Below are 56,272 nucleotides of genomic sequence, written 5' to 3'. Positions count from 1 at the left end.
GCCGCTGCGGCCAGGGGGCACGGGCGGGCGCACGTCGGCACGGCACCGGAGCACGGGGGTCCGGCCCGGAGCACGGTGGAGCGGGCCGTTCCGCGGCGGGGCGGACGGACCGTCGCCGACAGGCCGTTGGTGCGCGCTATCCCGCCATCCGGAATGCGGCCTCTTAACCCTCGGAACCCGTCCGACTACGCTAGGTGCAGCGGGTGGCCGCAATACGCGCGCCACCCTCCGCGCAGGACCTCGCCAGGGGGTGCCACCGCCACCATGACCGCCAGTTCACGAGGGCCGAACGAACGGCTCGGCGCACTCCTGTCCCTCGCCCAGATCAGCAACGCCGGACTGGCCCGCCGGGTCAACGACCTGGGCGCACAGCGCGGTCTGACGCTGCGCTACGACAAGACCTCGGTGGCGCGGTGGGTCACCAAGGGCATGGTGCCGCAGCGGCCGGTGCCGCACCTGATCGCGACCGCGCTCGGCAGCAAGCTGGGCCGCCCGGTGCCGTTGGAGGAGATCGGCCTCGGCGACACCCAGCCGACCCCCGAACTCGGCCTGGAGTTCCCGCGCGAGGTGCCGGAGGCCGTCCGTTCGGCGACCGAGCTGTGGCGGGTCGACCTGGACCTGCGCAGAGGCCCCGGCGGCGGACGGTGGAGCGACAGCCTGGCCGGCACCTTCTCCGTCTCGGCGTACGCGACGCCGGTCTCCCGCTGGCTGATCACCCCGGCGGACGGCTCGGTCGCCCGGGAGGCCGCGGCACCGGACCGCTCCGGCCACCGGGTGGGCCACTCGGACGCGGCGAAGCTCCGCGAGGCCGCCCAGGAGGCCCGCCGCTGGGACTCCAAGTACGGCGGCGGGGACTGGCGTTCGTCGATGGTGCCGGAGTGCCTGCGGGTGGAGGCGGCCCCGCTGCTGCTCGGCTCGTACAGCGACGCGGTGGGCCGGGCGCTGTTCGGCGCCACGGCCGAACTGACCCGGCTGGCCGGCTGGATGGCCTTCGACACCGGCCAGCACGAGGCCGCGCAGCGGTACTACATCCAGGCCCTGCGCCTGGCCCGGGCGGCCGGGGACGTGCCGCTCGGCGGGTACGTGCTGGCGTCGATGAGCCTGCAGGCGGTGTACCGGAACTTCCCCGAGGAGGCGGTGGACCTCGCGCAGGCCGCGCTGGAACGCAACCGGGGGCTGGCGACGGCCCGCACGATGAGCTTCTTCCACCTGGTGGAGGCCCGGGCGCAGGCCAGGGCCGGCAACGCGGCGGCCTGCGCGACGGCCCTGGTCGCCGCGGAGGGGGCGCTGGACCGCTCGCGGCCCGGGGACGCCGACCCGACCTGGATCGACTTCTACACCTACGACCGGCTGGCCGCGGACGCCGCGGAGTGCTTCCGCGACCTCGGGATGCCGTCCAAGGTGCGGCAGTTCACCCGGGAGGCGCTGGCCCGGCCGACCGAGGGCTACGTGCGTTCGCACGCGTTGCGGCTGGTGGTCTCCGCGATGGCCGAGGCCGAGGCGGGGGACCTGGACGCCGCCGTGGCGGCCGGCGAACGCGCGGTGGACGTGGCCGGGCGGATCTCCTCGCAGCGCAGCCGGGAGTACGTCCTGGAGCTGCTGCGACGCCTGGAGCCCTACCAGGACGAGCGACGGGTGCGGGAGTTGACGGAGCGGGCGCGGCTGGTGCTGACCGCCTCGACCTGAAGGCCGCCGCGGATATTCGGATGCACCCCGGGCCGCCCGGTGGCTAACGTCTTCCTCGTCCGGGTGCGCAGGCAGAGGTTACTTCCACTGTTAATGGGCAGGTCGCGGGTTCGAGTCCCGTCATCGGCTTCGGGCCGGTGTAGCTCAGTCGGTAGAGCAGCACACGTCACCTCCGCCGCTTCTGTTCTCCGGACACCACACGTGCATACGACTGCCACCTCCCGGTGCGCAGGACCGGTTACTTCCTCCAAGAAATGAGCCGGCACCCACTTTTGATCTCGGGAGGCAGCGTGCCGGGGCGTCCGGTGCGCAGGCGGGGGTTACTTCATTGGGATCAGGCGGTCCCGGGTTCGAATCCCGGACGGCCGTGCGCGAGCACGACCGGTAGCTCAGCGGACAGAGCACCTGCTGTCACCTCCGCCGCGGCCGGCCCGCGAGGCCGGCACGACCTCGGACGCCCCGGCTCCGCTCCGCCTCCCCGCAGGGGGAACCACCATGTCTCGCTTCAACATCCGCCGCCCGAAGACCGGCCCGACCTCGCCCGTGACCACGACCGGGCAGCACGCCCTCAACCACGCCGGCGGCGTGGGCCACCTGCGCGACGAGAAGTCCGAACTCTTCCTGCTCGCCGTCGCCAACCTGGTCGGCCAGGACGCCTTCTACGAGCGCGGCGGCGCCCGCGACGACCGGTACACCGCCCTGGTCCGCTCCCTCGCGGTGAGCGACCCGGAGTGGACGCTCGGCCTGCTGCGCTGGCTCCGGTACGGCGCCGCGATGCGCACCGCCTCGCTGGTCGGCGCCGCCGAGTTCACCCGCGCCCGGCTCGACGCCGAGGCGCCCGGGTTCTCCCGGCAGGCCGTCGACGCGGTGCTGCAGCGTCCCGACGAGCCCGGCGAGCTGCTCGCCTACTGGACCTCCCGGTACGGCCGGGCGCTGCCGAAGCCGCTCAAGCGTGGTGTCGCCGACGCCACGCGGCGGCTGTACAACGGCCGCGCGCTGCTCAAGTACGACACCGTCTCCAAGGGTTTCCGGTTCGGCGACGTGCTGGAGCTGACCCACCCCTCGCCGCACCCCGACAAGCCGTGGCAGGGCCCGCTGTTCCGGTACGCGCTGGACCGCCGGCACCGCCCCGACGAGGCCGTCCCGCCGACCGGCGACGCCCTGCTGACCGCCAGCCGCGAACTGCTCGCGCTGCCGGTCGAACAGCGGCGCGCGGTCGTCACCGGCCCCGGCGGCGCGGAGCGGCTGGCCGCGGCCGGCATGACCTGGGAGGCGCTGGCCGGCTGGCTGCAGGGCCCGCTGGACGCGGCGGTCTGGGAGGCGATCATCCCCTCGATGGGGTCGATGGCCCTCGTCCGCAACCTGCGGAACTTCGACCAGGCCGGGGTGTCGGACGCGGTGGCCGAGCAGGTCGCGCGGCGGATCTCCGACCGGGGCGAGGTGCAGCGGTCCAAGCAGTTCCCGTTCCGCTACCTCGCCGCGCACCGGCACGCGCCCTCGCTCCGCTGGGGCCACGCGCTGGAGACCGCGCTCGGCCACTCGCTCGCCAACGTCCCGGTGCTGCCGGGCCGCACGCTCGTCCTGGTCGACCGCTCCGGCTCCATGTTCGACCGGCCGAGCGCGCAGACCCAGCTCAACCGGGCGGACTCGGCGGCGGTCTTCGGCGCGGCGCTGGCGCTGCGCGCGGCCGACGCCGACCTGGTCGAGTTCGGCACCACCAGCCGCCGGATCAAGCTGCAGCGCGGCGACGCGGTGCTGAAGGTGCTGGACCGCTTCTCCAACCTCGGCGGCACCGAGACCGGCAAGGCCGTCCGGCAGCACTACCGCGGCCACGACCGGGTGGTGATCGTCACCGACGAGCAGGCGTACGGCGGTTGGCAGGGCGACCCGCTCGCCGCGGTCCCGGCGCAGGTCCCGGTCTACACCTGGAACCTGGCCGGCTACCGGGCGGGCCACGCGCCCTCCGGCGGCGCCCGCCGCCACACCTTCGGCGGCCTGACCGACGCGGCCTTCCGCCTGATCCCGCTGCTGGAGGCCGGCCGCGACGCCCACTGGCCCTGGGAGCAGGACTAGCGGCAGCCGCCGCACGGGGCGCGGGGAACTGCGCGATTCGGATGCGGGCCACCGTACGAACCGGGGCCCGGCCCGAATTCGTCGCGATGCCCCTTCCCGGACTGCGCAGTTCTCCCCCCGGCCTTCGGCCGGGAGGTGCCCCCACGCGCCCCCCGGGGGTTCCCCGGCCGCCTTCTCGGTGGGCCCCCGTCGTGGCACGATCGCTACGGCGGGGGCAGCCGAGCGAAGGGGCCGAGGTGCGCTACGACGTCGACGTTCTGGTGGTGGGGGGCGGCATCGTCGGCCTGTCCACGGCATACGCGCTGACCCGGGCGCAGCCCGGCGTGCAGGTCGCGGTGCTGGAGAAGGAGCAGGCCCTCGCCGCGCACCAGACCGGCCGCAACAGCGGGGTGATCCACAGCGGGGTGTACTACCGACCGGGTTCGTTGAAGGCCCGGTACGCGACCGGCGGCGCCGCGGAGATGGTGGAGTTCTGCCGCGAGCAGGGCATCCCGCACGAGGTCACCGGCAAGCTGATCGTCGCCACGTCGGCCGAGGAGCTGCCGCGGCTGGCCGCGCTGGCGGAGCGCGGCCGCGCCAACGGCATCCCGGTGGCCGAGCTGGACGCGGCGGGCATCGCCGGGTACGAGCCGGAGGTCCGCGGGGTGGCGGGCCTGCACGTCGGTACGACCGGCATCTGCGACTTCCCGGCGGTGGCCCGCCGGTACGCGGAGCTCGCCGGGGAGAAGGGCGCGGTGCTGCACACCGGGACGGAGTTGCGTGCGGTGGCCCGCCGTGCGGACGGGGTGACGGTGCAGACCTCGACGGGGGAGGTCCGCTGCGGGGTGCTGGTGAACTGCGCGGGCCTGCACGGCGACCGGGTGGCGCGGTTGGCCGGCGACGACCCGGGGGTGCGGATCGTCCCGTTCCGCGGCGAGTACTACGAGCTGGCCGAGCACCGGCGGAGCCTCGTCCGGGGCCTGGTCTACCCGGTGCCGGACCCGGCCTTCCCGTTCCTTGGCGTGCACCTCACCCGGGGTGTCCACGGGGACGTGCACGTCGGCCCGAACGCGGTACCCGCGCTGGCCCGGGAGGGCTACGACTGGCGCACGGTGCGGCTGCGCGACCTCGCGGGGACGGCGGCCTTCCCCGGCACCTGGCGGATCGTCCGGCGGCACTGGCGGTACGAGCTCGGCGAGCTGCACCGCTCGCTGTCGCGGAAGGCGTTCACCGCCGCGGTGCAGCGGCTGCTGCCCGCCGTGACCGCCGGGGACCTCGTCCCCGCGGCGGCCGGGGTGCGCGCCCAGGCGGTGGCCCGGGACGGCTCGTTGCTGGACGACTTCGCCTTCGCCGGCTTCGACCCGGACGACCCGGCCTCCGCCCGCCGGGCGGTGCACGTGCTGAACGCGCCCTCGCCGGCCGCCACCGCCTCGCTGCCGATCGGCCGTGAGGTGGCCCGGCGGGCGCTGGCGGCGCTGGAGGCCGGCGGTGGGGCGCCCGGGCGGGACGCGGCCGGGCCGGGGCGATGAGACGCGGGCCACGCCGGGACGCCGGCGGACCCTCGTAGACTGGGGCGATTGTGACTGCCACCGCCCCCAGCCCCGAGCTGTCCCCGTCCGCCCGGCTCTCCGCCGCCCCGGCCGCGTACCCGGCGCCGATGTACCCGCACAAGGCCACCGAGGCACAGCACCGGGAGCGGCGCATCCGCAGCTTCCAGCCGCGCCGCGGCCGGATGACCAACGCCCAGGCGGACGCCCTGGACCGGCTGTGGGAGCGGTACGGGCTGGCGATCGACGGCACCCCGCTCGACCTGCCGGCGCTCTTCGGCGACCTCCCGGTCACCCTGGAGATCGGTTTCGGCATGGGCGAGACCACGGCCGCGATGGCCGCCGCCGACCCGTCGTCCGGAATCCTGGCCGCCGACGTGCACACGCCCGGCCACGGCAACCTGCTGCAGATGCTGGAGCGCGACGGCTCCCCCAACGTGCGGCTCGCCGCGGGCGACGCGGTGATCCTGCTCCGCGACATGCTGCCCGACGCCTCGCTGGCCGGTCTGCGGGTCTACTTCGCCGACCCGTGGCCGAAGCCCAAGCACCACAAGCGCCGCCTGGTCCAGCCGCACTTCCTGGAGCTGGTGCTGCCCAAGCTCGCGCCCGGCGCGCTGGTGCACTGCGCCACCGACTGGGAGCACTACGCGGAGCAGATGCTGGACGTGCTCTCCGCCTCGGACGAGCTGGAGAACCTCCACCCCGAGGGGGACGGCAGCGGCTGGCTGGAGCCCGAGCAGCGCCCGGCGGGCAGCGTGCCCGGTTACGCGCCGCGCCCGGACTGGCGGCCGCTGACGAAGTTCGAGCGGGCGGGCCTGGCCAAGGGGCACGTCGTGCACGACCTGCTCTTCCGGCGCCGCTGATCCACCCGGCGGACTCCCGCCGGACCCGGTGGCGGCACCCCGCCACCGGGAGCTGACGGTACGTCACCCGCAGTGATGACGGGCACACGGATCGTCCCGGGGGCTCCCCCTCCGGCGGAGCCGTCGCCTACGCTTTCCGGGTGAGCCGTCCGCCCAGCGGCAGCCCGTCCCCCAGCACCACGGCCCGCACTGCCGCCGACGAACCGCCCGCGACCCCCGCCGGCACCCGGACCATTCCGGGGCCCCGGGCCGGCGCGGTCCGCCGCCTGCTGCCGCACTGGGCGCGGCTGGAGGCCCTGCACCGCTCGCTGCACTACCCGGCGCTCTCCTCCTCGCTGGCCGCGTTCGCGCTGGCCGGCAGCGGGGTGCTGATCCTGCACCTGGTGCAGCGGCAGACCGGCACCACCGGCCTGCTGGTCGGGCTCGGGCTCGCCCTGCTGCCACTGCCCTTCGTGCTGGGCTCGCTGGCCTGGCTCAACCAGACCGCGCGCGTCCCGCTGCGGCACACCCTCTTCTGCCTGGCCTGGGGCGCCTGCGCGGCCACCACGGTGGCCCTGCTCGCCAACGGGTGGGCCAGCGACTTCCTGATCGCCCACCAGGGCAGCAGCCGCGGCGAGACGCTCGGCGCCGAGGTCGCCACCCCGCTGATCGAGGAGCTCTGCAAGGGCGCCGCGATCCTGCTGCTGCTGCTGCCCGTCCGCAGGCGGCCCAGCTGCCGGCAGGACCACAGCTGTGCGCTGCTCGCCGAGGCCGGCCCGGAGCAGCCGCACACGGCCGGCCCGCCCGCGCCGGTGCCCGCCGTCCCCCGGCCGCGCCGCCCGCGCGGCGCGCTGCCGCGGATACGGCCGCACCTGCGGCCGCTGCCCTACTTCCGCCCGCCGGTGCTGCTCGCGCCGGGTGACCGGGCGCATCCGCGGGCCCGCTCCAGCCCGCGGACGCTGGCCGCCGGCCTCGTCCTCGGCGCGATCACGGCCTGCGGCTTCGCCTTCACCGAGAACGCCCTCTACCTGGGCCGCGCCTTCACCGACGACCAGCAGTCCCGGCTGGACTCCATCGGTCTCGGCGAGCCGCCGACCCTGCGCGACTTCGACTCCACCGTGCACACCTTCGTGCTGCGGGCGCTGCTGTCGCCCTTCGCGCACCCGCTGTTCACCGCGCTGACCGGCCTCGGGGTGGCGATCACCCTCACCACCGGGCGGCGCTGGCTCTCCCGGCTCGCCGCCCCGGTGGGCCTGGCCGCGGCGATCGGCCTGCACGGGGTGTGGAACGGCGCCGCGGGTCTGGGCACGGACGGCTTCCTGCTGATCTACGGGCTGGTCATGGTGCCCGCCTTCGCGGCCCTGGTCTGCCTGGCGGTGTGGGCCCGCGCCCGGCGCGCCCGACAACCCGCCCGCCCTCCGCTGCCGGGGTGACCGGGGGCGTGGACGGCACCCCCGCGGGGAACGGATTTCCCTTCCGCGCGTCCGTCACGTAGTGTTGGGTTCACCGACGCGGGGTGGAGCAGCTCGGTAGCTCGCTGGGCTCATAACCCAGAGGTCGCAGGTTCAAATCCTGTCCCCGCTACTCAGTAGCACGAAGGCCCGGCAGATCTTCTGCCGGGCCTTCGTCGTGTCCGGGCGGCGCCCGGGGCGCACGGTCCTGCTCCGAGCCCGCCCAGCCTGGTACCGGCGGTACCCGGAAAATCCATTGCCCTCCTCCGGAGCGCGTGCCTAAGGTGGCCGCACACTGAAAGGAGGTGATCCTGAGTTGAGTACCACCAGGATGCGTGAGGTGGCTGCTCGCTAGAGCCGCCCCTGCCTGTGCAGTGTGCGGGGCCCCAGGGGCCTCCGGCGGCAGGCGCAGACCCAAGCAGTCACCCGGCCCGCGGGCTCACCGGTACATCCCCGGTGCCTCGGCAGCAGGTCCCTCGGGACCGGCGCCGAGGAAGCAGCCCGCGGGCCGTCTGCATGTCCGGGCCCGGTCCGGGCCTCCCGCCCGGGGCCCGCGTCCCGCCGGGTGCGGCGACCTCCCGGAGTGACCGGCCGGTCCGCTACAGTCACTGCGGACCACAGGGGACCGGGGGGCGGGGGTGGCTCGGGTGGAGCTGGAGCGCGGCGGACAGCCGGTGCCGGCGGTGCGGATCGGGCTGGCCGGGGTGGTCGGCGCCGGGCTGGTCGGCCTGGTGCTGTACGCCCTGGCGAGCGAGCACGGGGTGCGGGCGCTCGGCGGCGGCCTGGTGGTCGCGGCGACGTTCGCGGTCGGCGGCGGCCTGCTCGGCTTCCTCTTCGGCATCCCCAAGCTGCTGACCAGCGGGGCCGCGGCCCATCCGGACGACCAGTCCGCGACCTCGACCGCGAGCTACGCCCCCAACACCAATCTGGAGCAGGTCTCCGACTGGCTGACCAAGATCCTGCTCGGTGCCGGACTCACCCAGATCGGCACCCTGCCGCGCCGGCTGAGGGAGCTCGGCGAGGCGCTCGCCCCGGCGGTCGGCGGCGGCCCCGGAGCGGCCGGCTTCGCGGCGGCCCTCTCGGTGTACTTCACCGTCCTCGGCTTCCTCGCCGGCTGGCTGCTGACCCGGCTGCTGCTCGCCCGGGCGCTGTCCGCCGCCGACCGGCAGACCCTCGCCGACTCGGTGAACCAGACGGTGCTGGCCGCCCGGTCGCTGAACTTCAGCTCCCGGCAGGTGCGGGATCTCTTCGAGACCGGCGTCGAGGGCCTGCGGGTGCAGGCGCTCGCCCTGCTGCAAGGCAAGCCCGACCCGGAGAACCTGGACCTCGTCGTCTCGGCGATCGACCGGCACCTGTCGCCCTTCGAACTGCTGCAGGCCCTGCTCGCCGCCAAGGCGATGCTCGGCGGCCCCGAACTCACCGCGGAGCAGCGGGCGGCGCTGCGGGCGGCCGTCGCCTACAAGGTCCGCAACACCCGGAACGTGCCGCCGGACTCGCGGCGGCGGGCGGTCGCCGACGAGGTGCTGCGGCGGGTGCCCGCCCCGGCGGCCGACGGCGGCGGCAGCCCGGACGGCGGTGGCCGGGACACCGGCACGGCCCGCAGCCCGCAGACCGCCGTGGTGCCGGCGATCCCGCCTCAGGTGCAGGCCCCCGAAGGTCCGGCCGCTCCCTGACGGCGGCGGACGGACCGCAGCCGCAGCGCCCGGCGGTCCTGTCCGGCCGCACGCCGCACGGTGATCTCGCTGGCCACCCCGTGCCGGCCGAGCGCGGCCCGGAGCCCGTCGAGGTGCCGGGAGCGCCTGCCCTCCCCGTCGTGCAGCGGGTGGACGCGGACCTCGCCGGCCGGATCGGTCACCCGGACCGGTTCGAGCAGCGCCGACAGCTGGTCGTCGGGGCCGAACCGGTCCGGGTAGGAGAACAGCAGGTACGAACTGAGGGTAAGGGCGAGGGAGGCGCAGTACTCGTCGAGCGGACGGGACGTCACCAGCACGGCGGCTCCCCCGCGGACGGGCGGTGCACCCGGGCGACGGCCCGGGCACGGTACGGCCTCATCGGACCACGCCCCCGGCGGCCCGCATCCGGGCTGCCGGGGGCGTGGGGGCCGCACCCTGAGGGGCAGTCTGCTCAGCGGCCGCCGAGCAGACCGCGGGCGGCGAGCCGGTTGACCACGGTGAGCCCGCGGACCAGCTGCGGGGTGAGCAGCACCAGCACGATGCCGAGGGCGCAGACGCCCGCGATCTGGGCCGGGGTGGTGACGTAGAGCTCGTGGTGGCGCCCGGCGCCGGTGGTGAAGTCGTACACCCGGTAGCCCGGCCAGTCGGTGTACCGGGCGAAGACCCAGTGGTAGAGCGGGTACAGCGCGACCACCCAGCCGGTCACCAGGAAGGTCACGGTGACGGCGAAGCTCAGCACCGCCCAGGGGAACATCAGCACCTGGTGCAGCACCGCACGCCAGCCCGCGCCGTCGGCGAGCCGGGCGGTGACGGTGCCCCAGAAACCTGTGCGCTTCGGGACGACGGGCGCGGGCGCGACGACCGGCGTGCCGAGCAGGACGCGGGCCCGGTGCCGCTCCAGCGCGCCGAAGCCCCGGGCCTGCACGAGCAGCAGGGCCAGCACCGGCAGGCCGAGTGCGGTGACGAGCAGGCCGAGCCCGGTGCAGAACAGGGCGACGGCGACGACGAAGGCCGCGATCGCGATCGGCAGACCGGTGAGGACGAAGCCGACCTCCCGGTATGTGGCGGCCGCGAACGGCGCCCGTAGGAAGCCGGGCCGGCGCCCGGCGGGCGCGTCACCCGGGTACGGCGCGGCGCCCGGGTACGGCGCGGCGGTCCGGTGCAGCGGTGCGGTGGTCATCTGTGGCCCCTCGGTGTCCGTTCGGACTGACGACTCCACGGTGCCGGAGCGGGGCGCCCGGGGTAATCCGGCCCACCGGCGGCTCAGGGGTGGGGTTCTCCCCACCCCCGTGCTGCGGCGGGCCGCACCCACTCGTCCTCCAGCAGCGAGAACAGCAGCGAGTCCCGCCACGCCCCGCGCACCAGCAGGTCGTGCCGGATCCGGCCCTCCGGCCGGAAACCGGCCCGGGTCAGCACCCGCACCGAGGCGGCGTTCTCCGGGTCGACCCGGGCGGCGAGCCGGTGCAGACCGAGCGTCCCGAAGCCGAACCCGCAGAGCAGCGCGAGGACTTCGCCCGCGTAGCCGTTTCCCCAGGTGTCCCGGCGCAGCACGCAGCCGAGGGAGGCGGCGCGGGTGCCTTCGAGTTCGAGGACGGCCTGGCCGATCGGCGGGGCTCCGCCGTCCCGCTCGGCCGGGGCGACGGCGAGCCGGTAGACGGTGCGCGGGTCCTGCTCGGCCTCGTCGAGTGAGAGCTCGATCTGATCCGCGCACTCCTCCTCGTCGCAGACCTCGTACCCGAGGTGCCGGACGGCCTCCGGGTCGCCGAGGACGGCGTGCAGGGCGAGGACGTCCTCCGGGTCCAGCCGGAATTCGCGGATCGCCAGGCGCGGTCCCACCAGGCGGACCTGGCGGACCGTCCGGACCCGTTCGGCTGTCATGGCCGCCGACCCTACCCCGGCCGGCCCGGCCGCACCCTCGGCCCGCGGCGGGCCCGGGTGCCGCGTGCCGGACCCCGCACCGGCTACGGTACCGGCGTGGACGACGAAGACCTGCAGCTCATCCCCCGTACCCGTGCCGAGTCCCTGCTCGCCTGGGCGGACGCCGAGGCGCTGCCCCCGGTGCCGGAGGAGGCCGCCCGGCAGGTCCTGACCCTGTTGGAACTCGGCGGCGCACCGCTCCACGACGGCTGGCCCGAACTCGGCTCCGCCGTGGTCGAACAACTGCTCCACGAACGGCTCCACCTGTACGTCCAGCCGGAGGGCGACCCGGGTGCGTACGGCGAGACCGTCCGGCTGCTGATCGACCACCAGCGGGCCGCCCGGCGGCTCAACGCCAAGCGGCAGGAACGGCTGCACGCCGAGGCGGAATGGCAGGGCGAGCTGCTCGGGACGCTGCTGCGGCGGCCGCAGCTGCTGACCTGGCCCCGGCTCTACACGCTGCTGCTGCGGGCGGACGGGGTGGACACCGCGGACACCGACGCGGTGCGGGCCTGGCTGGACGGCTTCCGCGCCCTGGAACCCGAGGACCGGGCGGCGGCGTACGCGGCCCTGGTCGACGGCGGCGCACTGGACCCGATGACCGGGGCGGACGCCGCACTCGGCTGGGGCGAGGCGCACCTGCTGTCGATCGGCATGGCGACGGACGGGGCGCGGCGGCTGCTGGAGTACGGGCTGATGCAGCGCAGCTACCGGAACCTGGCGGCGCTGACCGCGCAGGGCGAGCCGATGCCGTACGAGCTGCGGGGGGAGTTCGAGGACTTCGAGCAGGTCGTGGCGGACGTCGCGCTGTGGCTGTGCGGGCAGTGGACCGTCCCGGGACTGCCGGCCCTGCTGCTCACCGAGTACCCCGACCTGGCCCCCGAACCCGGCACCGCCGAACTGGAGGCCTACGCGGCAGCCCGCCAGGAAGGCCACGAGGAGTAGGCGAAGCAGGGGCAGCGCCCCAGGGGCGCGTGGGGGGACTTCTCAGGGCTGGACGCCGTGGGAGCGGAGCCAGCCGAGAGGGTCGACGGGGGCACCGCCGGCGGGGCGGACCTCGAGGTGGAGGCGGGGGGTGGTGACGCTGCCGGTGGCGCCGACCGTGCCGAGGACGGTGCCGCGCTCGACCGGGCCGTCGGTGACCGCGAGCCGGTTGAGGTGGCAGTACCAGACCTCGGTGCCGTCGGGCAGGGTCTCGACGATCCGGTAGCCGTAGGAGCCGGCCCAGCCGGCCGAGGTGACGGTGCCGCTGCCGACGGCGGTGACCGGGGTGCCGGTGGCGGCCTGGAAGTCGAGGCCGGTGTGCAGGTGGGCCCAGTGGCCGCTGGGGCCGTACTGGGCGCCGAGGGTGTAGCCGCTGGTCGGCAGGGCGAGGGCGGTGGCCTCGACGGCGGCCTGGGCGGCGCGGCGGGCCTCGGCCTCCTGCGCGGCGGCGAGGCGGGCGGCCTCGTCGGCGGCGGTGCGGTGGTCGGCCTGCTGCTGGATGCGGGCGAAGAGGGCGAGGCCCGGGTCGGCGGAGTCGGCGGCCTGGTCGGGCGCGCTCACGGCGGGTTCGGCCGCGGCGGCCGGGCCGGCGGCGGCCGCTGTCATGCCGGCGGCGCCGAGGGTGGCGGCCACGGTGGCGGTGACGCCCAGCAGCGGGCTGCCGCCCCTGGTCTGCCGGGGCATCCGGTGGCGGGCCTGGTCGGCCTGCTCCCAGGGGTGGTCGAGGAGCCGGGTGGCTGCGGCGGCGGAGTCCGCCGAGTGCGTCGACGCCACGGGGGCGCACTCCTTTCCTTCCCTCGCCGACCGGGTTAGCTGACGGGTTCGGAGCAGGAAGGTCTCCTACGGCTGGGCCACCGGCCCGGCCGATTCACCCCAAGGAAGGTGGTTCCCCGGCTCCCGTGACCACCGGCGAAGGCAGCCGCGGGATTGAGCGACACGCGCACGGTGCCGTGTCGGTACGGCGTTGCCGACCGCGCTGCGTTATCAAACGTTAATGCTAGGCACGCCTTGATTCCAAGCGTCTGCGACGGTGGATTCGTAAGGGCTACGCGCAGGATGGGCGATTTGCCATAGATTGTGAATCGGCCCCTGACGGAGGGTGATCACCCCCCTCGGGGTGAGTATCCGTACTCATGCGGGCCGGTGCCCGCTCCGGGACCCTGCAAGGCATGAGCGCACCGATGCAGTCCCGCACCACGGCCGCCTACTACGTGCAGGCCGTCCTGTCCTTCGCCCTCGCCACGGCCGCCCTGGCGATCGGGATCGCCCGCCTCCCGGTGGACGCCTGGATGCGCGCCTTCCTGGCGGTCGCCCTGCTGTACGTGATCACGTCCTCGTTCACGCTGGCCAAGGTGGTCCGCGACCGCCAGGACGCCGGGGAGCTGGTGTCCCGGGTGGACCAGGCCAGGCTGGACAAGCTGCTGGCCGAGCACGACCCGTTCCGGGCCGACAACCTCTGAGCCCCCGCGGGCCCGGCCCGCGGCGGTCAGCCGGCGGAGGCGGCCCGGGCCTGCTTGGCGGCGAAGGTCTCGCCGCCGGCCGCCCAGTTCTCGGCCGGGATCTCCTCGACGACGACCCAGACCTTCTCCGGGTCCATGTCGGTCGCCCGGGCGTAGGCGGCGGTGAGTTCGCGGGCGATCTCGGCGCGCTGCTCCTCGGTGCGGCCGGCCAGCTGCTTGACGGTGATGAGGGGCATGACGTCTCCGGTCTCTCGGTCTCTCGGCCTCTCGGCCTCTCGGCCTCTCGGTCCCGCGGCCCCGCGGCCCCGCGGCCCCGCCGAAAGCTACCGCAGCCGGCACGCGCCGCCGCGCCGCCCTTGACGGCTAAGGCTATTAGCCGTAGCTTTATGGCTACGGGCAATCAGCCGCGTCAGCGAGGCCAAGGAGGCCGGCCGTGAACGACACCCAGCACGCCCCGCAGACCCGCCACCTGGACGTCCCCGGCGGCCGCCTGGCGTACGACGACACCGAGCAGGGCACCGGCACCCCCGTCGTCCTGCTGCCCGGGATGCTCGACCTGCGGTCGGCCTACCGGCACCTGCACCCGCTGCTCACCGCCGCCGGACACCGGGTGGTCACCATGGACCTGCGCGGCATGGGCGAGTCCTCGACCGCGTGGGACGACTACTCGCCGACCGCGATCGCCGGCGACGTCCGCGCCCTGCTCGACCACCTGGGCATCGACCGCGCCGTCCTGGTGGGCAGCTCGTACACCGGCGCCACCGTCGTCCGGGTCGCCGCGGACGCACCGGAGCGGGTCGCCGGGATCGTCCTGGTCGACGCCTTCTTCGAGAACTTCCCGCCGAACCTGCTGCAGAAGGCCGTGGTCGGCCTGCTCGGCCCGGCCGTCACCTGGTTCCCCGGGCTGTGGGGCGCCGCGCAGAAGTTCTACTTCCCGACCGCGCGGCCCACGGACTTCGACGCCCAGCGGGCCCGGCTGGTCGCCGCGCTGAAGCAGCCGGGACGCCGCCGGGCGGTCCGCGGCTACGTCCGCGGCGACTCCGCGCCGACCGGCTGGGGCGCGGACGTGCGGTGCCCGGCGCTGGTCGTCATGGGCAGCCGGGACCCGGACTTCCCCGACCCGGCGGCGCTCGCCGAGCGGCAGGCCTCGGCGCTGCGCGGGCGTATGGTGATCATCGAGGGCGGCGGCCACTACCCGATGGCCGGGTACCCGCAGGCCACCGCCGACGCCCTGCTGCCCTTCCTGGCCGAAGTGAACGAGGTCGCCTGATGCCCCGGGCCGGACTGACCCCCGCCGCCGTCGTCGACCGCGCGCTGGAACTCGTCGACGAGCAGGGCCCGGAGACCCTCACCCTGGCCGCGGTCGCCGGCCGGGCCGGGGTGGCCACCCCCTCGCTCTACAAGCACGTCACCGGCGGCCTCGCCGAACTGCGCCGGCTGATCGCCGTCCGGGTCACCGACGAGCTGACCGAACGGCTGTCCCGGGCGGTGCTCGGCCGCGGCGGCGACGAGGCGCTCGCGGCGCTGATCGACGCCTACGTCGACTACGCGGTGCAGTACCCGTCGCGCTACGCGGCCCTGCCGCAGGCGCCGCAGGACGACCCGGCGTCGACCGCGGCGGCCGGCCGGCTGGTCGAGGTGATCCTGGCGGTGCTGCGCGGGTACGGGCTGGCCGGCTCCGAGCTGATCCACGCCACCCGGACGGTCCGTGCCGCGGCGCACGGCTTCGCCTCGCTGAGCACCGCCGGCGGGTTCCGGCTGGCCGAGGACGTCGCGACCACCCGGCAGCGGCTCACCGGGGTGCTGGTCGCGGGCCTGCGCGACTGGCCGCGCTGAACCGCCCGTGACCCGGCGGCGTCCCGCGCGTTGTGCAGGGCATGAAGAAGCGCAGCATGCTCGCCTTTGCCTCGCTCGCCGTCGGCGTCGTCGCCTCGCTGACCGCCCCGAGCGCCCACGCCGACGGGCCGCAGCACCGCACCGGTGACGCCAGGACGGTCACCGGCACCGAGCTCCCGGACACCGCCGCCGCCGAGCAGGCCGCCGAGGACGCCGACCTCGCCTGAGCCCGGGCGGCCCGCCGCCGCCCACCCCCGCTCCCCACGGGCCCGCGCCGACCGGCGCGGGCCTCCGTGCTGTCCGGGGCGGTGCACCGGGCCGGGCGGGCGGTGTGCCGGGCCGGGCGGGCGGTGTGCCGGGCCGGGCGGGCGGTGTGCCGGGCCGGGCGGGCGGTGTGCCGGGCCGGGCGGGCGGTGTGCCGGGCGGCACAGCCCCGACCGGGTTGACGCGGGGCGGGTCGGCGGCGGATGGTTCTGGGGCACTCCGCCCCCGCACCAGGACCGCGCCATGGACACCCTCACCGACCGCCTCCGCAGCAACCTCGACGGCCAGCCGATGCTGGCGACCCTGGGGGTGGAGATCGTCGAGCTGGCCCGCGGCCGGGTGGTCCTCGACCTGCCCGTGCGGCCCGCGGTGACCCAGCAGAACGGCTTCGTGCACGCCGGCGCCATCTCCACGCTCGCCGACGCGGCGGCCGGGGCGGCCGCGCTCTCCCTGATGCCCGAGGGCAAGGACGTGCTCAGCGTGGAGTTCAAGCTCAACCTGCTCAGCCCCGGGGTGGGCGAGCGGCTGCGGGCCACCGGCACGGTCGTCCGCAGCGGACGGACCGTCACCGTGGTCGGTGCCGAGGTCCGTTCGATCACCGGCGGCGTCCCCGGCAAGGAGGTCGCGCTGCTCCAGGGCACGATGATCGCCGTGGAGCACGCCCCGTGACCGCGGCCGGCCCGCGACGGCAGGGCATCGTCACCGAATCGGGACACCGGACGCCGCCCGGCGGGGTAGGTCTGGAAGTGGACGGCCCGCACCGGCCCCGGTCCGGCGGCACCCGGCAGGAACACGGAGGACGTGGAGAGATGACCAAGACGGCTCGCAGCACCGCGCCCGCCACCCGGCTCATCCCCGGCCAGCGCCCGCCGGCCGAGTCGCCGTTCGTCCCGCCGGCGGCCGGTCCCGGCACCGGTCCGGTCTCCGCGCTGCGCCGTGCGTTCGCGGTGGCCCGCGGGCTGCGCACGCTGCGTCCCGTCCCGGCACGGGCCCAGGAGTCCTACGGCGAGGTCGACGGCCAGTGAGGATCGACGCGTCGGCGTGCGGCATTCCGCTTGATTGACGCGTTCAGATCACCGTTCTGGCGATCTGTTCACACATACGTAGGATCATCATCCTAGAATTCGCCGCGTGACGATGTCTCAGTGGTGCGCAGCGGCAGCCGTTGTCCTCGCCGTCCCCGCGGTCCTGACCGCCGCGAGGTACCGGGCCGTCACCCGCACCCTGCGCCGCCGGCTCGACGAGCAGCAGCACGAACTCGACTCCCTGCGCGGCCGGTTGGCCGGTGAGCTGGCCCGACGCAGCGCCGAGAGCGCGGCCGTCCAGCGCGAGCAGGAGCTGACCGCCGGCACCCAGCGCGCCTTCCTCAGCGTCGCCCGCCGGATCCTGGTGATGGCCCACGACCAGCAGGCCGGGCTGGACGAGATGGAGCGCAACCACGACGACCCGGTGCTGCTGGAGGGGCTGCTCAAGGCCGACCACGCCGCCGCCCAACAGGCCCGGCTCGCCCAGACGCTGGCGGTGCTGTGCGGGGCCCGGGCCGGCCGGCACTGGCCCGAGCCGGTCGCGCTGGAGGACGTCGTCCGCGGTGCGCAGTCGCGCATCCTGCCGTTTCAGCGGGTCGTCGTCCGCAGCCGGTTGGAGACCGCGGTGGTGGGCGCCGCCGCGGAGGCGCTGATCCACGCGGTCGCCGAGCTGCTGGACAACGCCACCCGCTACTCGCCGCCCAGCACGCAGGTGTTCGTCACGCTGATGCCGGTGCACAACGGCGCCGTGATCGAGATCGACGACGCCGGTGTCGGCATGCCCGAGGGCGCGGTGGAGAAGGCCGCCGCGGCGTTGGCCGGCGGCGGCGGGCTGGAGGTGTCCCGGCTCGGCGAGGTGCCGCAGCTGGGCCTCGCCGCGGTCGGCCGGCTGGCCGAGCAGTACGGGTTCCGGGTCACGCTCAGCTCCGCGCCCTCGCCGTACGGCGGTGTGCGGGTGGTCCTGCTGCTGCCGAACGCGCTGCTCACCGAGCCGCTGCCGCACGCTCCGGCCGTCCCGTCCGCCGCGCCCGTCCCGTCCGCCGTCCCCTCGGCCCCGGCGGCGCCGCTGTCGCCCGCGGCCCCCGCCGCGGCACCGGCCGCCGCGGCACCGCAGGCCGCGCCCGCGGAGGGCGCGCTCCCGCGCCGCACCAACCGCCGCCGGGCCGCCCCCGCGCCCGGACGGCACGCCACCGAGCAGCCCGCCGCCGCGGTGCCGCAGCGTTCCGCCCGGGAGGCGCAGGCCTTCATGGCGCTCTTCCAGGCCGGCACCGCCAGCGGCCGGTCGGCCACCGGCCGCACCGCCCAGGACCAGCAGCACCAGCAGGACCAGCAGGACCAGCAGCACGGCACTCCGGCCGAGCCCGCCCCCGGGCCGGCCGGGACGCTTCCCGCCTCCCCCCAACACCCCCTGCGCGCAGGAGAGTTCTATGACCACCAATCCTGATCTCGGCTGGCTTCTCGCGGACATCGTCGCCGTGCCGGAGGTGCGGCACGCCGTCGTCGTCTCCAACGACGGGCTGGAGATCGGCCGCAGTGCCAAGATCGGCCGCGACGACGCCGAACGGCTCGCCGCCGCCTGCTCCGGGCTGCAGTCGCTCGCCCGCGGCGTGGCGCAGGGCTTCGGCGGACCGGGCAGTGCGACCCGGCAGATCGTCGTCGAGTACGGCGGCGGCTACCTGTTCATCGTCGCCGCCGGGGCCGGCGCGCATCTCGCGGTGGTGACCGGCGAGGCGGTCGACGCCGGGCTGGTGGCCTATCAGATGCAGGTGCTGGTCGAGCGGATCGGCACCCACCTGACCAGTCCGCCCCGGATCGAGCAGGCGGCCGGGGACGCGCGGTGAGCGGCCCGGTCCGGCCGTACGTGATCACGGGCGGCCGGAGCCGGCCCAGCCGGAACGTCCTGGCACTGGAGAGCCTGGTCTCCACCGTGCCCGGGGCGGACCTCGGCGAGGCCGAGCTCAACCGGGAACACCAGCGCATCCTGGCGCTCTGCGGGCGGTTGCTCGCGATCGCCGAGATCGCCGCCCACCTGCACCTGCCGCTCAGCGTGGTGAAGGTGCTGGTCGGTGATCTCTGGGACCTCGGCGCCGTCCAGGTCCTGCCCCCGGCCACCGCCGTCCACCGGTCGCCGGACGTCCCGCAGGCCGACCGCCTGCCCACGTCGCTCCTCGAGGAGGTACTCGTTGGCCTCCGCCAACTCCGCTGAGCCGTCCTATCTGCCCTCCACCGTGCAGGGCGCCGTCAAGGTCCTCGTCACCGGGCCCTTCGGCGTCGGCAAGACCACCCTCGTCGGGTCGCTCAGCGAGATCGCGCCGCTGCGCACCGAGGAGACCATGACCGCGGCCGGCGTCGGCATCGACGACCTCACCGGCCGGACGGGCAAGACCACCACCACCGTCGCCCTCGACTTCGGCCGGATCACCCTCAACCCGCAGCTCGCGCTCTACCTCTTCGGCACCCCGGGCCAGCAGCGCTTCTGGCCGCTGTGGGAGGACCTCTCGCGCGGTGCGCTCGGCGCGATCGCCCTGGTGGACACCCGCCGGATCGGCGAGAGCTTCGACGTGCTCGGCCAACTGGAGGAGCAGGGCATCCCGTTCGCGGTGGCGGTCAACGTCTTCCCGGACACCGTGCGCCACTCCGAGCAGGAGCTGCGCGACGCGCTCGACCTGCTGCCCGACGTGCCGATCCTGCACTGCGACGCCCGCGACCGGCAGGCCGCCTACGACGTGCTGATCGACTTCGTCGCCCATCTGCACGCCACCGCCGTACTGGAGCTCCAGCCATGACCAGCCCCCTGCCGGAGACCGGCCCGGTGCCGCCGCCCGGCTGCCCGATGCACCGGGCCGGCGGCGGCCGCCCCGCGCCGCTGTACGGCCCGGCGGTCTCCGACGACCCGCACGGCCTGTACGCCCGGCTCCGCGAGCAGTACGGGCCGGTCGCCCCGATCGAGCTGGAGCCGGGCGTCGAGGCCTGGCTCGTCCTCGGCTACCCCGAGCTGCTCGAACTCACCCGCAACGAGGCGCTGTTCTCCAAGGACTCGCGGCGCTGGCGGGTCGCCCGGGAGGGCCGGCTGGCCGCCGACTCCCGGCTGCTGCCGATGACCGCCTGGCGGCCCACCCTGCTCAACCTGGACGGCGCCGAGCACCAGCGGCTCCGTTCGGCCGTCGCCGACACGCTGTCGAGGATCGACCACCGGCAGCTGCGCACCACCACCGAGGCGGCGGCCAACGCGCTGATCGACGGCTGGGGCCCGGACGGCACCGCCGACCTGATCGCCCAGTACGCCCGACGGCTTCCGCTGCTGGTCTTCACCCAGCTGCTCGGCCTGCCCGCCGAGGCCGGCCCCCACCTGATCGAGCTGATCAGCCACTTCGTGGACAGCAGTGAGAAGTCGGTGCGGGCCAACGCCGAGTTCCAGGCGATCCTGGTCGACCTGGTGCGGCGCCGCCGCGAGCAGCCCGGCGCCGACCTCACCTCCTGGCTGCTGGCGCACCAGGCGGGCCTGACCGACGAGGAGGCGGTGCACCACCTGGTGGTGATCCTCGTCGCGGGCAACGAGACGACCATCAACTGGACGGGCAACGCGCTGCGGCTGCTGCTGACCGACCGCCGCTTCCGCTCCACGCTGACCGGCGGGCGCCTCAGCGTCTCGGACGCCCTGGACGAGGTGCTCTGGCGGGACCCGCCGACGCAGAACTTCCCCGGCCGGTGGGCGACCGGCGACACCGTGCTCGGCGGCCAGTACATCAGCGCCGGCGACATGCTGGTGCTCGGCCTCGCCGGGGCGAACGCGGACCCCGCGGTGCACGGCCCGGACGGCATCGGCGGCAACCGGGCGCACCTCGCCTGGGGTGCCGGCCGGCACGTCTGCCCGGCCCAGCACCCGGCCCGGCTGATCGTCGAGACCGCCGTCGAGACCCTGCTGCACCGGCTGCCCGACCTGCAGCTCGCGGTACCGGCGGCCGAGTTGAAGTGGCGGCCGTCGCCCTGGTCGCGCGCCCTGGTCGACCTGCCGGTGCTGTACAGCGCGTTCTCCCCGCCCCGCCCCGCCGCGTCCGAAAGGCCGACATGGACACCGCCGACCGTCCCGCCCCCGTCAGACTCGACCCCTTTGGACGCGACCAGCACACCGAGAACGCCCGGCTCCGGGAGGCCGGGCCGGCGGTCCTGGTGGAACTCCCTGGCGGGGTGGTGGTCTGGGCGATAACCCACCACGACACCCTGCAGGAGCTGCTCGCTGACCCGCGGGTCGGCAAGAACGCGCAGCTGTGGACGACCTTCCGCGAGGGCCGGCTGCCCGAGGGCTGGCCGCTGCTGAACTTCGTCACGGTGCCCGGCATGGTCACCGCGGACGGCGCCGACCACCGCCGGCTGCGCGGCCTGGTCACCCAGGCGTTCACCCCGCGCCGGATCGCCGAGCTGGCGCCCGCGGTCGAGGCCCGTGCCGAGCGGCTGCTCGACGGACTGGCCGGCCTGGAGGGCGAGTTCGACCTTCGGGAGCACTTCGCCTACCCGCTGCCGATGCAGGTCATCGGTGAACTCCTCGGCCTGGACGTGACGCAGCAGGACGAGCTGCACGAGCTGTCCGACACCCTGGTGTCCAGCTCGGCGACCCCGCAGGCCGCGATCGCCGCCCAGCAGGGCCTGTTCGCGCTGCTCGGCTCGGTGATCGCCGCCAAGCGGGAGAAGCCGGGCGACGACCTCACCACCGACCTCATCGCCGCCCGCGAGGAGGGCGACCGGCTCTCCGAGCAGGAGCTGGTGGGCACCCTGCTGCTGATGCTGGTCGCGGGGCACGAGACCACGCTGAACCTGATCACCAACGCGGTGCGGGCGCTGCTGGCCCACCCGGACCAGCTGCGGCTGGTGCTGGACGGGAAGGCCACCTGGTCGGCGGTGGTCGAGGAGACGTTGCGGTACGACTCGCCGGTCGGCCAGTTCCCGCTGCGCTACGCGGCCGAGGACATCGAGGTCGGCGGGGTGCTGATCCGCCGCGGCGAGGCGCTGCTGGCCTCGTACGCGGCCGCCGGGCGGGACTCGGGGCACCACCCGGAGGCGGACCGGTTCGACGTCACCCGGGCGCCGTCCCGGCACCTGTCCTTCGGGCACGGGCCGCACTTCTGCCTGGGCGCCGGGCTGGCCCGGCTGGAGGCGGAGACTGCCCTGCGCGGGCTGTTCGGCCGCTACCCGACCCTGGTGGCGGCGGACGGACCGGCCCCCGAGCCGATCGCCTCGTTCGTCTCCAACAGCGTGCGGAAGCTGCCGGTACGGATCGGCTGACGCTCGGACGGTCGATTCAGGGGCGCGTGGGGGGAGGTGCCCCCACGCGCCCCTGTGTGGCATCCCGTACGCCCCTTGGAGGCCGCCCTAGGCCGGGGTGATGCGGCCGTGGACGAGGCGCACCAGGGCGGCGTGCACGTCGTCGAGGCTGCGGTCGGGCTGGAAGGCCAGCCAGTCGAGGGCGACCACCAGCACCATGCCGAACAGCGCCGAGGCGATCAGCTGGGTGTCCAGGTCGTCCGAGAGCAGGCCCTCGCCGACGGCCTCGTCGAGCACCGCGGCGACCACGGCGACGGCGCTGTCGCGCATCATCCGCAGCGACTCGTGCCAGGCCCGGTTGGTGCGCCAGGTCTCGGCGACGAACAGCTGCGCGAAGGACGGGTAGGCGGCGATGAAGACCAGGCCGGCCCGGATCATCGCGTCGAGGCCCTCCATCGGCGGTCTGCCCTCGGCGGCCTCCCGCAGCGAGTCGGTGAGCAGCCCGGTGCCGTGCTTGAGCAGGCCCTCGAACAGCTCGGTCTTGCTGGCGAAGTTGTAGTAGACGGTGCCCTTGGCCACCTGGGCGCGTTCGGCGATCTCGTCGACGGTGGTGGCGGAGAAGCCCTTCTCGGCGATGAGGGTGACGGCGGCCTCGTACAGCTTCTGCCGGGTCGCGCTGCGGCGTTGGCTCATGGGTGCTTCCGGAGGGTGGGGGACGCCGGCGCCGACGGGCGCCGGGTGGGTGGGGAACGAAGAATGCCGGGCGCGCGGATCGTACCGCGCGCCCGGCAGGGTCCTGCGGAGTGTCAGAGCGACAGCTCCGGGTGCAGCCGGGAGAGCGTCCAGACCTGGCGGCGGCGGGCGGTCAGCACGGTGAGCGCGAGCGCGCCGGCCCAGAAGGCGGCGAGCACGGCGCTGCCCGTCCACACGACGGTGAGGTCGCCGCCGCTGATCAGCCTGCGCAGTCCGGCGACCACGTAGGTCATCGGCAGGAAGGGGTGGATCGCGTTGAAGAAGCCGGGGCTGGACTCGACCGGGTAGGTGCCGCCGGCCGAGGTGAGCTGCAGCATCAGCAGGGCGAGGGCGAGCAGCCGGCCGGCCGGGCCGAACCGGGCGTTGATCCACTGCATCAGGGCGGTGAAGCAGAGCACGGTGAGCGCGAGGTAGCCGAGCAGGCCGGCCGTCCGCTCGGGCTGTAGGCCGAGGCCCCAGTGCAGCACGCCGATCAGCGCGGCGGCCTGGGCGAGGCCCATCGCGGCGGCGGGCAGCCAGCCGGCCAGTGCCACCCGCCAGGAGGGGGCGTTGCCGGCGAGGGCGCGCGGGCCGAGCGGGCGCATCAGCATGTAGGTCACCATCGCGCCGACCCACAGCGCGAGCGGCACGAAGTACGGGGCGAAGCCGGTGCCGTAGTTGGGCGCCTTGTTGAGCTCCTGGCGGGCGAGGGCGACGGGGTCGCTCATCGCGGCGGTGCGGGCGGCGCGCTGGCCGTCGGTGTAGTCGGGGATCTTCGCGGCGCCGTCCTGCAGCCCGGTGGCGAGCTTGCCGGAACCGTCGGCGAGGGTGCCGAGGCCGTCGTCGAGGCGGGCGGCGCCGTCGGCGAGCCGGCCGGTGGCGGAGTCGAGGGCGGTCATGCCGGTGGAGAGCCGGTAGATGCCGCCGGAGAGGCGGTGGGCGCCGTCGTCGAGGCGGCCGAGGCCGCTGTCGAGGCCGCGGATGCCGGTGAGGGCGGCGGCGGTGCCCTGCTTGATCCTGGCGGCGCCGTCGGCGACCTGGCGGGCGCCGTCGTCGAGGCGGTGCAGGTCGGCGACCTTGGCGTCGAACTTCGCGGCGAGGTCGGGGTCGGCGAGCTTCCGGGCGGCCGTCTGCACGTCGTCGGCGAGGGCCGCGACCTCGTCCAGCTTGGGCGTCGCCCGGTGGATCAGGGCGTCGGTGTCCTCGGCGGCGGTGACCAGGCGGTGGCCGATCTTCGAGAGCTCGGCGTCCTCCCGGCAGTCGCCGGCGTCGTGGCCCGGGGCGGGCGTGCCGCCGGGGCAGTTCCGGGCGTACCTGGCGTCGATCTCGCCGGACACCTTGCGGGCGTCGGCGAGGACGGCCGCGGAGCGGGCAGGCAGGTCCTTCAGGTCGGTGGAGAGCTTCGCGGCGGCTTCGGCGGTGAGCCGGGCGGCGGTGCGGATCTGCTCCGGGTACGTGTGCAGCACCGGGGAGATCTTGCGGGCCAGCGGGTCGACCTCGTCGGTGAGCTGCTGGGTGCCGTCGGCGACCTGCCGGGCGCCGGTGGTCAGCTCGGCCAGGCTGTCGTCGATCCGGGCGATGCCGTCGTCGAGGCTGCTGCTGCCCTGCTTGGCCTTGTCCAGGCCGTTGGCGAGGTCGGCGGCGCCGGTGCGGGCGGTGCGGCCGCCGGCGGCGAGCTGCTCGGTGCCGTCCTTGGCGCGGGCGGTGCCGTCGGCGAGCTTCGCCGAGCCGTCGTGAGCCCGGTTGGCGCCGTCGGCGAGCTGGTGGGCGCCGGTGGCGGCCTGCGCGGTGCGGTCGTGCAGGTCGGAGAAGCCGAGGAAGATCTTGTCGTAGAACCCGGCGGAGGCCTTGGCGCTGGCGGCGGCCCGGACTTCCCCGAACACCGTCTTGGAGATCGATCCGACGACGTAGTTGTTGGAGTCGTTGGTGCGCACCTGGAGGGTGCCGCGCTCCGGGTGGTCGCCGTTGCTGCTGGCGATGCCTGCGCTGAAGCCGGCGGGGACGGTGAGGGTCAGGTAGTAGCGGCCGGTGGCCAGGCCCTTCTCCGCGTCGGCTGCGGTGGTCTCCTGCCAGTCGAAGGTGCGGCTCTGCCGGAGCCTGGCGGTCAGGTCGTGTCCGGCGTCGACCCGGTTGCCCTCGACGGTGACGGCGCGGTCCTCGTTGACGAGGGCGACCGGCAGCTTGTCGAGGCGGCCGTACGGGTCCCAGAACGACCAGAGGTAGAGCGCGCCGTAGAGCAGCGGGAGCAGCAGCAGGGCGGCCATCGCGGCGCGGGGCAGCCGGCCGCGGGAGAAGCGGCCGAACTCCAGGCGGGCCAGGCTAAGCGCGCGCATCGGCGGCCTCCTCCTCGGGTGCCGCGGCGGTCCCCGCGGGATCGTCGGTGCGGGTGGTGCGCGCGATCAGGTCGGCGAGGCCGGCGGCGCGTCCGGCGTCGGCGGTGGTGGCCAGCACGGTGGTGCCGCGGTCGGCGACGTCGCGGAGCAGCTGCCAGGCGGCGCGGCGGGCGGTGTCGTCGAGGCGGTCGTCGATGTCGTCGACGCAGAGCAGCCGGGGCCCGCCGATCAGGGCGAGCGCGGTCGAGAGCCGCAGGCGGTCGAGCGCGCCGAGCTCCCGGGCGGGGGTGCGCAGCCCTTCGGGGAGGGTCGCGGGGTCGAGGCCTGCGGCTGCGAGCGCGTCGGCGGCCCGCCGGTCGGTGCCGCGGCGCACCAGGGGGGCGAACGGGCGTCCGTGCAGGTGGAGCTGTTCGCGCAGGTGGGCGGCGACGCTGAGCGCCGGGTCGGGCTCGTTGACGCCGGGGACGGGGCCGAGGGCGGCGATCCGGCGGACCTTGGCGGCGTGCCGGGGCAGTTCGAGGCCGTCGACGGCGGCGCTGCCGCCGGTGGGGCGCATCCGTCCGGCGAGGGTCAGCAGCAGGGAGGTGCGGCCGGTGCCGGCCTCGCCCTCCAGCGCGACCAGGGCGCCGGGTGGCGCCTCGAATCCGACGTCCCGGTAGACCCAGCCCCGTGCTCCGCGCAGTGACAACGCCTCGGCGCGGACGGCGGCCCCGGTGGTGTTCCGGTCGGCCATGGCGCCCCTCCCCCGTTTTTGAACTGACCAGTCAGTTCAAATATAGGGGCACCGCGGGCCCGGTCCCCACCGGACCGGACCCGACGGACTGTGAGATGGCTTACGGCCGGCCCGGATCGGCGGCCGGACACCTCCGGGACGGGCCCTCAGGCCTGCTTCGGGGCCGGGCTCAGCCGGGAGGTGATGGCGATCCGGTTCCACGAGTTGATCGCGATGATCAGGGCGATCAGCTGTGCCAGCTCCTGCTGGTCGAAGTGCTTGGCGGCCTCGTCGTAGACGGCGTCCGGCACGTGCCCCTGGGTGACCAGGGTGACGGCCTCGGTGAGGGCGAGGGCGGCGCGCTCGCGGGCGGTGTACCAGGGGGCCTCGCGCCAGGCCGGCAGGGTGGCGAGCCGGTGCTCCTGCTCGCCGCCCTTGCGGGCGTCGGTGGTGTGCATGTCCAGGCAGAACGCGCAGCCGTTGATCGCCGAGGCGTGGATCTTGACCAGCTCGGCCAGCGCGGGCTCGATCCCGGCCCGGGCGGCGCGGTCCAGGTCGATCATGGCGCGGTAGAAGCCGGCGGCCTGCTCGGGCAGGGAGATCCGCTGGACGGGGGCGGGGACGTAGGCAGTCTCGTCGGTGGTCATGGGTCCCACGCTAGGAGCGAAGTGGCCCGCGGGTGTGGTTCATTGGCGGCATGGAATCCTGGGCCACTTTCGGCGGCGACCTGCACCTCGACCTGACCGCGGGGCGCTCCCGGGGCCTGGGCCTGCGGGCCGCCCTGGAGGACGCGCTGCGCGAGGCCGTCCGCACCGGGCGGCTGCCCCGGGGCACCCGGCTGCCGTCCTCCCGGGAGCTCTCCCGGGACCTCGGCATCGCCCGGAACACCGTGGCGGAGGCGTACGCCCAGCTCTCGGCCGAGGGCTGGCTGGCCTCCCGGCAGGGCTCGGGCACGGTGGTGGCGGACCGCGGCACCCCGTCCGTGCCGGCCCCCGCCTCACCGGCGCCGCGCACCCCGGCCGTCCGGCACGACCTGATGCCGGGCCGTCCGGACGTCTCGCGCTTCCCGCGCTCCGCCTGGCTGGCGGCCGCCCGGCGGGCCCTGGCCACCGCCCCGCACGAGGCCTTCGGGTACACCGACCCGCGCGGCCGGATCGAGCTGCGGCGCGCCCTGGCCGGCTACCTCGCCCGGGTCCGCGGCGTGCGGACCGACCCGGAGCGGCTGCTCGTCTGCGCCGGCTACACCCAGGGTCTCGGCCTGCTCTGCGAGGTGCTGCGCGAGCAGGGGGTGGGCACCGTCGCGGTCGAGGAGTACGGGCTGCCGCCGCAGCTGGAGGTGCTGTCCGCCAAGGGCCTGGCCACCGCGGCCCTGCCGCTGGACGCCGGCGGCGCCCGGACCGACCTGCTGGCCGGCACCGGCGCCGGGGCGGCGGTGCTCACCCCGGCGCACCAGTTCCCCACCGGGGTGCCGCTGCGGGCCGCCCGGCGGGCGGCCGCCGTCGCCTGGGCGCGGGAGAGCGGCGGGCTGGTGGTGGAGGACGACTACGACGGGGAGTTCCGCTACGACCGCCAGCCGGTCGGCGCGATGCAGGCGCTGGACCCGGAACGGGTGGTGCACGCGGGCACGGTGAGCAAGAGCCTGGCGCCGGGCCTGCGGATCGGCTGGCTGGCGCTGCCGGCCGCGCTGGTCGGCCCGGTGGCCCGCCGCAAGGAGCTGGCGGACGGCCAGTCCGGGGTGATGGACCAGCTGACCCTGGCCGAGCTGATCGCCTCCGGCGCCTACGACCGGCACGTGCGGCGCAGCCGGCTGCAGTACCGGCGGCGGCGCGACCGGCTGGTGGCGGTGCTGGCGGAGCGGGCGCCGGAGGTCCGGGTCACCGGCATCGCGGCCGGGCTGCACGCGGTGCTGGAGCTGCCGCCCGGCTCGCTGGACGAGGAGGAGCTGCGCCGGCAGGCCGCCTGGCTGGGCCTCTCGCTGAACACCCTGGGCTGGTGCCGGACCCCGTCCGCGGGCCCGGAGCCGGAGCGCCCGCCGGCCCTGGTGATCGGCTACGGTACCCCGTCGGACCGGGCCTTCGAGCCCGCCCTGGACGCGCTCTGCACCCTGATCCGGCTCTCGGCTCCCGGGCCGTGAGGCGCCGTCAGCCGTTCTTCCGGGAGCCGATCTCGAAGAGCAGGATGACGAAGCCGGCGAAGACGTGCGTGGCGACCATGTAGATCGAGGCGCGGATCAGCACCCGGCGGTCGGTGCGCCGCCCGGCGTCGGTGGTGGTGGGCTTGCTCATGTCCGTCCTCCTGGGGTGTCGGGCCGGTCGAACGCCGGTCAGATCCGGGGTGCGTCGCCGAGGCACAGGTCGCCGCCGGGGCTCTGCAGCAGGGTGTGCAGGAACAGCAGCTCGACCCCGCCGGGCGTGTCGGCGGCGATGCAGTGCGGGGTGAGCGAGTCGAAGTGCGCCGAGTCGCCCTCGTCGAGGTGGTGGACGTTCTCGCCGAGGGTGAGCCGCAGCCGCCCGCGCAGCACGTAGAGCCACTCCTCGCCGGGGTGCACCCGGACGACGGCGTCCTGCACGCTCGGCGGCACCTGGACGCGCAGTGCCTGCAGGGCGCGGCCGGGCGCGCCGGCCCGCCGGTAGCCCCAGCCGCCGGCCAGCCCGGGCTCGATGGCGCCGCCGCGGACCACCGGGTCGGGCTCTCCGGGCTGCTCGCCGAGCAGCCCGGAGACGGTGGTGCCGTAGGCACGGGCGAGACCGAGCAGCACGGGCAGCGAGGGCTGCCGCCGCCCGGTCTCCAACCGCGACAGATAGGCTGGGGAGAGGCCGACCCGGGCGGCAGCGCCCTCCAGGGTCAGCCGCCCGGCCGTCCGGTGCTCGCGCAGTCGCGCGCCGAGGCCCGCGACCTCCTGGTCGTCCGTCATGCGACCAGTCCACACCCGTCGTGCCTGCCGGGCAAGAAATTTGCCCCGGAGGCAAACCGCTCGACGTCTCAGCCGATCAGCGCCGGCTCCTCCGCCGTGCGGACGGCCCCGTCCCGCTCGCCGCCGGTGTCCTGCCCGGCCGTCCGCGGGCGGTGCTTCGGCAGCGCTCCCATCAGCAGGAACACCAGCAGCAGGCCGCCGGCCACCCACCAGAGCGAGGCGGTGAACGCGGCCGTGAACGCCCGGCCGTCGGCGAGTTCGGCCGGCGCCGCGCCGTCGACCACGCCGAAGAAGGCCACCGAGGTCAGGCCGAGGCCGAGCGCCACGCCCAGCTGGTTCACCGTGTTGACCAGGCCGGAGGCGGAGCCGGCGTGCTCCCGCGGCACCTCGGAGAGCACCGCGTCCGTCAGCGGCGCCACGATCAGGCCCATCCCGGCGCCCATCACCACGAGCGGCGCCGCCATCTGCCAGGGGGTGATGCCGGTGCCCAGCCACTCGGCGAGGACGAGGTACAGGAGGGTGCCCGCCGCCATCACCAGCGCGCCCGCCCGCAGCACCCCGCGGCCGAACCGCGGCACCAGCTTCTGCACCGAGAGCCCGGCGGCGGTGGAGACCGCCAGCGAGAACGGCAGGCCGGTCAGTCCGGCCCGCATCGGGCTCCAGCCGAGGCCGAGCTGCATGTAGAGCGTCCAGACCAGGAAGAACACGCCGCAGGCGGTGCCGTGGCCGAGCTGCACGCCGATCCCGGCGGCGAAGCTGCGCACCCGGAACAGCGAGAGCTCCACCAGCGGGGAGCCGTCCCGGCGGGACTTGGCCCGCTCGTACCGGACGAACAGCGCAAGCACGGCGAGGCCGCCCGCCATCACCGCGTAGCCCCACAGCGGCCAGCCGAGCTCCCGGCCCTGGGTCAGCGGGTAGAGCACCATCAGCAGGCCCGCGCTGGCCAGCGCCATGCCGACCAGGTCCAGCCGGAGCGCCTGCGGTGCCTTCGACTCGTCGATGAAGACCCGGCCGAGCAGCAGTCCGGCCACGCCGACGGGCAGGTTGACCAGGAAGATCGGGCGCCAGCCGAGGCCGGCCACGTCCCACTCGGTGAGCAGCGCACCCAGCAGCGGCCCGGTCACCGCGCCCAGGCCCACCATCGCGCCGAACAGGCCGAACACCTTGCCGCGCTCCTCGGCGGGGAAGCCCGCGTGGACGATCGCCAGCACCTGCGGCACCATCAGCGCACCCGCCGCGCCCTGCAGCACCCGCGCCGCGACGAGCATGTCCGGCCCGGTCGCGAGGCCGCAGAGCGCCGAGGCGGCGGTGAAGCCGGCGATGCCCAGCAGGAAGAGCCGCTTGCGTCCGTAGATGTCGCCGAGCCGGCCGCCGGTGATGAGGCCGACCGCGAAGGCCAGCGCGTAACCGGCGCTGATCCACTGCAGCGCGCTGAACGAGGCGCCGGTCTCCTCCCGGATGCTCGGCATCGCGATGTTCACGATGGTGACGTCCACCAGGTCCATCAGGCTGGCCGTCATCACCACGGCGAGCGCGAACCAGCGCCTGCGGTCGGGACGTTCGGGGGTCATGGTGCTCCTCGGAAGCGCGTGGGAGGTCTCGGGGGGAACACCTCCGACGCTAGGCCGCGATTAGGCCGGATCCTGACCGCAATGTGCGCGAGACTCGGGGCCATGACCGACACACCCGCGCGGCTGCTGTCCCTGCTGTCGCTGCTGCAGACCCCGCGCGAATGGCCCGGCGGCGAACTCGCCGACCGGCTGGGCGTCAGCCCGCGCACCGTCCGGCGCGACGTCGAGCGGCTGCGCGACCTCGGCTACCCGGTGGAGGCCACCCGCGGCCCGGTCGGCGGCTACCGGCTGGTCGCCGGCACCGCGATGCCCCCGCTGCTGCTCGACGACGAGGAGGCGGTGGCGATCGCCGTCGGCCTGCGGACGGCCGCCGGGCACGCCGTGGACGGCATCGAGGAGGCGTCCGTCCGGGCCCTCGCCAAACTCGTCCAGGTGCTGCCGTCCCGGCTGCGGCACCGGGTCTCCGCGCTCGACACCGCGACCGTCCCGATGCTGCCCGGCGACGGCCCCCGGATCGACCCCGAGGACCTGGCCGTGCTCGCCTCCGCGGTCGCCGCCGGGGAGAAGGTCCGCTTCGGCTACCATGCCCGCGACGACGCCGAGACCCGCCGCCTCGTCGAACCGCAGCGCCTGGTCTCGGCCGGCCGGCGGTGGTACCTGGTCGCCCACGACACCGACCGGGACGACTGGCGGCTCTTCCGCGTCGACCGGATCTGTGCCCCGCAGCGGACGGGGCTGCGCTGCGCCCCTCGCGAACTGCCGGGCGGGGACGCCGCGGCCTTCGTCGCGGCCCGGCTGGCCGGCCCGGCCCGCTCCTACCGCGCGGTCGCCACCCTGCACCTGTCGCACGCGGAGGCAGTGCGCCGCCTCCACCCGGGCGCCGGCGAACTGGAGCCGTTGGACGGGCGGCGCTGCCGGCTGCGCACCCGGGCCGACCCGCTGGAGTGGCTGGCCGTCCGGCTGATCACCCTGGGCTGCGAGTTCGAGGTCCACGAACCCCCGGAGCTGGTCGAGCACCTGCGCGCCCTAGCCGGCCGCGCGGCCCGCGCGGCCGGGCCGGCGGTCTGAGCGTCAGGGCCGCGGGACGTTCCGCAGGTTCGACCGGGCCAGGTCGATCATCCGGCCGACGCCGCCGGAAAGCACGGTGCGGCCGGCGGCCAGGGCGAAGCCGCGGAGCTGGGCGGCGGTGATCTTCGGCGGGACGGCCAGGGCGTTGGGGTCGGTGACCACGTCGACCAGGGCCGGGCCGGGGCGTTCGAGCGCCTCGGCGAGCACCTCGCGGACCTTGGCCGGATCGGTGACCCGCTTGGCGGGGATGCCGGCCGCCCGGGCGATGGCGGCGTAGTCGACGTCGCCGTTGTCGACCTCCCACTCGGGGTAGCCGCTGACCAGCATCTCCAGCTTGATCATGCCGAGCGCGCCGTTGTTGAAGACGACGGTCTTGACCGGCAGCCGGTGCTTGGCGACGGTGAGCAGTTCGCCGAGCAGCATGCCGAGCCCGCCGTCGCCGGACATCGAGACCACCTGCCGCCCGGGGAAGGCCAGTTGGGCGCCGATGGCGTGCGGCAGGGCGTTCGCCATGGAGCCGTGCAGGAAGGAGCCGATCACCCGGCGGCGGCCGTTGGGGGTGAGGTAGCGGGCCGCCCAGACGTTGCACATCCCGGTGTCGACGGTGAAGACGGCGTCGTCGGCGGCGACCTCGTCGAGCACCGAGGCCACGTACTCGGGGTGGATCGGGGTGTGCTTCTCGATGTCCCGGGTGTAGGCGCCGACGACGGTCTCCAGGGCCTTGGCGTGCCGGGCCAGCATGCCGTCGAGGAAGCGGCGGTCGGAGCGCTGCGCGAGCAGCGGCAGCACGGCCCGCAGGGTGGCCGACACGTCGCCGTGCACGGCGAGTTCGAGCGGGACGCGGCGGCCGAGCCGGGTGGCGTCGTGGTCGACCTGGATCACCCGCCGGGTCGGCAGGAAGGAGTCGTACGGGAAGTCGGTGCCCAGCATCAGCACCAACTCGGCCTCGTGCAACGCCTCGTGGCAGGCGCCGTAGCCGAGCAGGCCGCTCATGCCGACGTCGTAGGGGTTGTCGAACTGGATGTGCTCCTTGCCGCGCAGCGAGTGCCCGATCGGGGCCAGCAGGGTGGCGGCGAGCTTCATCACCTCCTCGTGGGCGTCGCGGCAGCCCGCGCCGCAGAAGAGCGTGACGGTGGCGGCCGACTCCAGGGCCACGGCGAGCCGCTGGACCTGGCCCCAGGGCGGGGCGGCGACGGCCTGCTCGGTCAGGAAGGACGAGCTGCCGGTGGGGCCGGCCGCGGGCAGCGCGGCGACGTCCCCGGGGAAGGCCAGCACCGCGACGCCGCGCGCCCCGAGGGCGTGCTGCACGGCCACCCGGATCAGCCGCGGCAGCTGCGCGGGGGTGGAGACCGTCTCGCAGAAGCCGCTGCAGTCGGTGAACACCCGCTCGGGGTGCGTCTCCTGGAAGAAGCCGGTGCCGATCTGCCCGGACGGGATGTGCGAGACGAGCGCGAGGACGGGGACGCCGCTGCGCTGGGCGTCGTAGAGGCCCTGGACGAGGTGGGTGTTGCCGGGCCCGCAGGAGCCGGCGCAGACCGCGAGCCGGCCGGTGAGTTCGGCCTCGGCGGCGGCCGCGAAGGCACCGGCCTCCTCGTTGCGGACGTGCACCCAGGAGATCCCCTCGGCGCGCCGGATGGCGTCGACCACCGGGTTGAGGCTGTCGCCGACCACGCCGTAGACCCGCTCGACCCCGGCCTGCCGGAGCACCTCGACCATCTGTTCGGCCACACTGCCCACGGGGTCCGCCCTCCGGTCGCCGGTCGCAGGTCGCCACCACCCTGCGACGGCGGACCGCGGCGGGCACCCCGTCCGCGGCGAACGGGTGAGGGCCTCGGGCCCTCTCTCCGGGTCACTCGGCGGGCAGGTGCTCGATCGGCTGGGTGTGCACGCCGGCCTGCGGGTGCCGCCGGGCCGGTTCGCGGCCGGGCGGCTGGGTGCACCGCTCGGGCGGCACCTCGGCGACCGTGGTGGGCCGGTGCAGCGGCGAGCCGGCCTTCACCTCCAGCACCTCGCCGTCGTGCTGGACCTGGATGCTCTCGCCGCGCTTGAGCGTGTAGGTGGTGGTGGCGTGGGTGATCTCGACCCGCAGCAGGTTGTCCCGAACGCGCAGCGCGAAGGAGAGCCGGCGCAGCCCGGAGGGCAGCCGGGGCCGGAAGGAGAGCCGGCCGCCGCGGTCGCGCAGCCCGCCGAAGCCCGCCACCAGGGCGATGCAGGCGCCGGCGAGGGAGGCCATGTGCAGGCCGTCGCGGGTGTTGCCGCCGAGGTCGTGCAGGTCCATCAGGGCGGCCTCGGCGGTGTAGTCGTACGCCAGGTCGAGCTGGCCGACCTCGGCGGCGATGACCGCCTGGGTGCAGGCCGAGAGCGAGGAGTCCCGGACGGTGAGGCGCTCGTAGTAGGCGAAGTTGCGGGCCTTCTGCTCGTCGGTGAAGGCGTCCCCGCGGACCTGCATGGCGAGCACCAGGTCGGCCTGCTTGACGACCTGCTTCCGGTAGAGGTCGAAGTACGGGTAGTGCAGCAGCAGCGGGTAGTTCTCGGCCGGGGTGCTCTCGAAGTCCCACAGCTGGTGGTCGGTGAAGCCGTCGGCCTGCGGGTGCACGCCGAGGTTCTCGTCGTAGGGGATGAACATCGCGGCGGCGGCGTCCCGCCAGGCGGCGGCCTCCTCGGTGTCGACGCCGAGGGTGCCGGCCTCCAGCGGGTGCCGGGTGGCGGCCTCGGCGGCGGCGCGCAGGTTGGTCTGCGCCATGAGGTTGGTGAAGACGTTGTTGTCGGCGACGGCGCTGTACTCGTCGGGGCCGGTGACGCCCTCGATGCGGAACCGGCCGGCCGGGTCGTGGTGGCCGAGCGAGCGCCACATCCGGGCGGTCTCGACCAGGAGTTCCAGGCCCCAGGTGCGCTCGAACTCGACGTCGCCGGTGGCGGCCACGTAGCGGACGACGGCGGCGGCGATGTCCGCGCCGATGTGGAAGGCCGCGGTGCCGGCCGGCCAGTAGCCGGAGCACTCCTCGCCGCGGATCGTCCGCCAGGGGAAGACCGCGCCGGCCAGGCCGAGCTGGGCGGCCCGCTCGCGGGCCATCGGCAGCGTGGTGTGCCGCCAGCGCAGCGCCTGGTCGACGGCGGTGGGCAGGCAGTAGGTCAGCACCGGGAGGACGAAGGTCTCGGTGTCCCAGAAGCTGTGGCCGTCGTAACCGGGACCGGTGAGGCCCTTGGCGGGGATCGCCCGCTCCTCGCTGCGGGCACCGGCCTGCAGCACGTGGAACAGCGCGAAGCGGACGGCCTGCTGCAGCTCGACGTCGCCCTCGACCTCGATGTCGCTGCCGCCCCAGAAGTCGCCGAGGAAGCCCTTCTGCTCGGCGACCAGGCCGTCCCATCCGGTGTAGCGGGCGGCGGTCAGCGCGGCCTCCACCTGGTCGCGGACGGCGGGCAGCGAGCGGGTGGCCGACCAGCCGTACGCGACGAACTTGACCAGCCGCAGCCGCTCGCCGGCCTGCAGCACGGTGGTGACGCTGATCCGGCCCTGCTGCTCGGTCGCCTCGGCGGTGGCCTCGAAGCGGTCCGGGCCCTCGATGAGGTGGTCCATGCCGGCGGCGACCCGCAGGCCGCTGTACCGGGTGCGGTGCACCAGCACGGCCTTGGTGCCGACCGCCTCGTGCGCCTCGGCGACCAGCGGCGCCTCCAGCACGGCGGCGGCCCGCGGGTCGCGCTCGCCGTCGGGGAGCTGCTCGTTGGCGACCAGTTCGGACTGCAGCACGATCCGGACGGGCCCGTCGACCGCCTCGACGGTGTAGTCGAAGGCGGCGACCGCACGCTGGGTGAGCGAGACCAGCCGCGCGGAGGAGACCTTGACGGTCCGTCCGGCGGGCGAGGTCCACTCGGCGGTGCGGCGCAGCACGCCGTCCCGGAAGTCCAGGCTGCGCTGGTGCTGGTGCAGGTCGCCGTAGCGCAGGTCGAAGGGCTCGTCGTCGACCAGCAGCCGGATGATCTTGCCATTGGTGACGTTGATGACGCTCTGGCCGGACTCGGGGTAGCCGTAGCCGCTCTCCGCGTAGGGCAGCGGGCGCAGCTCGAAGACGCCGTTGAGGTAGGTGCCGGGCAGGCCGTGCGGCTCGCCCTCGTCGAGGTTGGCGCGCAGGCCGATGTGGCCGTTGGAGAGGGCGAAGACGGATTCGGCGCGGGCCAGTCCGGCCAGGTCGAGGCCGTGCTCGACCACGCCCCAGGGGTCGATGGCGAAGGTGTCCTGGCCGTTCACCGCACCTCCCCGGGTGCGTCGGGGAGCAGGTCGGCGAGATCGTTGACGACGAGGTCGGCGCCGTGCGCGCGGAGCTCCTCGGCCTGGCCGACCCGGTCGATGCCGACCACCGTGCCGAAGCCGCCGGCCCGGCCGGAGGCGACGCCGGCCAGCGCGTCCTCGAAGACGGCGGCGTGCTCGGGCGCGGTGCCGAGCTCCCGGGCGGCGGCCAGGTAGGTGTCGGGGGCGGGCTTGCCGGCGAGGTGGTCGCGGTGCGCGGTGATGCCGTCGACCACCACGTCGACCAGGTCGTCGATGCGGGCGGCCCGCAGCACGTCCCGGCAGTTGGCGCTGGAGGAGACCACGGCCCGCGGCAGGCCGAGGTCGCGCAGCCGGCGCAGGTAGGCGACGGAGCCGGGGTAGGGCTCGACGCCCTGCTCGCGGATCATCTGCAGCACGGTGTCGTTCTTGGCCCGGCTGAGCCCCTGCAGGGTGCGGGTGCCGGGGGCGTCCTGCTCGTCGCCCTCGGGCAGGTGGATGCCGCGCGACTCGAGGAAGCCCCTGGTGCCGTCGAGGCGCGGCCGGCCGTCGACGTACTCGTCGTAGTCGGCGACCGGGTCGAAGGGCACGAAGGGTGCGCCGGTGCGGTCCGCCTCGGCGCGCAGGAAGGTGTCGAACATGTCCTTCCAGGCGGCGGCGTGCACGGTCGCGGTCTGCGTCAGCACGCCGTCCAGGTCGAAGAGGAAGGCGTGGATGTCGTCCGGAAGCCCCAGCATGGCTGCAAGTCTTGCCGGTTCGGCCGCCGATATGCCGCCCATTCGCGGTCCGGCGTGTTGGAGCCGTTCGGCGGGCGGCCGGCGGTGGCCGCGGCGGGTCAGGCCGGCGTGATGACGGCGAAGGCGGCACCCTGCGGATCGGCGACCAGGGCGGAGCGGCCGGCCGGGCCGTCGGCGGGCGGGGCGAGGACGGTGCCGCCGGCCTTGACCAGGGCGTCGACCGTGCTGTCCGTGTCGTCGGCGGCGAACCAGACCCGCCAGTGCGAGGGGCTGCCCGGCGGATCCGTCTGCAGACCGGTGACCCCGCCGACCGTCCGGCCCTCGACCTTGATGCCGAGGTGGCCGGGCATGCCCGCGATCTCGGCGGTCTCCGCCCCGAAGACCGCTCCGAGGAAAGCGGAGGCGGCCCCGACGTCGCTGGTGTGCAGGTCGTTCCAGGTGAGGGCGCCGGGCTCGTTGACGACGTGGGCGCCGAAGAAGTCCAGCGGCTGCCAGACCCCGAAGACGGCCCCGGTCGGGTCGCTGGCGACCAGCATCCGGCCGACGGTGCCGACGTCCACGGCCGGCATCAGCGTGGTGCCGCCGGCGGCGTCGACCGCGGCGCGGGTGGCGTCGGCGTCGTCGGTGGCCAGGTAGGTCGTCCAGACGACCGGTGGCGGCGGCTCGCCCGCGGGGACCGTCTGCGGGCCGATGCCGGCCACCGGACGGCCGTTCAGCGAACAGATCGCGTAGCCGCCGAACTCGGCCGGCCCGACCTCGCCCTGCCAGCCGAACAGGTCGCGGTAGAAGTCGAGGGCGGCCTGCTGGTCCCCGGCCATCAGGTCGACCCAGCAGGGAGTGCCGGGCCGGTAGCGGGCGGTTACCTCGGGCATCGTGCCTCCCTGGGGGCGGGTCCGGCCCCGTGCGCGCGGGGCGCCCCCTCGGACCACCCTTCCGGGTGACACCGCGGCCCGCCACCGGAGCGGGCCGCGGCATCGGCGGTGCCGGTCAGCGGCCGCGCCGCAGCGGGTTGATCACCCCGAACGCGCCGGTCAGGGTGGACGGGTCGACGAAGGAGCCGCCCGGGCCGTGGGTGCGCCGGAAGTTCTCGGCGAGGCCCGAGAAGGACGGGTCGACGGCGGCCCGGTAGGCGGCGAGCATGTTGACCCGCTCCGGGGTGGAGAGCTCGCGTTCGGCGCGCAGCTCGTGGCTGCGGGACAGGTGGTACATGCCCTCGACGGTGTAGCCGGCGTCCAGCCAGCCCTGCCAGAGCGCGTCGCGGTCGTCCTCCTGCCCGGCGAAGTGGTGCAGGGCGCGCGGGCGGGGCTCGGTCGGGGCCGCGGCGGCGGGCAGCGGCTCGGTGCGCAGGGCGACCCGGCGGCCGCACAGGTAGAGCACGGCGACGCCCTTGCGGACGCAGAAGTTCAGCGCCTCGGCGGCCTGGTCGACGACCGCCTCGCCCTTGTCGTTCAGGGAGGTGTTGCAGAGCACCGGCACGCCGGTGGCGGCCCGGAAGGCGTCGAGTGCGCGGTGCAGCAGCGGGTTGGACGCGGCGGTGACGGTCTGGTGCCGGGCGGAGCCGTCCAGGTGCACGACCGCCGGGACGAGCGCCCGGACCTCGGGCCGGACCTGCACCGCCTCCAGCATGTACGGCGACTCGCGGTCGCAGGCGAACCAGTCGGCGGCGTGCTCGGCCATCACCATCGGGGCGACCGGACGCCACCACTGGCGGCGCTTGTACTCGTTGAGGAGGTCCTTGACCTTGGTGGAACGCGGGTCGCCGAGCAGGCTCCGGTGGCCGAGGGCGCGCGGGCCGAGCTCGGCCCGGCCGTCGACCCAGGCCACGACGCCGTCGGAGACGTCGGCGACGAACTGCTCGGGGTCGAAGTCGGTGACGGAGGCGATCCAGGGGGCGAACTCGGTGAGCGCCTCCTCGGTGTCGCGCACCTCGCGGCCGAAGTAGGCGGAGTCGATCCGCAGTTCGGCGCCGTCCAGCAGGCCCGCGCCGTACAGGCCGAGCAGGCCGAGGCCGATGCCCTGGCCGGAGTCGTTGGCGCACGGCGGGGTGATCAGGCTGCGGAAGCCGAAGCGGTCCATCAGCAGCGTGTTGGTCGGGCAGTTGAGCGCGTAGCCGCCGGTGGTGGCGAGGTGGGTGTCCTCGGCGCGGATGCCGCCGGCCTCCAGCAGGCGCTCGACGTTGCGGATCGCGACCGCCTCGCAGCAGCGCTGGACGACCTTCATCACCGCGCTGCGCAGGTTGTCCTCGGCGCTGAGCGCCGGGTCGGGCGCGGCCCCGCCGAGCTGCCGCTCGGCCTCGGCGACGATCTCGCGGACGAGGTCGTGCGCGGCCTTCCACGGCTGGGTGGCCGAGCCGCCGAAGAACGTGACGTCCCGGACGCCGGCCTCCGCGTCGAAGGCGATCGAGGTCTCGGAGGCGGAGGCCAGCGCCATCAGCGAGCCCGGCTCCAGGCCGAAGACCGTCTCGGCGGCGGTGTAGAGCGGCCCGGGCGACTCCACCGGCAGGAAGGTGACGGCACCGGCCTTCACCACGCAGCCCGCGTACCAGTAGCGGTTGGGCCGGGTCTCCTGCGCGTAGTCCGGCAGCGCGTCGATGGCGAGGCCGACGATCTGCTCCTCGCGGAACAGCCGGGTGTCGCGCAGGATGCCGCTGAAGAGGTGGGCGAGGCTGTGCACCGGGAAGTCCTCGGCACCGGACGGCTTGGGCACCGGGCGGTCGCCGGGCAGGCCGGGCGTGCCCCAGCAGGCGGTGACCTCGGCGGGGGTGAGCCCCTCCTCGGCGAGCAGGGCGGCCAGGAAGTCGGTGGCCCGCCCCTCGGTGTACAGCGGCCAGAAGTGGTGCTTCTGGCCGCTCACGCGCTCCAGCTCCCACACCCGGACCAGGTCGACGCGGTCGCCGTCGCGGCGCCAGAGCGCGACGTTCTGGTCGTGGCGCACCGAGAAGACCGCGCCCGGGCCGGGCGGGGTGAGATAGGCGGACAGGAAATGCTCGGCCACGGTTCCCTCTTTCCTCTGGCTGCCAGGACGAGGCGATTTCCCCCGGCGCCTGCGAACGACCCGGCCATTGGAACACCGGGCCGAGCGGCCGGTCCATGCTGAATTGCCGTGTTACGTACCGGTACTGACGTCTGTACGCATGTGCGTATCCGGTGGGGGAGAGCGATTTCAACGACCGTTCCGGTCGGCTTTGCCGCGGATTTGCGCGCGGGGTCAGAGCCAGCCGCGGCGACCGGCGTACAGCCCTGCCTCGAAGCGGCTGCGGGCACCGAGCCGGTCCATCAGGTCGGCCATCATCCGGCGGACGGTGCGCAGCGACAGGCCGAGGTGCTTGCCGGCCGCCTCGTCGGTGTAGCCGCGGCCGAGCAGCCGGAGCAGTTCCTGCTCCTGCCGGGTCAGGCCCTGCTCGTCGCGCTCGCGCGGGGCGCCGAAGGGGGCGGCGTCGGCCCACACCTGCTCGAAGAGCGACACCAGCGCGGTGATCACACCGGTGGAGCTGATCTGCACGGCGCCCTTGCGGGTGTTGGCCGGGTCGATCGGCACCAGCGCCACCGACCGGTCGAAGATGATCATGCGCAGCGGCAGGGCGGGCACCGTCCGCACCTGGCCGCCGAGTTCGGTGAGCCATTCGGCGTGCCGGGTGGTGGCCCGGTCCTTGCGGACGCTGTCCAGGTAGATGGTGCGCATGACCACGCCCCGGCCCAGCGCCTGGCTGTTCAGGGGGCGACTGGCCTGCAGCGATGTCGCGGACTGGGTGCCGCCGGGGCTGAACGACAGGCACTCGGAGGAGATCGAGGAGGTCAGCTCCTCCAGCCGGGCCTGGACGGTGGTCATCCCGATCAGCCGCTCGATCCGGTTGTTCTCCTCGCTCGCCGACTCGTCGCGGTACTCGGCGAGCAGCGCGGTGATGGCGGCCTGACCCTCCTCGAAGCGGAGCTGGTTCTCCTGCTGCAGCGACTCGTTGTACTGGAGCAGCGCGGGCAGGCCCACCCTCGGGTCGACCGGCCGCAGCCCGCCCGGATCCTCGCCGGGCACCTCGTCGGACGGTCTCAGCAGGCGGAGCGCGGCCAGGTGGTCCAGCGCCGCACGCACCTGACCCTCCGTCAGGCCGAGCTTGCGCATCAGCCCCTCGACCCCGATCCGATGGTCCGTCAGCATGATCCTGTAGACCGCTTGCGCCGCGCTGTCGATCTCCTGCATCGTCGAACCCCACCTGCCGCCATGTCCCCGTCCCGGCGCTCGGCCGGGCATGATGCCGGTCGATCATGCCAGGGCCGGGACAGTCCGGACAACCGAATGGTCGGGGCGGCCCGAATCGGCCGCGATCACTTCGCGCATTCGCGTGGCACCAACCTGCCAGGCAGATCTTCATGCCGTCCTGAACACCTTCCGATACCTTCCGGGCTCCCGCAGACTTCTTGTTGTCGGGGGGCCGCCGGGCCCCTCCGCCAGGACCGGCCGTAAAGCGCGGAACGTCATCACGGTTGGATGACGGAGCGTGATCGATGAATGGCCGCGTTCCCGCTTCCGAAGCAGCAATTCGCATGGGGGAATCATGCTTTCCTGTACCAGGTACGCCGGGTCGGCCCTGCTCGCGCTGGCCGTCTCCTTCGGGGTGCTGGCCGGCTCCGCCCAGGCCGCCCCGGGTCACCGTCCGTCGCCGACCGCCGGCACGGCCGCGGTCACCGCCACCGTCTCCGCCGAGGTCGGCACCGCGCTCGGCACGGTACTGCCGGCGATCGAGCACGGCGCCCGGCTGCCGAAGGTCGTCCTCAACGACGACATCCGCTGGGACTGATCCACCGTCAACCGGCCGGAGGCCGAACGAACGTGCACATGGCCACCGCCACCCTGGTCGGGCCGGCCTCCGGCGACGTCGTCGACGCCGCCCTGCTCGCCGCCCTGCTCCGCGCCACCGCCGAGGAGCACAGCGGACTCGAGCACCTGACCGTCGTCCCCCGTCCGGGCCGGACCGACGTGGTGCTCTTCTACACGGGCACCAGCCCCTGCGCCGCCGACGCGGCCGGCACCGACCTCTGCCGGCGCGCACTGCGCGCCGCGGCCGAACTCGGCCGCTGGAATCTCTGCCAGGACGGGTGAGACCACCCTTCCGCCCCGCCGTGCCGACCGGCCGACCGTCGGTGTGCGCAACGATCCGCCAGGAGATGCTGTGACGGTTATCGAGCCGATCGTGCTGAATTTCTTCGGCATCGACGTCGTCGTCGACGGCGCCGACCGGGACGCGGTCGCCTTCCACTTCGGTCCGCACACCGTCCGTCGACCGCCGGCCCCCGACCACCTGCGGGTCGAGTTCGGCGGCACCGCCGGAACCGGCGAATTCCTCGTCCGCCGCGGCGACGGCACACCGCTGCTGCGGCGGGCCTTCCGCGGCTGGGGCAACGTGCCGCCGCCGCTGCCGCCGTTCGCGGTGCTGGCGGACCGCTTCCACCTCGTGCAGGCGGTGGTGCTCGCCCGGGGCGCCACCACCGTCGCCCTGATCGGCGGCCCCTACGCCGAGCAGGCCAACGTGGCGGCCGCCCTCGCGCACCGCTCCTGGGAGTTCGTCTCCGGCCGGCTGCTCGTCGTGGACCGCCGCACCGGCCAGGTGCTGCCGTACCTGGCACCGCTGGAGGTGCGCGGCAGACCCGCCGGCTGGCTGCGCGGCGCCGGCCTGCCCGACGGGCTCTGGCGCACCGTCACCTCGCCGACCGGCGCCGAGATCCTGCTGGTCCGGCCCGAATGCCTCGGACCGGTCGTCCCGGTGCGGGCCAGACCCGCCCCGCCGACCCTCGTCCGGCTCTGCCGCGGCACCGACGAAGGGGTCCGGCTGACCCCGTGGCGCGGCACCGTACCCGCCTGGCCGCCGGGGACGGCCGGACTCCCGGCCGACCTGCCCGCCCACCGCCTGGAACTGCCGGGCGTGAGCGGCGCCGAGGAGGCGGCCGGGCTGATCGATCAGGGACTGACCCAGAAGGGCGCACCATGCCTCGACGTACCCGCTATTCCCCCGGCACGCCGTGCTGGGCTGACTGCATCACTCCGGACCTGACGGGCAGCCAGTCCTTCTACGCCGAACTCTTCGGCTGGGAGTACGTCCCCGAGACTCCCGGCTACCAACTGGCCGTCCTGCGCGGCGAGATCGTCGGCGGCTTCGGCGCCGCACCGACCGGGACGCCGCCGCGCGCCGCGTGGAACGTCTACCTGGCCACCAAGGACGCCGAACACACCTGCGCACTGGTCGGCCTGGCCGGCGGCCGGGTCGTCATGCCGCCCGTACCCGCCGGCGACAACGGCCGGCTCTTCCTCGCCGTCGACCCGGCCGGCGCCGCCGTCGGCTTCTGGGAGGGCCACCGGGCCGAAGGCGTGGTCGTCGCGGACGAACCGGGCGCCGTCAGCGGACACGAACTCCGCGTGCCGGACGCCACCCGGGCCGCCGCCTTCTACGGCGACCTCTTCGGCCACCGGACGGCACCCGGCGAGGAGGAACTGCACCTCGACGGCGCCCCCGTCGCCCGGCTCACCGAGGGCGACGCGGGCCGCCCGCTCTGGCTGCCCCACTTCGGCACCGCAGACCCCGCGGACACCGCCCGGCTGGCCGTGGAACTCGGCGCCGAACCCGTCCGCCCCGCCGACGGCCGCCCCGGCCTGCCGGCCCTCCTCCGCGACCCGTGGGGCGCCGAATTCGGCCTGGTCCAGGCATAGCCTGCAAGGTTCACCCCAGGGGCGCGTGGGGGCACCTCCCGGCGGTGCCCTCAGAGGGCCTTGACCGCCGCGGCGAGTTCGGGGCGGCCCTTGATGGCGAGCTTGCGGTAGATGCGGCCGAGGTGGGTGTCGACCGTCCGCTTGCTGAGGCAGAGGCGCTCCGCGACCTCCAGGTTGCTGAGGCCCTGCAGCACCAGCTCGGTCACCCGTCGCTCGCTCGGCGTCAGCCGGACCGGTCCGGCGTCGCGGGTGCCGATGGCCGGGCCGCGGCCGTCCGCGGGCCGCGGCGGCCGGGCGTCCGCCCCGGGCAGCGGGTCGGCGGCGATGGTCCGGGCGGCGGCGTGTTCGCCGAGTGCCTGGTAGGCCTGGGCGGCGTGGGTGCGCCACGGCACGCAGGCCGGGTTGGCGATGCCGCGGGCGGCCAGCTGGTGCCCGCATTCGAGGAAGAGCCGCAGTGCTTCGGCGTGGTCGCCCCGGGCGGCGGCGAGGAGTCCGCGGGCCTCCAGCACCACGGCGCGCACCAGCGGGTGGGCGTCGGCGGGCAGGGCCGTCGCGATGAGTGCGGCCGGGTCGGTGGGGCCGCCGCGGCGCAGTTGCGCGCGGGTCTTCAGGGCCCTTGCCGCGCAGGCGAGTTCGTCGGCACGGACGCGGACGGCGAGCTGTTCGGCGCGTTCGGCGTCGGAGGCGGCCGCGTCGAGGTGGCCCTGCCGGTGGGCGATGTCGGAGCGGGCGAGCAGGGCGAGTGCGGCCTCGCCGTGGTGGTTCCAGCGCTGGGCGGAGCGGACCACCCGGCCGGCCCAGGCGGCGGCTTCGTCGAGGCGGCCGCTCCAGGCGAAGGCCATGGCGGCGCCGAGCACGGCGACCCCGGCCTCGGCGGGCGAGGTGCCGCGCACCGCGCGGGCGGCGAGCCGGACGGCCCGTCGGGGTGCCCGGCCGCCGGCGGCGGTGGCCGCGGCCAGGGCGGCCGTGAGTGCCGTGCGGTCCGCCTCGCTGCCGCCGGCGCGCAGGGCCTCGACGGCGGGCCGCAGGGCGGCGTGCCGGCCGGCGAGCAGGGCCTGTGCGGTGAGCGCGGGCAGTTCGGGGGCGGTTTCGCCCGCGGCGGCGAGGGCGGCCGCGGTCTCCGCGAACGGGATGTCGGCGCCCGCCGGTCCGAAGGCGAGCAGCGGATTGGCGAAGGGGGCGAGCAGGGCGGCGCGTTCGGCGGCCGGGGCGACCGCGCCGAGGCCGGCCGCGTAGCGGGCGCCGGCGGCGACGTCCCGGTGGAGTTCGACGGTGCCGAGCTGGCCGGTGAGGGCGCGGACGAGGTCCTCGTCGCGGGCCTCGGCGAGGGCGCGCTGCAGGTAGCGGGCGGCGTCGTCCCAGTGGCCGGCCGCGGCGGCCTCCCGGGCTGCGGTGCGGAGCACCGGCAGTGCCCAGTCCTGGCCGGTGGCGCCGGAGGACATCAGGTGTTCGGCGGTGCGGACGGCGGGGGCGCCGAGGCGTACCAGCAGCGCGGCGGCCCGCTGGTGCAGGGCGACCAGGACGGCGGGGTCGGTGCGGGCGAGCACGGCGGTGCGGACGATCTCGTGCCGGAAGCCCTCCGGCGGGCCGGGGTCGACCAGGTCGGTGCGGCGCAGTGCCTCGCGGGCCTCGTCGGCGAGCAGGTCGCCCTGGCCCATGAGCAGCGCGGCGGTGGCGAGGTCGGCGGCGGGGCCGAGCACGGCGAGGCCGGTGAGCAGCTCCATCGCCCGCGGGTGGGTGCCGCGCAGCCAGCTGAGGGTGGTGTCGGCGAGGGTGGCGGCGCCGGTGCGCAGGACGGCGTCGAAGTCGGGCGAGCCGGGGGAGGTCCGGTCGGCGAGCAGGCGGGCGGTGAGTTCGCCGAGCACCAGGGGGTTGCCGCGGGACAGGTCGTGGCAGACGGCGGCGAGTTCGGGGTCGACCGGGCCGGCGAACTCCTCGGCGAGCCGTTCGGCGGTGCAGCTGTCGCAGAGCGGTCCGGGGGCGACCGTCCGGGCGTGGCCGAGGACGCCGAGTTCGGCGGTGAGCGGGTCGGCGGCCTCGTCGGCGGTGGTGGCCAGCAGGGCGACGGGGAGGCCGTCGAGGCGGCGGGCGAGGTAGGAGAACCACTGCCGGGAGGCGTCGTCGGCGAGGTGCAGGTCGTCGATGGCCATGACGACCGGGGTGCGGCTGGTGAGCGACCTGGCCGCGTGGAAAAGGCTGTCGAGGACCTGCCGCCGCCCGTTTCCGGCCCCCCCGTCGCCGGACGCGTCCGCTCCGCCGGCCGAACTCCCGTCGGCGGTGTCCGGAAGTGCCCCGGCGAGGATTCTGCCGGGTGATTCCGCGGCGAATTCCGGTTGCGGCACGGCACCCGATCCCGACATGAACGGGTCAAAAAGCTGGCGGACGACGCCGTACGGGAAATCGCGCTCGTTGTCGTGGCAGCGGGCGCGCAGCACGACCGCCTCGCCGGGCACCCGGGCGAGGGCCGCGCGCAGCAGCGCGGTCTTGCCGATGCCGCGCGGGCCGCGGATCAGCACCACGGCCGGGCTGCCGGCCCCCGCCTGCGCCACGGCCTCGGCCAGGTCGGCCAGTTCGCGTTCCCGGTGCAGCAGACTCCCCGCCGACATGCTTCCCCCCGTGCGCCGCGGCCCCGCCCGTGCCGGGCCGGTGGTCCGCAAGCACACCAGTATCCCTGCGCCCGAGGGGCTGTCAACGCGGGCGGCGGCATACGTACACGGCTACGTACCGGCGGAACGGAATACGCAATCGTCGGGGATGCGTAATTCCGTACCGGACACGAATTTGCAGTATGTACAGCCGTTTTGACGACATGTTCGAATGAACCGGCAGGGTCGCCCCGGCAATGCGCGGCGGCAGGTACTCACGGGAAAACGGGGGATGCACATGGAGCGTCCGCGGCTCAAGGCGCATTTTCTGAGCGACGTGGTGGACGACAAGGTCTTCCTGATCGGCGACGGCCAGGACTACATCGTCCCGGGCGCGGCCGCGGTACGGCTGCTGCCGCTGCTGGACGGCCGGCGCACCGTCGCCGAGATCCTCGGGGAGCTCGGCGCCTCGGTGCCGCTGGGCCAGGCGCTGACCGCGCTGCGCCGCTACGAGGCCGCCGGGCACCTCGCCGAGGGCCGCCCGGACCTGCCGGAGGAGGCGCTCGCCCACTGGGACGCCCAGGGCGTCGACCCGGCCGCGGTGCTCGCCGCCGCCGCGGCCACCGAGCTGCTGGTGGTGGCGCTCGGCGCCACCGACCCGGCTCCCGTGGTGGACGCGCTCGCCGCGACCGGCCTGCGCGCCAGGGCCGTCGGCGAGGACGAGGCGGTCGCCGCCGGCGGGGACGCCCTGGTGGTCGCGCTGACCGACGACTACCTCGACCCGGCGCTCGGCCGGATCAACACCGCCCGGCTCGCCGACGGCCGGCCCTGGCTGCTGGCCCGCCCGACCGGCACCAGCCCCTGGCTCGGCCCGCTGCTGCGCCCCGGTAGCACCGGCTGCTGGACCTGCATCGCCCAGCGGATCAGCGGCAACCGGCAGGTCCAGCGGTACCTGGCCGGCAAGCGCGGCGAGTCCGCCCCGCTGCACCCGGTGCGCTCGGCGATCCCCGCCGGCCCGGCCCTGCTCGGCCAGCTGCTCGCCGCCGAGGCCGGCCGGATCCTCGCCACCGGCGGCTCCGCCGCGCTCGACGGCCGGATGGTCAGCCTCGACCTGGGGACCCTGCAGACCACCGAGCACGTCCTCGTCCGGCAGCCGCAGTGCCCGAGCTGCGGCGACCCGGGCCTGATCGCCGAGCGCAGCCCCAAGGTGGTGCTGTCGCCGAGCCCGGCCCGGCACACCACGGACGGCGGGTACCGGATCCAGGCGCCGGAGTTCACCTACGACCGGCTGAAGCACCACATCAGCCCGCAGCTCGGCGCGATCACCCGGCTGGGCGCGCACGAGGACACCGGCAACGGCATCACCTACAGCTTCACCGCCGGCCACAACTTCGCCATGGTGAACGACAACATGGACCTGCTGCGCCGCAACATGCGCGGCCAGAGCGGCGGCAAGGGCCGCTCGGAGATCCAGGCCAAGGTCAGCGCCGTCTGCGAGGCCATCGAGCGCTACTCGGCGGTGTGGCGCGGCGAGGAGCCGGTCGTCCGGGCCGCCTACCGGGACCTCGACCCGGCGGTCGCCGTCCACATGGACGACCTGCTGCTTTTCTCCGAGGCCCAGTTCGCGGGCCGCGCCGAGTGGAACGCCGTCCCGACGCACCGGCTGCACCTGGTGCCGGACCCCTTCCCGGTCGACGCCGAACTCGACTGGTCGCGCGCCTGGTCGCTCACCCACGACAGCGAGCGGCTGATCCCCTCCGGCTACGCCTGGTACGGCCACCCGGACCTCGCCGAGCACTTCTACTGCGTCGGCGACTCCAACGGCTGCGCCAGCGGCAACACCCTGGAGGAGGCGATCCTGCAGGGCTTCTGCGAGGTCGTCGAGCGGGACGCCGTCGCCCTGTGGTGGTACAACCGGCTGCCGCGCCCGGAGTTCGACCTGGACTCGCTGAACGACCCGTACGTGGCGACGATGCGCGCCTTCTACGACTCCGTCGACCGCGACCTGTGGGTGCTCGACCTCACCTCCGACCTGGGGGTGCCGACCTTCGCGGCGATCTCCCGCCGCCGGCACGAGGTCGAGGACGTGATGGTCGGCTTCGGCGCCCACCCGGACGCCCGGATCGCCGCGATCCGCGCGCTCACCGAGGTCAACCAGTTCCTGCCGTTCGTCGACCGCCGGGACGAGAACGGGGCCACCCTCTACCGCACCGACGACCTGGAGACCCTGGAGTGGTGCAGGACGGCCACGGTCGCCGCCGAGCCGTGGCTGCTGCCCGGCGAGGGCCTGCGGCCCACCGCCCTCGGCGACTTCACCCCGCCGGCCGGTGACGACCTCGCCGACCACGTCCGGGACTGCGTGGAGCGGGCCCGCGCCTGCGGCATCGAGGTCATCGTGCTCGACCAGAGCCGCCCCGACCTCGACCTCAGCGTGGTCAAGGTGATCGCCCCCGGCATGCGGCACTTCTGGCGCCGCCTCGCCCCGGGCCGGCTGTACGACGTGCCGGTGCGGCAGGGCGCGCTCGCCGCCCCGCACGCCGAGGAGCAGCTCAACCCGAAGAACGTCTTCTTCTAGGCCGCGGGGGCACACCATGACCACAGTTCTCGAACCCGCCGGGCAGGTCGCCGGCGCCCGCGCCGTCCGCCGGGTGCGGCTGCGCCGCGACGCCTCGGCCGCCCCGTCCGGGGCCCGCGGTCTGCGGCTCACCGCCCCGGTGGGCGCCCTCGACCTGCCCGACCTGCTGGCCGGTGCCCGCGAGGCGGTGGCCGCGCTGGCCGCCGGCGAGCGGACGGAGGAGGAGCTGGCCGCCCTGGTGGCCGGCCGGGACGGCGACGCCGGGCTGATGCGCTGGCAGCTGACCCGGCGCCGGCTCGGCCTGGCCGGCCTGCTGGAGCACGCGGTGCACCTGGCCGCGGAGGACGGCGAGGAGCCGCTGGCCCGGCTGCGGCCGATCGGCCGCGGCGCGGCCGAGCCCGGACCGACCCCGGACCCGACCGGGCAGGTCAAGCTCTCCCGGTTCGCGTCCGCGGCGCCCGAGGACGGCGCGCTGCTGGTCCGCTCGCCGGGCAGCCCGCTCGCCGTCGAGCTCGGTCCGCGGGCCGCCGGGCTGCTGGCCGCGCTCGCCGACTGGACGACCCCGGCCGGGCTCGCCCGGCTGCCCGGGGAACTGCCGCTGGAGGCCGTCCGGCAGACCCTGCGGCTGTTCACCGCCGCCGGGCTGCTGGCCTACGGCGCGCCGGGGCAGGAGCCGGAGGCGGACGAGCAGCGGTTCGCCCAGTGGACCGCCGCCGACCTCGCCTTCCACTCCCGGACCCGACGGCCGACCGCCTCGGCCGGCTACGGCGGCACCTACCGCTTCGGCGACCGGTTCGGGCCCGATCCGGCCTCGCCTCCGCCGTTCCCCGGCGAGAAGGTCGCACTGGCCGTGCCGGACCTGGCGGCGGCGGCCCGGGCGGACCGGCCGTTCACCGAGGTGCTGGAGGAACGGCGTTCCGTCCGCGAGCACGACGACGGGGCGCCGCTGACCGCGGACCGGCTCGGCGAGCTGCTCTACCGGGCGATGCGCCGCCGGCAGACCTTCACCGGCGGGGACGGTCAGGAGCTCGCCGACCGGCCGTACCCGAGCGGCGGGGCCGTCCACGAGCTGGAGGTCTACCCGCTGGTGACCAACTGCGCGGGGCTGCGGCCCGGACTGTGGCACTACGCCACCGACCGGCACGAGCTGGAGCTGGTCGCCGAGCCGTCCCCGGCCACCGCGGCGCTGGTCGCGAACGCCCGCGAGGCCGCCCTGATGAAGGCGGACCCGCAGGTGGTGCTGCTGGTCACCGCCCGCTTCGGCCGGGTGATGTGGAAGTACGAGACGGTCGCCTACCCGCTGATCCTCAAGCACGTGGGTGCGCTCTACCAGACGCTCTACCTGGTCGGCACCGCCATGGACCTCGCGGTGTGCGGCCTCGGCGGCGGCGACGCCGGCGACTTCGCGACCGCGAGCGGCATCGACTTCTTCACCGAGGGCACGGTCGGCGAACTGATCCTCGGCAGCAGGCCCGGCACGCTCCGCACCGACGTCGGCGTGCCCAGGAGAGAGACCAAGAGATGACGGACACGAGGGGGGTGGGCCGGTGAAGTTCCGTTTCAAGGCCCTGCAGCGGATGCGGGAGCCGGACGAGTTGGACTCGCCGACCCTGCTGGCGGCACCGCGGGGCTGGGTCGCGCTGTTCGTCGTGCTGATCACCATGAGCGCCGCCGTCCTGTGGACCTTCGCCGGCCGGATCCCGATCACCGTGGACGCCCCCGGCCTGCTCACCCGCCCGAGCGGCACCGCGCTGATCCAGAGCCCGTTCGCCGGGATGGTCCGCTCGGTGCTGACCCGGCCCGCCGACCAGGTGCGGCTCGGCCAGACCGTGGTGCGCATCGAGGACGCCGAGGGGCACAGCCGCGAGGTGACCAGCCCGTTCGGCGGCCACGTCGTCGGCCTGTCCGTGACGGACGGCCAGGTCGTCGCGCCCGGCGCGCCGATCGCCTCGGTCGAGCGCACCGACACCGCGCAGGACCGGATGGTCGCCATGGTCTTCGTGCCGGCCGCCCGGGCCACCGCGCTCGCCCCCGGCATGGACGTCGACCTGTCGGTGTCCACCGCCCCGGCCGGTGCCTTCGGCCTGCTGCGCGGCACGGTCAGCTCGGTCAGCCCGTACGCGCTCACCCGGGAGGCCGTCTCCGGCCTGGTCGGCGGCGACCTCGCCGCGCAGCGCTACCTGGACGGCTCGCCGCCGCGGCTGGTCGTGGTCGACCTGGTGCCCGACGCGGCCACCCGGACGGGCTTCGCCTGGACCTCGCAGAGTGGCCCGCCGACCCCGCTGACCACCCAGGTCTCGGTCACCGCCACGATCAACGTCGGCCGGCAGACCCCGTTCAACCTGATCCTCGGCCGCTGAGGGGGCGCGCGATGACGACCACCGTCCCGGGGGCCGCCCCCGCACCGCCCGAGGAGCGCCGCCGCCGACGCAGGCCCGGGCGGCGCCCGCCCCGCGCCGACCGGCAGCGCACCCCGCGCCGCTGGCGGCACGCCGTGCCCACGGTGCTGCAGATGGAGTCCGTGGAGTGCGGCGCCGCCAGCCTGGCGATGATCCTCGCGTACCACGGGCGGCACGTCCCGCTGGAGGACCTGCGCGGCGTCTGCGGCGTCTCCCGGGACGGCGCCCGCGCCTCCACGCTGCTCTCCGCCGCCCGTACCTACGGGCTCACCGCCCGCGGCTACCAGACCGAGGCCGACCGGCTGAAGGACCTCACCGGCCCGGTCATCATCTTCTGGGCCTTCCAGCACTTCATGGTCGTCGAGGGGGTGCGCACCCGCTACGGGCGCACCGTCGTCGCCGTCAACGACCCGGCCAGCGGACCGCGGCTGATGGAGTGGGAGGAGTTCGACTCCGGGTTCACCGGGATCGTGCTGTCCTTCGAGAAGGGCCCCGAGTTCGTCCCCGGCGGCAGCCGCGGCGGCGTCGGCCGCGCCTTGCTGGAGCGGCGGCTGCCCTCCGGACGCGCCATGCCGCTGGTGCTGCTCGCCAGCCTGCTGCTGGTGGTGCCCGGCATCGCGGTGCCCGCGTACACCCGGGTCTTCATCGACCGGGTCCTGGCCGGCAGCGGCAGCGGCTACCTCCTGCCGCTGCTGGCCGCCATGACCACCACCGCGCTCGCCGTCTTCGTGCTCACCTCCGTCCAGCGGCACTACCTGCTGCGGCTGGAGATCCGGATGGGCATGGTCAGCTCGGCCCGGTTCTTCCGCCACCTGCTGCGGCTGCCGGTGGACTTCTTCCTGCAGCGGCGGCCGGCCGAGGTCGCCAAGCGGGTGGCCGGCAACGACGTGGTCGCCGAGATCCTCTCCCGCGACGTCGCGCTGACCGTCATCAACCTCGGCCTGGTGCTGTTCTACGCCGCGGTGCTCGTCCGCTACGACGTCCTGCTGGGCGTGGTCGGCGTCGGCATGGCGCTGCTCAACGTGGTGGTGCTGCAGGCCGTGGCCCGCTCGCGCACCGACGCGGTCGCCGCGCTGCGCACCGACCGCGGCAACCTGACCGCCACCACCTTCACCACGCTCTCCCTGATCGAGACGGTCAAGGCCACCGGCGCCGAGCCGGACGCCTTCAGCCGCTGGGCGGGCTTCCTCGCCAAGGTGGACACCGCCAAGCAGAAGCTGGGCATCCCCAGCGCCGTGCTGACGGTGGTGCCGCCGATGCTGGCCGCCCTCAACAGCGGCCTGATCCTGCTGGTAGGCGGCCAGCGCGTGGTGGACGGCGCGATGAGCGTCGGCCTGCTGGTCTCCTTCCAGACCCTGCTCGCCGCGCTCAGCCGCCCGGTCGCGCAACTCACCAACCTGGGCGGCCGGCTGCAGGACGTCACCGCCGACATCAAGCGGCTCTACGACGTCGAGCGGTACCCGGTGGCGGCCTGTTTCGCCGCCCCCGAGCCGCCGCCCGGCGCCAAGCTGGAGGGCGAACTCGTCTTCGAGCACGTCACCTTCGGCTACAGCCCGCTCTCCGAGCCGGTGATCAAGGACCTGAACCTGACCGTCGTCCCCGGCCGCCGGATCGCGGTGGTCGGCGGCTCCGGCAGCGGCAAGTCCACCCTGGGACGGCTGCTCACCGGCCTCTACACCCCGTGGGAGGGCCGCGTCCTGCTGGACGGCCGCCCCCGCGAGGAGATCTCCCGGACCGTGCTCGCCGCCTCGCTCGCCTACGTCGACCAGGACATCTCGCTCTTCGAGGGCACCGTCCGCGACAACCTGACGCTGTGGAACGACGACGTCCCCGACGACGCCGTCACCGCCGCGCTGCACGACGCCGCCGTCTTCGACACCGTGATGACCAGGCCCGGCGGCGTGCACAGCCCCGTCCTGGAGGGCGGCCGCAACTTCAGCGGCGGCCAGCGCCAGCGGCTGGAGCTCGCCCGCGCCCTCGCCGGCCGGCCGACCCTGCTGGTGCTGGACGAGGCCACCAGCGCGCTCGACCCGGAGACCGAGCGCGTGATCATGGACAACCTGCGGCGGCGCGGCTGCGCCTGCCTGACCATCGCGCACCGGCTCTCCACGGTCCGCGACGCCGACGAGATCATCGTGCTGGACCAGGGGGAGATCGTCGAACGCGGCACCCACGACGAGCTGTTGGCGCTCGGCGGGCACTACACCGCGCTCATCGAGTCCGCCCGGCGCGAGGAGGAGGACGAGCTGTGACCACCGCCCCGGCCCCCGCGGAACCGACCACGGCACCACGGGCCTTCGCCGACTTCTTCACCGCCGCGGCCGAACCGGTCGACCCGCGGGCCGACCGCGTCCTGGTGCTCGACGACCCGCGCCGGATGCTGCTCGTGCAGACCGGCGCCGTCGACCTGTTCGCCGTCAAGCTCACCGACCGCGGGCCCGTCGGCCGCTGGCACTTCCTGTGCCGGGTCGAGGCCGGCACCCTGCTGCCCGGCGCACCCGAGGGCTCCGCCCACGGCATCGCCGCCCGGCCGGTGCTCGGCGCCGAGGTCGCCTTCCTGCCCACCGCCCGGGTCGAGGGGCTGTCCGCCCGCGGCCGGGAGTGCGGCACCGCGGCCGGCGCCGCCGTCCGGGCCCTGCCCGAGGCCGAACAGCAGCGGGCCGTCGACCAGTTCCTCGCCGGACTGGCCGGCGGCATCACCGCCCTGGCCGGCGCGCTGCGCGACACCCTGCCGCCGCGCGACTTCACCCCGCTCGCCACCGACGGCCCGACCGCCCTCAAGAAGGGCCAGGCACTGCGCTCGGTGGACGGCGTCCAGTGGGTGTGCGTCGAGGAGGGCGGCGTCGACCTGCCCGGCGACACGGCCGGCGACGACACCGCCGCACTCGGCCCCGGCGCCTGGGTCTGCCTCACCGAACGGGACTGGCTGGTCGCCCCCGGCCCGGCCACCGTCCGCGCCCGCTCGTCGCGCGAACTGCTCGACCGGGGCGTGCTGTGGGAGCGGCTGGTGGTGCACTGCGGACGGCTGCTCGCCGCCGTCGACCGCCGGATCGAGGCCCGGCGCACCGCCGAGACCGAACTGATCGCCGCCCGCCGGGAGCGCGACGCCGGCACCCTCGCGCACTCCGCCCGCGGCTTCGAGACGGTCGTCCGCGACACCTCCTCGCGGCTGCGGATCGCCGACGCCGCCGGCGACCCGCCGACCCTCGCCGCCACCCGGCTGGTCGCCGCCCAGCAGGGCTTCACCGTGCGCCCGCCGGTCGCCGGCAACGGCCACGACCGCAACCTCGACGACCTGCAGGCCATCGCCCTGGCCTCCGGGGTGCGCACCCGCTCCGTCCGGCTGGACGGCCGCTGGTGGCAGCAGGACCTCGGCCCGATGGTCGGCTACCGCAAGACCGGCCGGGCGGTCGCCCTGCTGCCGGTCGGCGGCCGGTACGTGCTCGCCGACCAGGGCACCGTCACCCCGCTCACCCCCGCGCTCGCCGCCGAGCTGCAGAACAAGGCCACCGTGCTGTACCGGCCGCTGCCGGCGAGCGTGCGCAGCGTCGGCGGACTGCTCCGCTTCGGGCTCCGCAACAACCGCCGCGACCTGTGGATGTTCTCGCTGATGGCCGCCCTGGTCGCGGTCGTCGGCCTGCTCGTCCCGGTGATGACCGGCGAGGTGCTCGGCACCTTCGTCGCGCACGCCCAGCGCAACCTCATCACCGAGGGCGCGGTCGTGGTGATCGGCTCCGCGATGGCCGTCGCCGCGCTCTCCGTCGTCCAGAACATCGCCGTGCTGCGGATCGAGAGCCGCTCCACCGCGGCCATGCAGGTCGGCGTCTGGACGCGACTGCTGTCCCTGCCCGCCTCGTTCTTCTCCTCGTACTCCACCGGCGAACTCGGCACCACCGTCCTCGGCGTGAGCGCCGCCCAGGAGACCCTCTCCGGGATGATGACCACGGCCACCCTCGGCCTGTTCACCGGGCTCGCCAACCTCGTCCTGGTCTACTTCTACGACCTGCGGCTGGCCGGCCTCGCGACCGCCCTCGTCCTGGTCGGCGTCGGCTTCGGCCTGGTCGCCGGCCGGGTGGAGGTCCGCTGGCAGCGCAAGCTGTACGCGCACGAGCAGGCGATGTCCTCGCGGGTCTTCCAACTGCTCACCGCCGTGCCCAAACTGCGGGTCACCGCCGCCGAGGACCGGGTGTTCGGCGTCTGGGCCGGCGAGTTCGGCCGCGGCCGCGGCCTGGCCGCCTACTCGCGCCGGGTGCAGAACGCCGTCACCACCTTCAACGCCGGCTTCCCGCTGGTGTGTTCGGTGGTCGTCTTCGGCGTCATCGCCGGACCGCTGGACGGCAGCGTGCCCGTGCCGGTCTTCCTCTCCTTCTTCACCGCCTTCAACCTGCTGATCGCCTCCAGCCTGCAGTTCACCTCCGCCGCCGTCACCGCCATGGGCGTCGTGCCGATGCTGGAACGGCTCCGGCCGATCCTGGAGGCCAGGCCCGAGGTCGACGACTCCAAGGCCGACCCCGGCGACCTGTCCGGCCGGATCGGGCTCAGCCACGTCACCTTCCGCTACGGCCAGGACGGCCCCGCCGCCCTCCAGGACGTCACCCTCGGCATCGAACCCGGCGAGTTCGTCGCCCTCGTCGGCCCGTCCGGCAGCGGCAAGTCGACCGTGCTGCGGCTCCTCCTCGGCTTCGAGAAGCCGGAGAGCGGCACCGTCCTCTACGACGGACAGGACCTCGGCGAACTCGAGGTCTCCGCCGTCCGCCGCCAGTGCGGCGTCGTCCTGCAGCACGGCGCACTGCTCGCCGGCGACATCAAGGCCAACATCGTCGGCTCCACCAACCACACCCTCGACGACGCCTGGGCCGCCGCCGAGATGGCCGGCATCGACAAGGACATCGCGGCCATGCCCATGGGCATGAACACCGTGCTCTCCGAAGGCACCAGCACCCTCAGCGGCGGCCAGCGGCAACGCCTCATGATCGCCCGTGCGCTGGTCTCGCGCCCCCGCATCGTCTTCTTCGACGAAGCCACCAGCGCCCTCGACAACCCCACCCAGCGCCTCGTCACCGAATCCACCCGCCGGCTCAACGCCACCCGCGTGGTCATCGCCCACCGGCTCTCCACCGTGGCCGAGGCCGACCGCATCATCGTCATGGACCAGGGCCGGGTCGTCCAGCAGGGCCGCTACGAAGAACTGCTCGCCGACCGGGACGGCCTGTTCGCCCGCCTCGCCAGCCGCCAGATGTGAACCGGGAAGGACGGAGATGGAGTACGCACTGCTGGTCTTCGGCCAGGAGACCGACTGGGACGCCATGACGCCCGCCGAACGCGAGGAGCGGTTCACCGCCAACCGCGCCTTCGGCCGGGAACTCGCCGAAGCCGGCGTCCGGATCGTCTACGGCGCCAAACTCGCCCGCCCCACCGCCGCCGAGGGCGAGGAACGCGCAGCCGCCGGCGTCCTGGAGCTCGGCGGCCTGTGGATCGTCGACGTCGCCTCCGAGGAGGAGGCGCTGCACTGGGCCGCGAAGCTGCCCGTCGGGGCCAACGCCCGCGTCGAAACCCGCCGCTGCGACCGGCCTCCGGCCAGGTAGGCGAGAACGCCAGGGGCGCGGGGAACTGCGCGGTCCGGATGGGGCTCACCGTACGAACCAGGGCTCGGCCCGGATTCGTCACGATGCCCGATCCCGGACTGCGCA

At 75.0% G+C, this 56,272-nt stretch carries 50 protein-coding genes, 2 tRNA genes and 1 riboswitch; of the genes, 33 read left to right on the top strand and 19 right to left on the bottom strand.

The window, feature by feature from the left end; all coding sequences use genetic code 11:
* Positions 1 to 264 precede the first annotated feature (264 nt).
* The 8 genes from AB0O09_RS27775 to AB0O09_RS27740 all read left to right on the top strand — a co-directional run bounded on the left by AB0O09_RS27775 (position 265) and on the right by AB0O09_RS27740 (position 9,251).
* Positions 265 to 1,686, top strand: a complete 1,422-nt coding sequence (locus tag AB0O09_RS27775; RefSeq protein WP_344628482.1) for an MFS transporter — start codon at positions 265 to 267, stop codon at positions 1,684 to 1,686.
* 62 nt (positions 1,687 to 1,748) lie between these two features.
* Positions 1,749 to 1,812, top strand: a tRNA-OTHER gene (locus AB0O09_RS27770).
* Positions 1,813 to 2,181: 369 nt separating this feature from the next.
* Complete coding sequence (locus AB0O09_RS27765) at positions 2,182 to 3,759, top strand: TROVE domain-containing protein (RefSeq protein WP_363545867.1); 1,578 nt, start codon at positions 2,182 to 2,184, stop codon at positions 3,757 to 3,759.
* A 236-nt stretch (positions 3,760 to 3,995) separates the two neighbouring features.
* Positions 3,996 to 5,267 (top strand): L-2-hydroxyglutarate oxidase, encoded by a 1,272-nt coding sequence (lhgO, locus tag AB0O09_RS27760; protein ID WP_363545865.1) that lies wholly within the window; start codon positions 3,996 to 3,998, stop codon positions 5,265 to 5,267.
* 50 nt (positions 5,268 to 5,317) lie between these two features.
* A complete protein-coding gene (gene trmB / locus AB0O09_RS27755; RefSeq protein WP_363545862.1) occupies positions 5,318 to 6,148 on the top strand; it encodes a tRNA (guanosine(46)-N7)-methyltransferase TrmB in 831 nt (276 codons plus the stop codon).
* Positions 6,149 to 6,288: 140 nt separating this feature from the next.
* On the top strand, positions 6,289 to 7,560 hold the full coding sequence (locus tag AB0O09_RS27750; protein WP_363545859.1) for a PrsW family intramembrane metalloprotease: 1,272 nt from the start codon (positions 6,289 to 6,291) through the stop codon (positions 7,558 to 7,560).
* 77 nt (positions 7,561 to 7,637) lie between these two features.
* Positions 7,638 to 7,711: transfer RNA gene (locus tag AB0O09_RS27745), tRNA-Met, on the top strand.
* Positions 7,712 to 8,225: 514 nt separating this feature from the next.
* A complete protein-coding gene (locus AB0O09_RS27740; protein WP_363545856.1) occupies positions 8,226 to 9,251 on the top strand; it encodes a hypothetical protein in 1,026 nt (341 codons plus the stop codon).
* Here AB0O09_RS27740 and AB0O09_RS27735 read toward each other — a convergent pair.
* The 3 genes from AB0O09_RS27735 to AB0O09_RS27725 form a co-directional block, all read right to left on the bottom strand.
* A complete protein-coding gene (locus tag AB0O09_RS27735; RefSeq protein ID WP_363545853.1) occupies positions 9,215 to 9,568 on the bottom strand; it encodes a hypothetical protein in 354 nt (117 codons plus the stop codon). The two genes, AB0O09_RS27740 and AB0O09_RS27735, sit on opposite strands and share 37 nt — an antisense overlap.
* Before the next feature lie 134 nt (positions 9,569 to 9,702).
* Positions 9,703 to 10,431, bottom strand: a complete 729-nt coding sequence (locus tag AB0O09_RS27730; RefSeq protein ID WP_363545850.1) for a sensor domain-containing protein — start codon at positions 10,429 to 10,431, stop codon at positions 9,703 to 9,705.
* An 83-nt stretch (positions 10,432 to 10,514) separates the two neighbouring features.
* Positions 10,515 to 11,129 (bottom strand): GNAT family protein, encoded by a 615-nt coding sequence (locus AB0O09_RS27725; protein ID WP_363545847.1) that lies wholly within the window; start codon positions 11,127 to 11,129, stop codon positions 10,515 to 10,517.
* A 96-nt stretch (positions 11,130 to 11,225) separates the two neighbouring features.
* Here AB0O09_RS27725 and AB0O09_RS27720 point away from each other — a divergent pair, with 96 nt between their 5' ends.
* Positions 11,226 to 12,113: a hypothetical protein gene (locus tag AB0O09_RS27720; protein ID WP_363545844.1), complete on the top strand. Its 888-nt coding sequence runs from the start codon at positions 11,226 to 11,228 to the stop codon at positions 12,111 to 12,113.
* A 42-nt stretch (positions 12,114 to 12,155) separates the two neighbouring features.
* On the opposite strand, the gene AB0O09_RS27715 is transcribed toward AB0O09_RS27720, so the two are convergent.
* Positions 12,156 to 12,926 (bottom strand): M23 family metallopeptidase, encoded by a 771-nt coding sequence (locus AB0O09_RS27715; protein WP_363545841.1) that lies wholly within the window; start codon positions 12,924 to 12,926, stop codon positions 12,156 to 12,158.
* Positions 12,927 to 12,933: 7 nt separating this feature from the next.
* A riboswitch (cyclic di-AMP (ydaO/yuaA leader) is annotated at positions 12,934 to 13,096 on the bottom strand.
* Positions 13,097 to 13,321: 225 nt separating this feature from the next.
* Between AB0O09_RS27715 and AB0O09_RS27710 the strand changes: the two genes are divergently transcribed.
* Positions 13,322 to 13,612, top strand: a complete 291-nt coding sequence (locus AB0O09_RS27710) for a YiaA/YiaB family inner membrane protein (RefSeq protein ID WP_263104195.1) — start codon at positions 13,322 to 13,324, stop codon at positions 13,610 to 13,612.
* Positions 13,613 to 13,638: 26 nt separating this feature from the next.
* Here AB0O09_RS27710 and AB0O09_RS27705 read toward each other — a convergent pair whose 3' ends face one another.
* Positions 13,639 to 13,848 carry a 4-oxalocrotonate tautomerase family protein gene (locus tag AB0O09_RS27705; protein ID WP_363545838.1) on the bottom strand — a complete coding sequence of 70 codons (210 nt, stop codon included), beginning with the start codon at positions 13,846 to 13,848 and terminating at the stop codon, positions 13,639 to 13,641.
* A 197-nt stretch (positions 13,849 to 14,045) separates the two neighbouring features.
* Here AB0O09_RS27705 and AB0O09_RS27700 point away from each other — a divergent pair, with 197 nt between their 5' ends.
* The 11 genes from AB0O09_RS27700 (at position 14,046) to AB0O09_RS27650 (ending at position 22,017) form a co-directional block, all read left to right on the top strand.
* Entirely contained in the window at positions 14,046 to 14,882 is an 837-nt protein-coding gene (locus tag AB0O09_RS27700) for an alpha/beta hydrolase (RefSeq protein WP_363545835.1), read from the top strand.
* A complete protein-coding gene (locus AB0O09_RS27695; protein ID WP_363545832.1) occupies positions 14,882 to 15,448 on the top strand; it encodes a TetR-like C-terminal domain-containing protein in 567 nt (188 codons plus the stop codon). The genes AB0O09_RS27700 and AB0O09_RS27695 overlap by 1 nt, the downstream gene beginning before the upstream one ends.
* A gap of 41 nt (positions 15,449 to 15,489) precedes the next feature.
* Positions 15,490 to 15,675, top strand: a complete 186-nt coding sequence (locus tag AB0O09_RS27690; protein WP_030271416.1) for a hypothetical protein — start codon at positions 15,490 to 15,492, stop codon at positions 15,673 to 15,675.
* A gap of 280 nt (positions 15,676 to 15,955) precedes the next feature.
* On the top strand, positions 15,956 to 16,381 hold the full coding sequence (locus tag AB0O09_RS27685) for a PaaI family thioesterase (RefSeq protein WP_344628306.1): 426 nt from the start codon (positions 15,956 to 15,958) through the stop codon (positions 16,379 to 16,381).
* A 140-nt stretch (positions 16,382 to 16,521) separates the two neighbouring features.
* Positions 16,522 to 16,737: a hypothetical protein gene (locus tag AB0O09_RS27680; RefSeq protein ID WP_363545828.1), complete on the top strand. Its 216-nt coding sequence runs from the start codon at positions 16,522 to 16,524 to the stop codon at positions 16,735 to 16,737.
* A gap of 112 nt (positions 16,738 to 16,849) precedes the next feature.
* Positions 16,850 to 18,181: a sensor histidine kinase gene (locus AB0O09_RS27675; RefSeq protein WP_363545887.1), complete on the top strand. Its 1,332-nt coding sequence runs from the start codon at positions 16,850 to 16,852 to the stop codon at positions 18,179 to 18,181.
* Positions 18,165 to 18,578, top strand: a complete 414-nt coding sequence (locus AB0O09_RS27670; RefSeq protein WP_363545825.1) for a roadblock/LC7 domain-containing protein — start codon at positions 18,165 to 18,167, stop codon at positions 18,576 to 18,578. The genes AB0O09_RS27675 and AB0O09_RS27670 overlap by 17 nt, the downstream gene beginning before the upstream one ends.
* Entirely contained in the window at positions 18,575 to 18,943 is a 369-nt protein-coding gene (locus tag AB0O09_RS27665; protein ID WP_344627444.1) for a DUF742 domain-containing protein, read from the top strand. Before AB0O09_RS27670 ends, AB0O09_RS27665 begins: the two co-directional genes overlap by 4 nt.
* Positions 18,921 to 19,523 (top strand): ATP/GTP-binding protein, encoded by a 603-nt coding sequence (locus AB0O09_RS27660; protein ID WP_344627445.1) that lies wholly within the window; start codon positions 18,921 to 18,923, stop codon positions 19,521 to 19,523. Before AB0O09_RS27665 ends, AB0O09_RS27660 begins: the two co-directional genes overlap by 23 nt.
* Positions 19,520 to 20,944 (top strand): cytochrome P450, encoded by a 1,425-nt coding sequence (locus tag AB0O09_RS27655; protein ID WP_363545823.1) that lies wholly within the window; start codon positions 19,520 to 19,522, stop codon positions 20,942 to 20,944. Before AB0O09_RS27660 ends, AB0O09_RS27655 begins: the two co-directional genes overlap by 4 nt.
* On the top strand, positions 20,908 to 22,017 hold the full coding sequence (locus AB0O09_RS27650; RefSeq protein WP_344627447.1) for a cytochrome P450: 1,110 nt from the start codon (positions 20,908 to 20,910) through the stop codon (positions 22,015 to 22,017). Before AB0O09_RS27655 ends, AB0O09_RS27650 begins: the two co-directional genes overlap by 37 nt.
* 87 nt (positions 22,018 to 22,104) lie before the next feature.
* On the opposite strand, the gene AB0O09_RS27645 is transcribed toward AB0O09_RS27650, so the two are convergent.
* The 4 genes from AB0O09_RS27645 to AB0O09_RS27630 form a co-directional block, all read right to left on the bottom strand.
* A complete protein-coding gene (locus AB0O09_RS27645) occupies positions 22,105 to 22,689 on the bottom strand; it encodes a TetR/AcrR family transcriptional regulator (protein WP_030271403.1) in 585 nt (194 codons plus the stop codon).
* Positions 22,690 to 22,802: 113 nt separating this feature from the next.
* Positions 22,803 to 25,061, bottom strand: coding sequence for a YhgE/Pip domain-containing protein (locus AB0O09_RS27640; RefSeq protein ID WP_363545819.1), 2,259 nt, complete (start codon positions 25,059 to 25,061; stop codon positions 22,803 to 22,805).
* Complete coding sequence (locus tag AB0O09_RS27635) at positions 25,048 to 25,794, bottom strand: ATP-binding cassette domain-containing protein (protein ID WP_363545816.1); 747 nt, start codon at positions 25,792 to 25,794, stop codon at positions 25,048 to 25,050. Before AB0O09_RS27635 ends, AB0O09_RS27640 begins: the two co-directional genes overlap by 14 nt.
* 146 nt (positions 25,795 to 25,940) lie before the next feature.
* A complete protein-coding gene (locus tag AB0O09_RS27630) occupies positions 25,941 to 26,420 on the bottom strand; it encodes a carboxymuconolactone decarboxylase family protein (protein ID WP_363545813.1) in 480 nt (159 codons plus the stop codon).
* Between the two features lie 50 nt (positions 26,421 to 26,470).
* Here AB0O09_RS27630 and AB0O09_RS27625 point away from each other — a divergent pair, with 50 nt between their 5' ends.
* Positions 26,471 to 27,907 (top strand): PLP-dependent aminotransferase family protein, encoded by a 1,437-nt coding sequence (locus AB0O09_RS27625; RefSeq protein WP_344627451.1) that lies wholly within the window; start codon positions 26,471 to 26,473, stop codon positions 27,905 to 27,907.
* Between the two features lie 7 nt (positions 27,908 to 27,914).
* On the opposite strand, the gene AB0O09_RS27620 is transcribed toward AB0O09_RS27625, so the two are convergent.
* The 3 genes from AB0O09_RS27620 to AB0O09_RS27610 all read right to left on the bottom strand — a co-directional run bounded on the left by AB0O09_RS27620 (position 27,915) and on the right by AB0O09_RS27610 (position 30,258).
* Positions 27,915 to 28,058 (bottom strand): DUF6126 family protein, encoded by a 144-nt coding sequence (locus AB0O09_RS27620; RefSeq protein ID WP_344627452.1) that lies wholly within the window; start codon positions 28,056 to 28,058, stop codon positions 27,915 to 27,917.
* A gap of 38 nt (positions 28,059 to 28,096) precedes the next feature.
* Entirely contained in the window at positions 28,097 to 28,687 is a 591-nt protein-coding gene (locus AB0O09_RS27615; RefSeq protein ID WP_344627453.1) for an XRE family transcriptional regulator, read from the bottom strand.
* A 68-nt stretch (positions 28,688 to 28,755) separates the two neighbouring features.
* On the bottom strand, positions 28,756 to 30,258 hold the full coding sequence (locus AB0O09_RS27610; protein ID WP_363545810.1) for an MFS transporter: 1,503 nt from the start codon (positions 30,256 to 30,258) through the stop codon (positions 28,756 to 28,758).
* Positions 30,259 to 30,360: 102 nt separating this feature from the next.
* On the opposite strand from AB0O09_RS27610, the gene AB0O09_RS27605 reads away from it, so the two are divergent.
* On the top strand, positions 30,361 to 31,326 hold the full coding sequence (locus AB0O09_RS27605) for a YafY family protein (protein ID WP_363545808.1): 966 nt from the start codon (positions 30,361 to 30,363) through the stop codon (positions 31,324 to 31,326).
* Positions 31,327 to 31,329: 3 nt separating this feature from the next.
* Here the strand turns inward: AB0O09_RS27605 and AB0O09_RS27600 are convergent, their stop codons facing one another.
* The 6 genes from AB0O09_RS27600 to AB0O09_RS27575 form a co-directional block, all read right to left on the bottom strand.
* Positions 31,330 to 33,063: a pyruvate dehydrogenase gene (locus AB0O09_RS27600; RefSeq protein WP_363545805.1), complete on the bottom strand. Its 1,734-nt coding sequence runs from the start codon at positions 33,061 to 33,063 to the stop codon at positions 31,330 to 31,332.
* A gap of 112 nt (positions 33,064 to 33,175) precedes the next feature.
* On the bottom strand, positions 33,176 to 35,572 hold the full coding sequence (locus tag AB0O09_RS27595) for a glycosyl hydrolase family 65 protein (RefSeq protein ID WP_363545802.1): 2,397 nt from the start codon (positions 35,570 to 35,572) through the stop codon (positions 33,176 to 33,178).
* Positions 35,569 to 36,327 carry a beta-phosphoglucomutase family hydrolase gene (locus AB0O09_RS27590; RefSeq protein ID WP_363545799.1) on the bottom strand — a complete coding sequence of 253 codons (759 nt, stop codon included), beginning with the start codon at positions 36,325 to 36,327 and terminating at the stop codon, positions 35,569 to 35,571. Before AB0O09_RS27590 ends, AB0O09_RS27595 begins: the two co-directional genes overlap by 4 nt.
* Positions 36,328 to 36,425: 98 nt before the next feature.
* Positions 36,426 to 37,199: a VOC family protein gene (locus AB0O09_RS27585; RefSeq protein ID WP_363545796.1), complete on the bottom strand. Its 774-nt coding sequence runs from the start codon at positions 37,197 to 37,199 to the stop codon at positions 36,426 to 36,428.
* A gap of 115 nt (positions 37,200 to 37,314) precedes the next feature.
* Positions 37,315 to 39,321, bottom strand: a complete 2,007-nt coding sequence (locus tag AB0O09_RS27580) for a carbamoyltransferase C-terminal domain-containing protein (protein ID WP_363545793.1) — start codon at positions 39,319 to 39,321, stop codon at positions 37,315 to 37,317.
* A gap of 213 nt (positions 39,322 to 39,534) precedes the next feature.
* Entirely contained in the window at positions 39,535 to 40,521 is a 987-nt protein-coding gene (locus AB0O09_RS27575; protein WP_363545790.1) for a helix-turn-helix transcriptional regulator, read from the bottom strand.
* Positions 40,522 to 40,876: 355 nt separating this feature from the next.
* On the opposite strand from AB0O09_RS27575, the gene AB0O09_RS27570 reads away from it, so the two are divergent.
* The 4 genes from AB0O09_RS27570 (at position 40,877) to AB0O09_RS27555 (ending at position 43,023) form a co-directional block, all read left to right on the top strand.
* A complete protein-coding gene (locus AB0O09_RS27570) occupies positions 40,877 to 41,119 on the top strand; it encodes a hypothetical protein (RefSeq protein ID WP_363545787.1) in 243 nt (80 codons plus the stop codon).
* A gap of 38 nt (positions 41,120 to 41,157) precedes the next feature.
* Positions 41,158 to 41,421, top strand: a complete 264-nt coding sequence (locus AB0O09_RS27565; protein WP_344627463.1) for a hypothetical protein — start codon at positions 41,158 to 41,160, stop codon at positions 41,419 to 41,421.
* A 70-nt stretch (positions 41,422 to 41,491) separates the two neighbouring features.
* Positions 41,492 to 42,370, top strand: coding sequence for a hypothetical protein (locus AB0O09_RS27560; protein ID WP_363545784.1), 879 nt, complete (start codon positions 41,492 to 41,494; stop codon positions 42,368 to 42,370).
* On the top strand, positions 42,304 to 43,023 hold the full coding sequence (locus AB0O09_RS27555) for a VOC family protein (RefSeq protein ID WP_363545781.1): 720 nt from the start codon (positions 42,304 to 42,306) through the stop codon (positions 43,021 to 43,023). Before AB0O09_RS27560 ends, AB0O09_RS27555 begins: the two co-directional genes overlap by 67 nt.
* Positions 43,024 to 43,073: 50 nt before the next feature.
* On the opposite strand, the gene AB0O09_RS27550 is transcribed toward AB0O09_RS27555, so the two are convergent.
* On the bottom strand, positions 43,074 to 45,629 hold the full coding sequence (locus tag AB0O09_RS27550) for an AAA family ATPase (protein WP_363545778.1): 2,556 nt from the start codon (positions 45,627 to 45,629) through the stop codon (positions 43,074 to 43,076).
* A gap of 277 nt (positions 45,630 to 45,906) precedes the next feature.
* Between AB0O09_RS27550 and AB0O09_RS27545 the strand changes: the two genes are divergently transcribed.
* The 6 genes from AB0O09_RS27545 to AB0O09_RS27520 are packed head-to-tail and all read left to right on the top strand — an operon-like array spanning position 45,907 to position 56,167.
* On the top strand, positions 45,907 to 48,183 hold the full coding sequence (locus AB0O09_RS27545; protein WP_363545775.1) for a TOMM precursor leader peptide-binding protein: 2,277 nt from the start codon (positions 45,907 to 45,909) through the stop codon (positions 48,181 to 48,183).
* Between the two features lie 16 nt (positions 48,184 to 48,199).
* Entirely contained in the window at positions 48,200 to 49,708 is a 1,509-nt protein-coding gene (locus AB0O09_RS27540) for a SagB family peptide dehydrogenase (RefSeq protein WP_363545772.1), read from the top strand.
* A gap of 22 nt (positions 49,709 to 49,730) precedes the next feature.
* A complete protein-coding gene (locus tag AB0O09_RS27535) occupies positions 49,731 to 50,543 on the top strand; it encodes an HlyD family efflux transporter periplasmic adaptor subunit (RefSeq protein ID WP_363545770.1) in 813 nt (270 codons plus the stop codon).
* An 11-nt stretch (positions 50,544 to 50,554) separates the two neighbouring features.
* Positions 50,555 to 52,834 (top strand): NHLP family bacteriocin export ABC transporter peptidase/permease/ATPase subunit, encoded by a 2,280-nt coding sequence (locus AB0O09_RS27530; RefSeq protein ID WP_363545768.1) that lies wholly within the window; start codon positions 50,555 to 50,557, stop codon positions 52,832 to 52,834.
* Entirely contained in the window at positions 52,831 to 55,824 is a 2,994-nt protein-coding gene (locus AB0O09_RS27525) for an NHLP bacteriocin export ABC transporter permease/ATPase subunit (protein ID WP_363545765.1), read from the top strand. Before AB0O09_RS27530 ends, AB0O09_RS27525 begins: the two co-directional genes overlap by 4 nt.
* A gap of 16 nt (positions 55,825 to 55,840) precedes the next feature.
* Positions 55,841 to 56,167, top strand: a complete 327-nt coding sequence (locus AB0O09_RS27520; RefSeq protein WP_363545762.1) for a YciI family protein — start codon at positions 55,841 to 55,843, stop codon at positions 56,165 to 56,167.
* Positions 56,168 to 56,272: the final 105 nt, after the last annotated feature.

It is taken from the genome of Kitasatospora sp. NPDC093679 (genome assembly GCF_040683455.1).
Taxonomy (GTDB): Bacteria; Actinomycetota; Actinomycetes; order Streptomycetales; family Streptomycetaceae; genus Kitasatospora; species Kitasatospora arboriphila.
This window is presented reverse-complemented; position numbering and strand designations above follow the sequence as displayed.

Bases quoted from the DNA above. Each gene is read 5' to 3' on its own strand.
- AB0O09_RS27775 (WP_344628482.1), top strand. From the start codon at position 265: ATGACCGCCAGTTCACGAGGGCCGAACGAACGGCTCGGCGCACTCCTG.
- AB0O09_RS27765 (WP_363545867.1), top strand. From the start codon at position 2,182: ATGTCTCGCTTCAACATCCGCCGCCCGAAGACCGGCCCGACCTCGCCC.
- AB0O09_RS27730 (WP_363545850.1), bottom strand. From the start codon at position 10,431: ATGACCACCGCACCGCTGCACCGGACCGCCGCGCCGTACCCGGGCGCC.
- AB0O09_RS27725 (WP_363545847.1), bottom strand. From the start codon at position 11,129: ATGACAGCCGAACGGGTCCGGACGGTCCGCCAGGTCCGCCTGGTGGGA.
- AB0O09_RS27710 (WP_263104195.1), top strand. From the start codon at position 13,322: ATGAGCGCACCGATGCAGTCCCGCACCACGGCCGCCTACTACGTGCAG.
- AB0O09_RS27705 (WP_363545838.1), bottom strand. From the start codon at position 13,848: ATGCCCCTCATCACCGTCAAGCAGCTGGCCGGCCGCACCGAGGAGCAG.
- AB0O09_RS27695 (WP_363545832.1), top strand. From the start codon at position 14,882: ATGCCCCGGGCCGGACTGACCCCCGCCGCCGTCGTCGACCGCGCGCTG.
- AB0O09_RS27690 (WP_030271416.1), top strand. From the start codon at position 15,490: ATGAAGAAGCGCAGCATGCTCGCCTTTGCCTCGCTCGCCGTCGGCGTC.
- AB0O09_RS27685 (WP_344628306.1), top strand. From the start codon at position 15,956: ATGGACACCCTCACCGACCGCCTCCGCAGCAACCTCGACGGCCAGCCG.
- AB0O09_RS27680 (WP_363545828.1), top strand. From the start codon at position 16,522: ATGACCAAGACGGCTCGCAGCACCGCGCCCGCCACCCGGCTCATCCCC.
- AB0O09_RS27675 (WP_363545887.1), top strand. From the start codon at position 16,850: ATGTCTCAGTGGTGCGCAGCGGCAGCCGTTGTCCTCGCCGTCCCCGCG.
- AB0O09_RS27670 (WP_363545825.1), top strand. From the start codon at position 18,165: ATGACCACCAATCCTGATCTCGGCTGGCTTCTCGCGGACATCGTCGCC.
- AB0O09_RS27655 (WP_363545823.1), top strand. From the start codon at position 19,520: ATGACCAGCCCCCTGCCGGAGACCGGCCCGGTGCCGCCGCCCGGCTGC.
- AB0O09_RS27645 (WP_030271403.1), bottom strand. From the start codon at position 22,689: ATGAGCCAACGCCGCAGCGCGACCCGGCAGAAGCTGTACGAGGCCGCC.
- AB0O09_RS27640 (WP_363545819.1), bottom strand. From the start codon at position 25,061: ATGCGCGCGCTTAGCCTGGCCCGCCTGGAGTTCGGCCGCTTCTCCCGC.
- AB0O09_RS27635 (WP_363545816.1), bottom strand. From the start codon at position 25,794: ATGGCCGACCGGAACACCACCGGGGCCGCCGTCCGCGCCGAGGCGTTG.
- AB0O09_RS27630 (WP_363545813.1), bottom strand. From the start codon at position 26,420: ATGACCACCGACGAGACTGCCTACGTCCCCGCCCCCGTCCAGCGGATC.
- AB0O09_RS27625 (WP_344627451.1), top strand. From the start codon at position 26,471: ATGGAATCCTGGGCCACTTTCGGCGGCGACCTGCACCTCGACCTGACC.
- AB0O09_RS27620 (WP_344627452.1), bottom strand. From the start codon at position 28,058: ATGAGCAAGCCCACCACCACCGACGCCGGGCGGCGCACCGACCGCCGG.
- AB0O09_RS27615 (WP_344627453.1), bottom strand. From the start codon at position 28,687: ATGACGGACGACCAGGAGGTCGCGGGCCTCGGCGCGCGACTGCGCGAG.
- AB0O09_RS27610 (WP_363545810.1), bottom strand. From the start codon at position 30,258: ATGACCCCCGAACGTCCCGACCGCAGGCGCTGGTTCGCGCTCGCCGTG.
- AB0O09_RS27605 (WP_363545808.1), top strand. From the start codon at position 30,361: ATGACCGACACACCCGCGCGGCTGCTGTCCCTGCTGTCGCTGCTGCAG.
- AB0O09_RS27590 (WP_363545799.1), bottom strand. From the start codon at position 36,327: ATGCTGGGGCTTCCGGACGACATCCACGCCTTCCTCTTCGACCTGGAC.
- AB0O09_RS27585 (WP_363545796.1), bottom strand. From the start codon at position 37,199: ATGCCCGAGGTAACCGCCCGCTACCGGCCCGGCACTCCCTGCTGGGTC.
- AB0O09_RS27575 (WP_363545790.1), bottom strand. From the start codon at position 40,521: ATGCAGGAGATCGACAGCGCGGCGCAAGCGGTCTACAGGATCATGCTG.
- AB0O09_RS27570 (WP_363545787.1), top strand. From the start codon at position 40,877: ATGCTTTCCTGTACCAGGTACGCCGGGTCGGCCCTGCTCGCGCTGGCC.
- AB0O09_RS27565 (WP_344627463.1), top strand. From the start codon at position 41,158: ATGGCCACCGCCACCCTGGTCGGGCCGGCCTCCGGCGACGTCGTCGAC.
- AB0O09_RS27555 (WP_363545781.1), top strand. From the start codon at position 42,304: ATGCCTCGACGTACCCGCTATTCCCCCGGCACGCCGTGCTGGGCTGAC.
- AB0O09_RS27550 (WP_363545778.1), bottom strand. From the start codon at position 45,629: ATGTCGGCGGGGAGTCTGCTGCACCGGGAACGCGAACTGGCCGACCTG.
- AB0O09_RS27545 (WP_363545775.1), top strand. From the start codon at position 45,907: ATGGAGCGTCCGCGGCTCAAGGCGCATTTTCTGAGCGACGTGGTGGAC.
- AB0O09_RS27540 (WP_363545772.1), top strand. From the start codon at position 48,200: ATGACCACAGTTCTCGAACCCGCCGGGCAGGTCGCCGGCGCCCGCGCC.
- AB0O09_RS27530 (WP_363545768.1), top strand. From the start codon at position 50,555: ATGACGACCACCGTCCCGGGGGCCGCCCCCGCACCGCCCGAGGAGCGC.
- AB0O09_RS27520 (WP_363545762.1), top strand. From the start codon at position 55,841: ATGGAGTACGCACTGCTGGTCTTCGGCCAGGAGACCGACTGGGACGCC.